Genomic DNA, 57,671 nt, shown 5'->3' with positions numbered 1-57,671 from the left:
AAACGAATCTTTGGCATGTTTCAATCCGAAAATATTTTCTTCCAAATGTCCATATTGCGGTTTGTCGGCCAACAGATTCTCTTCCATATTGCCATACTGGGGCTTATCTGCTGAAAGCAAATTCTCAATCGCTCCATACTTCAGGTTTGTCCCGCCTACAATCTCAACCGGAACATCCCCGTATTTCAAATTCGTTCCGCCAACAATTTCTATAGGTATATCTCCATAGCTGAATCCCGTGCCCCCCACGGATTCCACTGGGACATCACCATACTTCAGATTTGTACCGCCCAATGGCAATACAGGATCAAGGTAACCATATTGCGGTTTGTCTGCTACGAGTCGTTCTTCAAGATTGGAAATCTTTTCTATAACGCTCTCTGTTGTCTCATGAAGGTAAGAGTCATGAGTATTCTTGCAGGCAAATACAACATCATTATCTAAATTTATAGCATCTCTATACAGATGGATGGAAAGTAGGGACTCCTCAGTAAAGGCTATACGTGTACCCTTCGATCCTATAACCAGGAAATCTTCCAGGGTCGAATCCTTTGCATCCTTTATCGAATCATAAATCAGTTCAATGAAGTTGGTATCTTTAATACCTTTGCCACCATACATACCCTCATCATCCAACTGGCTGAAGCGTAATTTGACCACTTCACTCTCAACCTCATGGAGTGCTGCATCTTTCATGATTCTTGTAGAATGGTTTTCTTCAAGCATGAAGGACAGTCTGTTCATATTATCCGAAATGATATCAACGCTCAATTGGCCCTCTCGTGTGATTGAATCAGCCAATAGGATATCGTCAAGGTCAGCTGGTTTCATTTCTGTAAATGCCACAGATAGCTCATTTTGCACCAAACCATAATGATCTCCCCGGTTCCCTAGAGGAGCGACGCTTTCCAAAGTCGATTCCCAAGTTTGGCGCATCCCTGCATTAAACTCAATATCCATCGCACTTTCCCTTGCCCACGGGGAACCGAGTGCATTTCTAATCTCTGCTTCTCCATCTCGGGGTTTTACGCGGCTTATGGAATAATCCTTGCCAAGCAAAGACGGTCTCCATATTAATGTAGCCAGAGAGTAATCTATATCAATAGCTGCTTGGCGTGGTTCAATCATTCCAATAGAATAGCTCTCATTAAAGTACAACTGTCTAATCCTGGCTGTACCTATGGAGTACTCATCCGTAAATAGAGCTTCTCTTGTTGGAATTGTTCCCAAAGCCTCATGTTCTTTCGAATATCCCTCTCGAAGCTTTGGCGTTCCAATGAGATATTCTGTGTTTAAAAGCATCTGGCGCAAGTTCGTGCCACCCAGTGTGTATTCTTCATTGATGGTTCCATAGCGGTCGCGGGAAGCCCCACCCATATTGAAATCGGTATGAAGTACACTTTCACGATTCCCGTTGGAACCCATGACACCATGATCGAGAACCGCTCCATCACGTTCAAATTTCGCTCCCACCGTATACTCGGCAGAGGATTGTCCTCTACGTTCAACTTCACTTCCCTGATACGCCGGGTCGTCTGGAAATAATCCCCCGCCTGGAATCAAGTAGCCTAATGGATCTTCAGCCTCAATAATAGCCGGCCTTGCATTAAAATCTGCCCCATAAATTACTTCCGTAATTTCGCCATGCAGATTCTCCTTCACTTTTACTCCCTCGAAACCGTCTGCCTCTAAAGTGGACCTACGTCTGTTCATTTCAGCCGATATGGATTCATCTTCAAGTATTGTTTCACCCAAATCTTTGGATGCTTCTGCAAGTTCCGTCCCAATAATACCCATCTGAGATTCCTTCGCACCTTCGAAATTAAAGGAAATAATACCTGACCTTTCTCCTTCTTTGTCAGCTGTCAAAATCCCACAGTCGATTAACGCATCTACCCGTTCCCTAACCCCAATCAGGAAGTTTTCGTCAAAGTAACTAGAAGCACGATCATCATTCACAGCCTCCATCATCATTTCCAGAATGACAGCAGGGCTGTTCTGCAAGATCTCCCCAACGATGAATTCCTCGTCCAGATATCCAGGGTACGCTTTATTCCCCAACCAGCCTCCACCAACCAATTTGTCCAAGAGTTCGTCTCGAATCATCGTCGGCCGATCCATATCTCGAATAGACTGAAGAATGGCTTCCATATCCATCTTCTTACGAACTCGGTGCGATTCAAGTGGTTTATCTGTTAGATGCAATTGCTTCTGATTATCGTTCTTTCCAAACGTTTTTAAATTTTCGAATTGGGAAGAACGTATCACTTCTTTCTCAGCCAGATGCTCCTCAAACTCAGGTAGCCATAAATCATGGGCCAGCGCTCTCTCTGTCGTTGTTAATTCTGTCGTATAACCATTAAAGGATTTTTTTCTGTCTGCACTTTCCTCAATGTTGGGAATAAAAAGTTTCCTGTTTTCTAATGTTGCAGTATGGAATCTTTCCTCAATATAGGTTTCGAGCTTACTCTGCCTCTCACCTAGAGAAAGATTGCTAAGTAATTCAAGAGCCTCTACGGATACTCGTTTACCTATTGTACTTTCCCTTTCTACATATCCTGGGATTTTGCTGATCCGTCTGCTTTCTTGCAGATCTCTGAAAACGAAACCATACTCTGTACTTTCGCGGTAAGCCTGGTCGGCATCACGATCAACAGTACTTTGCACCACATAAATCCGTCGAGCCTCAGGACGCTCATATTCAATATACATTCTCTCCAGATAAACTCTTTGAGCCGTAGTCAGATCATTAATGATGTTCATATCTTCAGCATGATCTCGAACAGCCCATGGAAAATGCCTTTCCACATCGGTAATTGACTCTATTTCCTTTTTGGCTAAAATAATATCCGATTCTATAGTTGAAGGATGTTTGTCTATAATTCTGTGAGCTTGCATCGGATGCCAGAGAATATCACTTGGACGAAGTACTGGCTCATATCGATATCGATCACGGCTGCTTTGACCGAGATCGTCTTGGAGGTAAAGTCTCTTATCGACTTGGCGTACACCTCTTATATCCGTATGGAGAAATGTGGGGTACTGACGATCCTTCAGTTTGGCAAGCACATTCTCTTGAGTCATCATCTCATACTCCATGTCGCGAGTAGCTTGATTCAATTGTGACAGGAACATACGCTCTTCAATGTCCCTGAATGCTTGAGCAATTTTCCCCGTGGTCATACCACTAAACGTTGTCTCTCGTATAGCACCACCCAGCGTTCGCATGAGAGCCAGTTGGGAAGTGTTATACACTCTAGTACCTTGAGGGCTCGTCCGATCGATATGCATATACTTAATTTCCTGAAATCGGCGAATAAAAGCTGTGGACATTTCTGAAAAAATAGATAATTGCTGATTATTATAAATCCTCGCTCCGGTAATGATAGCTTCCTCAGTAAGTGTCTCCTTATCGCTCTCTCTTAACCCAAGCAGCTCCTGATACAGCAGCTCTACATCTTGTCTGCTCACCTTCTTAGACTGAATGCTTTCCCCGAGTACTGTAGTCCTAAGATTATCTTGGAGCGCTTGCAACAGAAAATGGTTCTCCGTTGATCGTCCGATAATCTTCTTCACTTCCTCGAAAACCTCTGCCACGTCCATATCCGGTTTATCATTTCTGATGGAGTGCACCAATTGCTTAATCACCAATTCAGATTGACTGTCTTCCTCTGCGCTATCCGCATAGTCCGCAATCATCCCAAAATCACTGACCCTGAAACTGATTTTGCCGGGCTCCAGCTTGTCCAAATTCTTCACAAAGTTACGGGTAAGACCCAAATTGCGCACAATCTTCAGCTCTTTGTCGTTATCCACCCGCCAGCCTTCTGTCATTTCTTCATCGAGGGCTGATGACTTCATATCATTTTGTCTATGACCTTCTTGGCGATGTTCCATCTCCAAAGCTTCAATTAACGCAGATCTCTCCATCTCAAATGAAAAATTCATGATATTGCCTTGCTTAGTGGTCGAACCCGATCCTTCTGAGGAACTATGCAGAATTCCTTCTTTACCTTGTTTGGCATCACCCAAAACAATAAATCGTTCTTCTCCTTCAAGATCCTTGCGAATCGCTTCCACAAGTTGATGATTGAACCCGTGAGAAATCGATCTGGCCATATAGAAATCAAGCATCAGGACACTTGGATAACGGCTGTAAGGCATATATATAAATCGATAATCCTCAGGCCTGCTTCCTGTAGTTCCAACAGTGAATAGGTAGCCGTACTGAGTTGTCGTGTAATCTATAACGGTAAAATCGTACTGGTTAACTACTTGACTCACATCACCGCCCCCTTCCAATGAAAAAGAGGGAACCCCTGAGTGGAGTCTCAGAAAGTTCCCTCTCACTGAATCTATACGATTCAGCTTTCATTCAGTTCACCTTATGCTGTGTAACGGACTTCCTTCAAGATCGCCACGCCCATACGCTGGTTAGCAGATAGGTTCATAAAGTTCTGTGCTGTATCTGTATCAAAGTAACGATACACTTCCTGATCCCAAGACTTGCCTTCCACATCAATAATCAACTCATCGAGGTGAAGGATATTATGCTTCGTAACCGCGATGCAGTTATCGAATTGACCGCGATAGCCCTCATAAGGGTGGACCACATAGATTGGAGACAAGTGATATTTGGAAGTCCATTTCGATGCCTGGAAGCCTTGTGGCTCCAATTCCAGACCTGTATCCCCCAATTCCGGATCAAGATAAGCTTTACCTTTCGGTGGAGCTTGTGTAATAAAGGAAGGATAATGCTGCTGAAATTCAATACCTGATTTGGTTTTCAACATCTGAAGTGTGTTGTTACCTGCAGAAGTATACTGACCATAGTAGTATGTTCCCGTTTTAGCAATCTGAGAAATGTCCGGTTCCTCAATCACGGCCCCGGCTGTCAGCATCACGTTTCCGTCTACATCATTCAGGTTGTACTTGAACGGTTTCAGGGCTCCAGCATATAAGAATGATTTTTTGTAATCAAGGAAGTTCACCGCAGGGTCTGCAACAAGCACCATCGCCAAGCGGTTGTTCATAACATTGACGTACATATACACAGGTTTCTCTTTATTCCGATCCGTTGGTGTATAGTTTTCCAATGCCCATTGGTAAAGTACCGGGTGACCTGTCAGTTTGAACGTAGGTCGGGTTGTAACCGGTAATGTAGTTGGCTCACTGCCCTCAAGTCCTTCAAGCAATTGTACAGTTAACGTACTATGCTCCTCATAGGCTGGAACAGGTGCAACGACGCGTGGTACCAGGGCGTGATTGATGAAGCTTACATAGAAATTTTTGGTGATTGGAGTCGCTTGAGTACCAATCGTCATAACTCCACGAAGAATGAGCTCCTGAACCCGATCATTGTTGTCCTTTTCCTCGTAAAAAACTTCCCACAGGTTTTGTTCCTGAGACTCACCTGCGGTTGATTCAAAAGGGAAGCTCTTGAAGCCTGTAACTTCTTCCTTCAGTTTTGTCAACAAATCCTGGGAAGTGGTGATTGTCTCTACATATTTAAAGTTTGCCATTGTGTAGTAATCCTCCTTATTTTATCTCTTTCAAAAATGCAATCGTAATGACATCTGGTGATGGTGAATGCTTAAACAGGTTCAACGGGCTCTTGATACTGAAAAATTTATAAACTTCTGTCCATGTGCCCAAAGAAGGATTGGACTTATCTTTCAAAATTTCTGTATCTACAATTAATTCATCGCGATTGACTAGATTATGGTCGTAAATCGCAACTACGCCATCCATATATCCCCGGTACCCCTCAGCCTGATGGACAAGGTAGATCGGACTGGCATGATACTTTCCTGTCCAAAGGGATTTCTGGAATCCGTCCATATCTACAACAAGTTTGGACAGCCCCGGAGGAAGTGTGCCGACGGAAGGATAATTCGGAAGGTGCGAAATAAAGGCCGGGTAATAACGTTGAAACAGGACATTACTGCGTGTCTTCAACATGGACATGGAATCCATCCCATTTGAGGTGTACTCACCATATTTTGCGTATAGATCGGGATTAAGGTCCGTTAGAATGTCCTTTTTCGTATAACCTGTCATATCCGTCCGTAAATCACCCATACCAACCGTAACCCCGAAGTTCCCACCATGGTCAAAGTCATTGAAAGGAACAATTTTGCCTATGTATCCAAAACTTCGATAGTAGCTATGGATATTGGGGGAAGGATCACCTTCAAGGACAACGATAACCCGATCATTGTTTACCGATAGCGTATAGGCTACCAGGTAGTCTGGTCTGCGTTTTTTATTAGGCAGCCAAGACGTTGTAGAATCTCGCCCATGGAAAAAGCGAGCTGCCGGACTGACAATTTCTGTTTTCCCGTCGTAGTCCAACTTCCACTTCGTGGACGGTGGGAGGAAAGTTTTGATGGCAGTTGAATCATTCCATGTTAGATACATATAATGAGCCTTCAACTGGTCGATAACTATAGGAGACTTTCCTATTAATAAGGTTTCAGGATCACAGATCCCATCATACGTTTCGTTTTGGTTGCCTTGGGCAACTTTCCCCTCGAAGCCTTCCCCATAGTAAATGTTAATATAATTCCAGTCATGAGCTGGCTGCTCAAGCATGACATAATAATCTCTAACCTGGATTCCTGTAGGAACTGTAGGAGTTGCTTTCACTACTACCTGAGCGGTCACATAGTTCAATACATCAGCTGTATAGAATAGTTCATCAAACTTGTAAATTTGCTTTACAGGTTCATAGAAACTATCAACAATTGCTCCCCATGCCCAGTACGGGCTCCTGTCATAATAATTATCTGGTCTCGAAAAGTTGTACTGAAACTTCCCTTTTGGTGCAAGCTTGATCGCATATGCCCAATCCGTGGGCATTTCCGTCACTATCTCAAACTGATTCCATTCCTTCGATGGTTTTGTCGTTCCATCAAGATTTCCAATTACCTGACGTACGAGGTATGCTCTATACCCGTCTGGAACTGAATCATCCACAACAACAGTTACTAAACAACCAGGAATATCAACGTACTTTGTTTCATTGGTTTGAACATCTTGGTAGGAGAATTGAACTACCTGAATTTTACGTCCAGTCTTATAATTGCCGTAAGTTTTTCCAATGTTGGCTGTGCCTGGTTGAGTCATGCCTTCCACTGCTTCGTCAAAATAGGTTTGCCTTACTTCCCATAAACATCCATCCGCATCTAGGGCAGAATCTCCCGTGTAGCTTTTGGCTTCGGTCCAATCCGGAATTTTGTAAACTTCATACTGATTTCCATCCGAATGGGCGTACATGCCAATAACGCCTTTGTTATAACTTTTACTGTAGGTCACCCACTCAGCTCCGCTAGATTCGTAGACTTTTTCCCAACGATTTGCATCTAGGCCGCCTTCTACTCTGGGAATGTCAGCACCTACGATCTCATCGGCCAACGTTTTGATCAGATTTTGTGCTTCCGACTCTCCGTCAATATAGGCGGCAAAGTTCGTCTGCGGTTTTTGAAGTGCCATCGTCACCCTCCTTATCTCAAAAATTTGATGTTGTACCAGACCGACTTGGCTTCAGCCACCGCGTTGAAGAAGTCAAACTTAATGGTCGTTCCCGCTGGAATCGGGTAGACAATTCCGAAACTGTTACCCATGGATACCGACTCGGGAAGCTCCTTCGTATAGATGGTTTGACATACTCGCTCCGGTCCGATCGTCAGCTCCCAGTAATCGCCGACACAGTAGTGACTCGCAGCAAACGCAATGCTCAGAAACTCCGTGTCATACGCCAAGGTGAACGTATCGGACTTGGTGGTCTTGGCCGCCGGAATGTCCAACATCTGTCCCCGTATGAATGGGATCGTCTTTTTACTGAAGTGTGGGTACGGCAGCTCGCGCACTTTGTCGATGACGCCACCCGCGATGTAAGAAACATTAAATGCCATGGAACCACCTCCTAAATGCTATATACGATTTACGCTCGTTCCAGTTAAGCGTCCTTCGTCATCATAATTTAGACCAATATTGTAGGTGAACATTGACTCTCCACTTGGATCAAATGTGCGGGCGGTCACCTGTGTTAACCTGAAATACTTGTAGTATTCATAATCCGGGTGGGCATAGCCCACTCCCGCAGGAAAGTCTTCTTCATCCTCTGAGCCGAACTTCATCCAGATCGAAACCTTCCATTCCGATTCATAGAAGAGGTCTGCTCCAGTCACTCTATCCGGGTCCTGCATGTGTTCCCGATATAATGTAACGGAAGGTTCCCCCTCAAGAGGAGAACTATTCGAATTTGAAGTACTGCTGTACTTGCGTAATTCCCGGTGGATCAGATCCAGCACAGGAAAAACAATATTTTCATTCACAATACCGGCCATTACACCATCACTCCCTTTCTTGCCCACATCATATCAATGACCTGAAGCATACCCCGATCCACAGAATAGCTTGTTTTGATACTTTTAATCGTGTATACGGCGCGGGTGGTAGTCGTTTTATCCGTCACGATAACGTTGTCAAGCAGATCAAGAGCAGGATTCGCAGGAATGGATACCTGCAGCGTACGGCACATACGTTTCATATCAAAAAAAGCTCGCTCTGCCACCTGTCTCTTGGCTTCAACCGTCTTGGCCCAAGGAACCGCAAGCACCATGGTTCGGATCTCTCCTTTGAGTTCCAGCAAGATCTCCTTGTCCACAAAACTGCTCTGTTTTTGATTCGAGTCGATAACAACGATGTGACTTCTTCCTCTGGACCAATCCGTGGATTTGGTAATAGAGATCAGATTGTCGTTCTCGGAAAACTCCGCAACGACCGGTTTGTCATAATTCAAGCGCTCCAATCGGTATGTACCATAACGGTCACAGTAGCTTCGATACGGAATCTCCGAAATAATTTCCTGAACAGATTCTGTAACTTTGGCGGACCATTGCTCAAACGTTTTGCCATACTCCTCAATAAATGGATTAAGCCATCCATTGGGCGTAAGCACCGTACTTGCATCCTTGACTTCAAACTCACCCTCCTGTCCCGGTACCGGAACAATGACTCTGCCCGTCTTCTGATTCACCTCAATCAGATAGGTCTCGTCGATTACATAGTCAGGATAAGAGCGATCCTCACTGGTTGCCCTCCAACCCACCATACCTGCGTGTTTAACCAGATCTAGGACAACCGTGGATTTGACCCAGGCCGGCTTTTCAAGTTCCACTGGCTGAGCTGGTGTCGGTGTAACAGCCGGAGTGGGGGTTGCTGTTATGGTCCAGCTTGCCGGGTCTGCGAGCATCTCCTGATAAAAGGTCCATACCTTGTTCACCCAATTATCCCGATCTTCACTCCAGGTCATTGGAGCAATGTCTCCTCCATTATGGAAATAAAGTACATCCGCCTTGGAAGTCACTTTTTTCCCTCTGGAAGCCAGTGCTTTGGACATCCGTTCTGCTCCGCGCTTCATCTGCTCCTGAATACCTTCGTATTGCTTGTTAGGAATTCCGTATCCAAGAATAAAGCTGCCGTTCTCCTCCCTGCCCATACCTTGTGTGCCAAGTACGGTTTCATGCTTGCATATCGCAAGCAAAAATTTGTGATCGGGCACGCCATACGCCGCAGCTTGAGCTTGGGCAGCCTGAATAATGGATGATGTCCGGTCCGTCCCTACTGCTGCAGGGGGCACCGGATCTGGCACATTATCAATCTCATCAACCTCTGGATAAGCTTTTTTCTCCGAAATGACTTTCTCGATAATGCGCTTGTACATATCTCGAGCCGTGATCTCCAGCGTGGAGCCCTCACCATTGATGTCCACCTTGTCGATCAGTCCGGTAAATACTCGCATCATATGCTGACCATAGCCCATGTAGATACGTATCGGTGTGTTTTCACTCAGAACCCCAACATGGAATCCATTGGCAAAATAAGACCATGGAGATGGGACGCCCCCAAGCTCGGGAAAATGGGCAGGATTATAATCCGGGGAGAAGAATCCTCTGGGATTAGAGATGGTCAGCCGTGCTTCCCTGGCTTCAGAGTCAAACTGATCATCGATTTCGGCACTAATGATATTGGGAAGAACCTGTGTATCCATATAGACAAAAGATCCAACCTGAATAACATCCGACTCTGGCCAATTGTTCATGACAAAACCTTCATAACTATTCGTTTGATAATAGCCTTTGGACGGATCAAGTCCTTCTTCACTCTTTTGATTCTTCAACGGAGCAGGCAACAACTCTTGTATACGAATATAATCAATGGCGAATTTTTTGTATTTCACCTTCGAAGCAGGAACCGTGCCGGGTGGAACAGTGGTGTTTTGTTTGCCCCCATAAGTCACCTTAATTTTGATGCTTTTGGCTTTTGCGGGGATTACAATATTGTTCAATTCCGTTAGTTTGGTCAGGTCATATGCCCCGTTGAACTTATTGACATAGGCATACGTTTTACCATCAATCACCACTGCGAAAGAATCCCCTTCCGCTTCACTAAAATTAGTCCCCATTCCAATACTAAGAAGCCCTTGAGTAGGCATGCTCAGTTTAGTCACGTTAATCTCAAATTCGACTACGGCGGCTTTGCCATCAAACGTATACAGCAACTTGCCTCCCGAATCAAACAAAGTCCAACCCGATTCAATCTTGGCATACTCCGAAAATTTCAATCCGGTTGTATAAACGCTTTTCTCATACCAGTTGCGTTTGTCGAACTTCTCATTCAGTTTAATCTCTCCTGGATATCCTTCGACTTGAACCGGCTCTACATCAGTAAACGTTGTTTTCGCATTTCCGTGCAGTTTGCGCTGTCCCTTCAAATACAAGTTGGGGTTAACCGCCTTGCCACCTTCTCCAGTTTTCGTTGTTGGATTAACCCCTTCCCAAATTTCAAAGTGCAGATGTCGCCCTTTGCCAGCTGCACGTTCAGCAGCAGACACCTTATGGCCATTGGTATATACCCCCCCTGTATTGCCTAGTGTTCCAATGACAGCCCCTTGAGCTACTTCATCATCCACCGAACAGAGAATTTCTTTTAAATGAAAGTACTTGGTGATTACACCATTGGCATGTCGAATGTTTACGGCATTACCGGCACCTTCTGTTTTATTCCGGGATGTTCGAACTACCTTTCCTGCCCAAGCAGCCAGAATCGGAGTTCCAATCTCATCCCACAAATCAATGCCTTGATGAATCCTTGTACCTTTATCACGAGGAGATCCAAATTTATCTGTTACTTTAATCGTGTCTATCGTTTTACCCTTGACCGGAAAACAAATGTCTTGGGCGTTAGCTTCGGTCGAACCATTATATATTCCGTTACTCGACTCATCCACCCAAACGGATTGTGTACTGATGACAGGTACTAGCTCAGAAACCATATGCCTGAACTCTTCTGTCCGTCCCGGGATAAATGCTAGCCTGTCCACTTCAACCCGGATATTGGGAACTGCTCCTTCCCCCAGCTTCAGACGCTGGGACAGCACATTCATAACCTCATCCGAAATTGGAATCATATATTATCTCCCCCTTACTTGAATCGCTCGATGGTCCACTTCATGAATCGGTCCAGGAAAGCTACGGCTTCAGCCCGTGTCATAGCAGAGTTTCCCAAAAACCATGTTTCATCCGGTTCCGTACCACCTACAGGTCTGCCCATATTAGTTACCACTGCTGCACCATCCAGCTTTTTCTTGATATTGATGCCTGCAATCAGCGGATCATTATTGGCAAATGTTTCGTCTTCCATCTCGGAGACGGCTATTTTCCAGAATGCATCCTTATTCTGTACGACTCGCTCACCCTTGGTTTGATAATAAATGGCCGAATCTTTTCCGACGTCTGCGAACCTTTCGCTCACATCCTTGAGATAATAGAAAGTCACTTCATCGCCTTCTGACAAAGGTTGCTTGAAGACAACCGTGTGGTTGTCAATTTCCGTATATTTGGAACTATCAACAATTGTTCCTTTCACTTTAACCTCAAGCTTCTTTTGGCCTGCCGGATAATTGCCATTAAGTCTAAAAACCCGTTGTCCTTGAAAAGCGGGAATGGTTTGATTAATCCCCGTCGTTGGTGCTTCCTTGTCCGTAAATCTGGCATAGAACACCTTGCGTAACTTGTTAATCAGATGAAAGGCTTCACCCCGCTGTATAATGGCATTAGGGAAGAAACAATTGTTGTATGCCGGTTTGAGGGTTGTCGCTTTGATATCTTCACTCTTGAATTTGAATGCACCCCCGCTATTCTTCGTCCAATAGTTGAACTTGCAGGTGACACCGTTCAGATTAAAGGGAAGAAACACAGATCCCCCCGGACTGACACAATAGACATCTGTTCGATAACCAATTGCCTTTGTTGCAATTTTGGTTACTGCCGCTGCATCCCCCATGGTATCTGCCCATACCTCGGAAGGAATACTAAGTCTGCGAAGCGGCTGCCCTGCTGCATACAAATATTCCTGATGATTACGACTGAATGGATCGTAGAAATATGTCGTCGCTGCACTAAGTGCAGCTCTGGGCAGATCTCCAGTCCATGACACGGGTGGCCTCTTCCAATCACTGTCCAGCAACGGTTCTCCATAACTACAGAAGGACACCACCTGAGCTGCTTTCACACCGGTATACAACTCTACATCCGTTAAACCCTTGCTATTGGTTTCAGCCGTTTGGTAGATCGTTTGAACACCATCAATAAACACATACAGTGGATTGTTATCTGTCGGCTTGATCAGAACAGGCAGACTAAATGAGGTTTGCCCCGCTTGTCCCTTGATTTCCTCATATACAAAAGGCTTACCTTCCTCAAACTTGTTATAGTTGATCCCAGCAACAAAGACTTCACCATCTTCCAGAACCATATTCGTGGCTTCCATAACATCGTTATAGAACCAGTCCCCTTCGTTTACATCAACCCATTTTCGTATGATAAACACCCCCTATCTTTAGAATAGACAGAAAAGAGAGTAGGTCACCCTACTCTCGAATTGTTCGTTCCAACAGACGCTTGGTGCGCATCAGGAAAGTAACAAATTCTGCTCTGGTTATAAAATCTTCCGGCCTGAAGTATAGAATGGGTGTGCCGTCCAATTCTGTTACAACAGTCAGCCCCAAATCAGCCATGCGTTCAATGGAATGTCTTGCCCAGTGATTCTTACCTTCCGTCGTCTGTAAATCCTGAAACTGAACCGCACTCTTGCGGTCATATCCATCTTTTTTGATCAGGGTCATGGTCAGTTCGACCTTGTACCCTTTCTGATCTTTATCCATCGTATCCTGATGATAGAAGATAGGGTCGACTTTGATGGACTCTACAACACCAACATAAATATTGCCCTTTTCATCATAAAATTTGTGCGTCCAGCCTACGTACATGGCGTAGTCATGATAGGACTGCTTGTCTTTAAACAGGATGTTAATGATGGACTTGTACGAAGACACACCCATCTGATGGAAATGCGAGGGAGCATTAATCATTTTAATTTCCCTCACTTGCGGATTGGGCGACGGCGAAGAGTACGGATCAATAATCCGCCCCATCACAGGTTCGAACTTCATTCCTGTATCGACATACAGCTTTCTTTTATACCGGTCATTAACTAAGCCAAACGGGTCTTGCTGTGACATATCAGATGCCCTCCTTACCTAATAAAAGATACGGGATAATTGCTCCCCATTCTTGCACCGACATTACTAGCCATCCTGTTTACAAGACCCGGGTTGTTCTGCCGTAGTGTCTTATCCAGTGACGACGTCAGTTTCTCCACATCTTTTGTACTGCCAGTCATATTGTCGATATTCACATGCACCGTGACATCGCCCGCCCCAACCATCACACTTTTATGTGTATTGTTTGTCGTCATATAATCAAAGTAATCCATGACTTTAAGTCCTGCTGGAATGTTGAATGTAGATATAGGTTTATCCATTTTTTTGCTGATTTCGGCCAGATTCTTGGACTGTTCTACACCCAATGATTGGATTTGTTTAAAAATCTCCATATATTCATCCGAGCCCGGTTTAAACACGCCACTTTTTAGCAAATTCTGCCATTCTTGCTTGATCGAACTCATTTGTGAGTTCAGCTCAGATGCACGAGATTTGTTCAATGCAATCAATTCTGGTGCATCTTCCTTACCCCCATTGGCCGCCAAGAGATCGTACATTCGTTTGTCATAATCCAACTGTGTCAGCTCAAGCTGATCATTCATCTTGCGTCTGAGTTCATCAATTTTACTGTTTTTAACACCGTTCAGTTCAAGCTCTGATTGTGCCTTTTGCTGTTTCTTCTCATTAATCTCCAGACCGAGTTCGTCTTTTTCCTTGCCCTCAGCCATCTTGTCATACGTCTTCTGCAAACTAGCAATGGCCTTATCAAAGAACTTGATATTTTCTTGCAAATATTTCTCCATCAGAGCGCGCATCTGTCCAGAATCCTCGCGGACACCGCTAATCAACAAACGGGATCGAGCGACTTGATAATTCGTTTCGTTGTCACTTGTTGACTTGTTGAGTTGACGATTAATCTTGGCGATCATTTCATCAATACCATTGCTTTGCGGCTGAGGTGTATACCCGTTCGCAATGGTACCCATTCCGCCAGCAGCAGGAATGTACTGAATCTGAGGCTGCACGTATTGTGGTTGAGTGTTCTGCTCAGGCGCCTTGCCGGACTCCTTCTCCATTTGAAGCTGTGACTCTTTTTTCTCTTGCTCGTAGTTATACTCTTTTGCCAGCTTTTTCTCGACCGCATCTCCGCCATTTTCGGACCATACCGCTTTGAAACCCTTCCAATAATCTCCTATTTTATTATTGGTGGCATTGTTACCGAACAGGGAACTGATGCCACCTTTTACCACAGCATCCATTCCCAGATTGACGCCTTTCCACACTTTACCCACAAATGAGGATTGCTCCATATCTTTGAAATCCTTAGCCAGCTCCTCTTTGTTTGAAGCACGAATACTTTGTTTTTCTGCTTCCGACTTGCCCATGTTGCTTAGTGGATCAACTACACCGGATACTATATCCATGGCAGTCATAGCCATGCCCAGATAAGGGACGGCTTTTAGCGGTTTCAGTATCGACTTACCGAACTTGCCGAGTTTTGCTAATTTCCCTGGAATATCTCCTTTTTTCTTACGCTCGCTAGTAACATCACGCTGGGTAATGATATCTCCAAGGGTTCCATCAGGTTTATCCGGAGCTCTGAGTACCTTGCCGTCCTTGTCACGAATAGGCGCATTACCGTTAAAAAATGCTTTTTTATTACCGGTTTCTTTCATATCTTCGAATCTCTGTTTTATCCCTCGTCGCTTGGGTTTGTCCTTTTTCTTACCTGAACCAAAATCCATAACTTCTTCGATCTTTGATTGCGCCATATCCTTGATTGCGTCATTGATAAAATCTTGATGTCTCTCGAGAAACGGCTTGTTTGCCGAATCGTCCTTTTCCTTATCATCTTTTGCAGCTGATCCGGAACCTGCGCTTCCTGTACCCGGAACCACGAGGACTCCTCCAGAAGAGTTCATCATCGTAGCCAATTGAGCCTGTTCAAGCTCCTTCAATTTGGAGATATATGCCGCAGCATCCATTGATCCCTGTCTGAATGAGGCATTCAGGGCATTCACTTCACCTCTTAATTTGGATAGCACATCATTTAACAGAATCGATTGTTTGCGCAGTTTCTGGATCTCGGATTCGTAACGCTGAACATCGGTTGAGCCATAAAGGAACTCGGCATTCAGGAAATACAACTTATTTCGAAGCTCCACTGCATCCAGATCCATATCATCCATCGCCAACATCAGCATTCTCGCTTGATGTTCAAGCTGAATAATCGCTTTTCCGTTTTCATCCAACTCACGGCTTAGAAATTCAAGATTCCGTTTTGTCTTCGCGATCTGTTCATCGAGTGAATCCAATTCCTCACGCAACAGACGAAGTTCCCTGCTTTCGGCCTTGGCTTCCTTCTCCGCTTGGTCACGTTCCCCTGCGTGAAAGGTGGAAGCTGCTGAATTCCCATTCTGGATTGCCTGCTCATAGAGTGATTGTTGTTCATCTCGTTTAGTATGTAGCTTGAACACTTCTTCTTGCTTGGCAGTTGCCCTTGTCTGTATCTCCGCTTTACGGGTACCTTGAGCACGAAGACGGTTTTGCTGTCTTGCCCTTTCCTGCGTTACACCCGCACGGTGCACATCAGCAGCTCCGATTGGGTAGGATGTGTTGCCTCCTGAGCTTTCGCTCTTCACTGTACCTGTATCACCCATACCATAACGTGTCTGTTCTCCTTTGTTCATCACATCGGCGAACTTGTCCCAGGCCACTTGAACACCTGCTTCTTCCATAATCCGATTAATCAGTTCCATATGATCTGAAATACCGCTGGCTTGGTCTCCAATTAATCGCAAGAACGAAATAAGATAGGTCTGGAGCCCAGAAAAATCCTCTTTTAACCCCTTCATGGCTTCATATGTAGAGATTTGGAATGCAGTACGGAACTGGCTTTGACGAAATTGCAAGTTATCTCTTGTCTCTGTCCGCGGAACCATGGAAGCTTTATTCTCGTCAACTGTCTTTAGTTGCTCCGTAAGAGCGCCAACTGATGCTTGATCCTGAGCTAAACCACCATTCGTTGAATGGCCTTTCTCCTGAAGAGACAATGAAGACGTAGCCATGAAAAGGGCAAGAGCATCTTCTTTTGTTACTTCACCATCACGTTCACCCGATGCAGGCACCGTTTGTTGCATGGCCTTGATCAGATCCTGGATGTTTATCTGTGAGATAGTTGCAGCCTTAAGCATCATGTCCGTCACTTTGGATAGATCATAACCACTCACTTCCCAAGCAGAGGAAATACCTTCCAAGCCCGTAGCAGTCTTCTCTACATCCGCATTGTCAAACGAATTCAACTTGGCGACTTCTTTAGCAAAGGCTGTGGCTTCCTCAGGATTATCATAGGAACGGGAACCAATGCGATATGCGAGACCCACATCCTCCTGATCCATGCCATGCTGCAGTGCAATCCGTTGCAGGTCCTTGACGATCCCGTCTGTTTGACCTGTCTGACCTGATGATCTGATCTCGAAATTTTGATTGGCCTTGGTCATCTGGTCATCCATTTGACGTGACGACTCAAGTGATTCCTTCAGCATAGTGGGTGAGTACCCTCTGGCTTCGCCTGAGGAGATATATTTCATCATGTTGCCCATGGAGTTCAATAGCTCCTGTGAACCAGCTTCCGGCAGATCTTTCATTTCATTGAAAGCCCCACGATAAAATGTCTCCAAATCCTTGGTTAACGTTGCAATCATTTGGGACTGCATATCGTCCCTCATCTCTTCAACACGCTGAATAAGGGATTGAATGCCTGATCGATTTCCATCTTTCAGGTCTGCGGTTTGGATATCAGACTGTTCCACATCCGTTAATATCTCTTGGGTTAAAGAGTGTTTTTGTTCTTCTGTATTAGCCAAATTCATCACCACCTTTATACATAAATCCCGTTCTACCTTAGTGTAGGCAAAACGGGACGTCTCTCACTTATCCTCCAAGTGCTTGTGCAAGCAAACCGATGTCATCCTCGGATATTTCTGTGTAGTCCGCGTCATCAAAGGTCCGTTTACGTCTAATACTTCCATCTTCCCCAACTTCTTCTTCCCCTCTGCCGCCACCGAACATGCGAAGAGGTGCCGTCATTAATTCAACCTCAAACTGAATATATTTCTCGGCTGACTTGCACAGCTCCGCGACCTGAGGGAGTGTGTACTCCCAGATCTCCCACTTGTTCAGCCCACAGTGCTTGTGAAGGGTAAAGAAGATTTCTCCCCAGTGAATTGGCTCTTGCGTTTCCTCATCACGGATTTCGGTTCCCTCCAGAGGCTCACCCTCGGCGCGTTCTACTTTTTTAGACCATTTAGACCAATGAGCATATCAATGACTTTTCGAGCCGTATTTAAATCAAGGTACTCATCCAGATATTCTCGATTGATAACATACTCACCCTGTTCATCTTTGGTCACAATGTGCGGATAGTTTTTAAACGCCATAGCCAACACATCAAATAAGTCCTGTTGTCGTTTTGCATCGAGTTCATCATTCTCTGTTGGAATAAAGTTAAGAATAATGGCGTCGATGTTCACCGTTTTCAGCAGTTTCATCAGACGACGTGCATCCTTCAGGTTACATGGCGGGATGCGGTACTTCCGCCGATCACGCAGTGTTATAATCTCATCATCTTCGAAGAATGCCCGTTCAGCAGCTTCGGCTTCCTCGGGGGTTACCCGTTTATTCGCCGGATCATTTTTGATTCGTTCGGCAGCTTCCTCGTTCAATTGTTCCGCCAGCTCACGCTCAGCCTTTTCCTGTTGTGTTTCCATCATCATTAGAACCTCCCCTGAACATTCTCTCCCCTGTAAAATAAAGAACCTGACAAGGCAAGGGTCTGTGTAGGGGAGGACACAGACGCCGTAAAATACCTTGCCAGGAGCAATGGAACATCGTATAAGATCTTAGATTTTGCTTGTTGCGCTAAAGCGTTTGATGCTTCCCAATTTGCCATCTGCACGTTCAGGATCAAGAATTTGCAAGGAAATCGCAGACGCCGATGCTGCAGCGCGCTGAGCATTGATGCTGAATGTACCTTTGGCACGGCACATGTACAGTTCGGTTTCAACTCCTGCAAAAGAGCCATCTTTTTGCTGGAATGTACCGTGATGAATCACAGAGATTGGGAAAGGCACTTCGTCAACCAGCAAATCAACCATGTCTACCACTTCTTCGCGTTTGTAGTTGAGCACAATTTCTTTACTGATATGCGCAGCGTTCAGTACAACAACATCATTTGCTTCATCGTAGAAGAATTCATCTGGTGCCACAGCGGCAGCATTCGAAATGAGTTGTTTCAGCAACTTGTTGGAATCTTTGAGGCGAACCGTAATATCTCCGTTATTTCCATAGATTTTACTTGCGAATTTTGGTTTGACTTCAGCAAATCCGGAATTGGCTGCGCCAGTAGCTGCAGTATCCTGCTCATTCAAAACCCATACGTAGGAATCCACTTGTTCCTGTACGGTTGAACCCATCATCAGCTGAATCGCATCCAGATCGAACTTAGCATCTGTAGCAGATACTTCAATGGACTTCGACTTCACCAGTACGTCGATGGCGAACAGGCCATCACCCCCAAAGATGTCCTCCAGCTCTACATTGAGGTCAATTTTCAGATCTTGCAGGGTACCCAGTGTAATTACTTCAATTGCACCCAGCGGGTCTGTAGGGTAACGCTTCGCCATGAATGTACCTACACCTTTGATAATCATTTTTTTAGCCATTGAACAGTCCACTCCTTAGATTTGTAATATCATTATTTAGCTACCGAGACTTACATGAGCCTGCGGCTGGTCGAAGGATTGAAAAGATCAGAATTTCATTCCTCCAAGCAGTTTGGCTGGTGGCTGTCTCTGCTTTTCATAGTGTAGAACGCTAATCTCGTTCCCTAACACATATCACTGAATACGTTGAACGAAAGTTTAAACGGGATTTCTCTGCAAGCTGAACAGCTTCTATTAAGATCAAATAAACAGAAAAGACCCCTACATAAGAGGGGCCGGTCTATTGGGCAATTCATCTATAATTTGAGCAATCTGTTCTGCTCGCTCCTTGATTTCGAATTCATCAGCAGTAATCAGATGAACATGAGAGCAGTATTTGCCATGCTCATAAATTCGCTCTGGTGTAATAAACACAACGTCAGCAACAGCTTCCATCCTGTGCTTGTCTTTTTCAAATAGGTCGGGATCCGTAAGTGAATCGAATACAACCAGATTAGGATATGATGTCTCGACCGAACTTGCCAATCGGCTGTCATTCACCCAATAGATGATTCTTTCACCCTGAAACAATGGACGAACGTTCTGACCAACACGAGCCACGACAAAATTCGGAAGCTCAGGGTGAGGATACTCCAATGCATCCACCTGATAAAACTCATCACTGGAATTTATATAAATCACATGATAACCAATCGCCGCAAGTTCTTTTAACAGTCGTTTTGGCCGACGCCCAAATCGTTCACTGTGAAAATCTACAGCAGGCAGATATACAATGGTTGTATTGGTTTTGGGCACATATTTTTCAAAATTGAACTCACTCATTTGGACCTCTATTTTTTCATCTTCAATTGGCAGCTTAGCCGCCTGGCTACCGAAAATTCGTTTGAACATCTGTTTCATCCACGTTGCCTCCCATCACCTGATTCATCATTTTGACAGCTTCCATGGCCCTGCTGTCCCAGCCATTTGCTCTTGCCACCTTTGCACGGGCAGCGATTTTGGCCTCGCTATTCTCACTAATTGCTTTCTGAAGGATCTGCCCACAATTATGACGATCCATAAAGTAGGTTACATCACTGTATTTATTGACGATTTCCTCCATACGAGTCGTTATAACAGGCTTGCCCGCAGACAAATATTCGTAATATTTAATCGGGTCACATCCACGGATCATTTCTGTCAGCTTGAATGGCACAATACAAACATCAAATTGGGCAATATAGGCGGGAAGAACTCTGTAATCCTTATGTGGAAGACAAGTTATATTCGGATGCACAATGTTCTTTTGATACAGTGCATTGTTTCCTATCAGAACTACATGATATCCCTTGTCTGCAATGTCGGTAATAAGTGAATAGTCCACCCAGGAAGCCATAGCCCCATGGAATCCCACAACCTTTTGTCTCTCCTTAACATCGGGAAAGTCTGCCGGTATTGGGAGTGATACACGCGCTTTCTTAAAGTGCTCATAATCCGCCCCATTCGGGCACATAAAGATCGGTTTGCCGTCATTTTTATGAGCTTCGTACATCACCTTAGCCGTTGTAGCAATAAGATCTGCTCGTTCAAAACATTTCGGAATGTAATCCTTCCAAACAGCAAATTCATCGGCAGAATTGTCCAAGTAGTCAAATACGGTAAAATCAAAGTTACGACCATCCCCATAGTTATACTGACCTGGACTGGAGAACCAGAGTACCTTTTTTCCTTTGACCAGATGGTCATAGTTAATCCCCTTTTGCACAAGGAAGAGGTCATCATTCAACTTCTCGATCGGACGGCTCTGTTTCTTATATGTTTCTTCGTTAATAAAAATAGCACGCACCCCTGGAATCTTGGAGAATGCGGTCATTAATTGCTGTGGACGTTGAAACAACAGATTCCAATCGAGTGCAGGTGGATATATGATCGTCATTTCAATGCTTTCAATACATGCGTTTTTTTGCCTACTTCTATGTACCAGCCAATTCAGCAACCAACTCCACTCCTTCCTCATAGGCATGAACCGGACGAAGCCGTGTATCCACATATAGTCCATAACCAAGCTGCTGAGCCTGCTCACAGAAAGGAGCATCCTCACCAATCGGATGTGAACCATATCGAACTCCCGCTTCAATAACTTCGCGTTTAATCAGATACACGGCACCTGTCAAATCCACGGGTATGACTCCCTCCCTGAATTCTGGAATGTGTTTTCCACCAATCATTGCATTATGAGCCTTAATTCTTGGGTGATTTCGAATCAGCATGGCACAGATGTCCTTATCATTTTCGAGTAGGCGCTTCAGGCTCTGTTCAGGAATAATGATATCTGTATCAATGGAAAATAGATAATCACAATCCGATTTCAGAAACTCATCCACAAGTATATTTCTTAGTTGCGCCAGATGGTGATAGGAGTATTGACCGCGCAAATGACCGTATGTCTTGCCCAAGTTATGAGTCATGTACGAGATTTGATGATCATTTAAAATTTGTTCTGTTTGATCTTCACTATCATTCAAAATGTAAAAAAATTGCTTGTTTACTGTCTGTTGTTTGAGCGACTGCAAGTGCCGCTCCATAATCCATGCGCGGTTTCTCACAGGAGCACCTATGAATACGTCAGCCACCGTTCATCCCTCCCCTTTCACATAGTGTAGACCGATCTTCGCCAATCTTCAGCGAGTCCAACAAAAAAGACTTTTCACTCAAAAGAGGAGAGAGAATGAACCGTTTCTTCTATTCTATAAAAGAAGGAGCTGATGAATATGTACAACAAGGACTTGATTCATTTCATACCGAAAGAGGGTGAAGAGCGTGCTTGGGAGTGTAGAATTAATTCATAACTGGTTCCAAAAGGCTTCGGATGGAGAACCTCATGCTTCCGTTCGATTCGGGGATGCTTCCAATACAATTCTGGCCCATGGAACCGTCCTAACCATGGAATTCATCAAATCCCATTATGGGTGGGTGAATGATCCCACATACTGTGGCATTACGCTACCTAATGCAGGTGCGAGAGAGATCATTGTACACTGCCTGAGAAAAGCCGATTATGTTGGTCACTTGACTCAGACGGATCACTGGTATTTCAGACCCTTGTTTGATATGTGTCTCGCGTATTACAAGATTAAGCCCAAGGAGACATTTTACGCGTTTGAAAATAATTACATCGCCCGGTTTAAGCTGTTCTATGAAACGTTCAAGACCATGCCTATACTGATCTGTGGAGCCAAGGCTGAACAATACAAAGAAGTTCTGGAACGCCGTTACGGTTGGACAGGCATCGTTGCAACGGTGGACTGTCCCTCTTGGTCTCATGTGAGCGCAGCCTCTAAAGAAATGGAAAACATCCATAGAAAAACACCTTGGAAACTTGCTCTCGTATGTGCAGGGGCACCTGGTAAGGTATTAGCCATTAAAGCAAAAGAACTTGGCTCTGTAGGTGTTGATTTTGGCTCAGGAGCAGATGTTGCCATTCAGGCAGACAGCGAAAACCTACATGCTTGGGATTACGAGGGATTTCCAGATTATTGGGAAGGAAGACCAAAAAAATGACCCGTCCAGGGTCTTTTTTCTTGAGCAAAGACGGTATTCAGGTGAAATTTGATTGCTGTAGTAGTTATTGATAAATTGAACTAACTGACTTATTATTGTTAAGATAACTCCTAATCTAACCTGGTTTAGACTTGCATAAAAGAGGAGCACTACTTAGATTATTCAATCGTTGGAGGGAATGTAATGGCGTACTCGCAGTCAAAGACCGAAGCATTGGCAACTCACTTAAGAAATAGATTCATGGAAGGTAATGTAGAGGGGCACGAGATTGTTGTTGCTCTGATTAGTATGGTTAAAGCACAGAAAATTAACATAGACGACGTCGCTCCCGTTCTGTTTAACGTGTTTTTTGATAATCCAGAAGGCATTTTGTCAGCACTTGAAAAAGCCAGTACATTGGTTGATGATGAATTAATTGATTCAATCATCAATGAAGTGAACGAGAACGCTTAATCTTACATACAAGGGGAGATTCACAGAAAATCATCTAACTGTTTTTTCGTGCCTTTGTTCTCCCCCTCATTTCAGATTTATTTAGTTAATATTGACTCTCTTATGTGCTTATCGTTATTTTCCACCTCACCCTGCTTATTCTAAGAATAGACCTTGACAGAATGACAGGAGAAAAGGAAATGACGAAGGGAGCAACACGTATGGATCAAGTAAATAAAGCAATTCTATTTTTAGCAGTCATTGAAACCATGCTTGAAACACTACACCATATTGAAGTGGATCAGACAGAGCTTGTGGATTCGCTAGTTATGCTAGGTTTCGATCCCATTAACATTTTATACGAAACCAATACCATTAGATCATTCCAGAAAGTATGCAGAGCCTTCGCAGAACTCGATCTTGCAGATGAGGCCCTTTCCTCTTTTTTACAAGAGTAGCTACCCCCTTTTAGTAATTACTAATTAGATTGATCGGATACATGTTTCTTTGGAAAAGAAAGCGCAAAAAAAGTAGAGCCTCAAGTCCTTGGACTTGGGGTTCTACTTTTTTTTGTTTTACATCTGACGGCTTAACATCCTTCATCTGAAATCGTATAGAACATGTAGGAGACATCACAGATATCTCCTTTTTCAACATGACCCATTTAACGAAAGGATGGTTGTATGAATCAAGAAATTTCAGAACCTGTTATAGACGACTTACATCACCCTGTAATTGGACCTGTGGATTCATCGTTTTTCCACTCACAATATGAGCATGAACATCCTACCAAAATTGTGATCATACAAAATTATTATTTTTTGAAAGACGCAGCTCATTTTAATGATTGGTTAAAAGAACGTTGCGGATAATCCTCTCTTTACCTTATCGTCCTCTCAAGCTTTTTTGCGTCTGCGTTCATCAATCAGAACCTTCAACATGAGCAGTTCCCCGTAGGTCAGCTTCTTCTTTCGTACTTTCTCCACCCATGCCCATTCGTCAATGATTTTGTCGTTATAGGCATCTCCTATGAATTTATCAAGTTCATTCCATGTCCATTGAGCATAATCCAGCACTTTATTCATATCATCATCCTCCTCCATGGCCACTTCTTCCTTAAGTGGATTCAATTTAAAATTGACTGCTTGCTTAAATCTTTCATATTCCTCAGGGGTTTTGATCCAAGGTAGTGGGCATTCCTTCCACCCAACGACTTCTTTATGTGTAAAAAACACATTGGGAAAGCTACGTTCTCTAATCAAATATACTGCCAGGTCTACAACGTTATTAAATGTATCCTCATGGATGCTGCCATCCTTCTCGATGCACATTTCAATTCCCACCGTACTATTGTTGGGATACGTTCCAAGATGGGCTAGAGCTTCCTTCGTGTAGGTCTCACTGCCGCAATGGTATGCAAGTTCATCATCAGGAAGGCTGTTATAAATGGAGATTCGATCTACAGAGTAATGTGCACTTGCATAACGACCTTTTCCAACTTGCTGAGCTAGGCTTGCAAAATATGTACTGATGTTTTTGGCCGATGCTCCTGGGGAAGCGGTATAATGCATAACAATTCCTCGTTTTGCCTTCAGTTTCATTCCCGCTCGACTGTATTTATTAATAGGTATGTAGTCCTTTGTAATTGGAAGCATTATATCTTCTCCTTGCCTTCAGCTTGATTATCTTCCTCACCCCGAAGCTTGAAAAGAGCAGAAGTGATAAATTTAGGTACAGGAAGTCCCAATTTTCCCATATTCTCGAGAATGCTTATTCCTTCAGTACCGATGATGAACATCAGCATGGCATCTCTCATAAAGTCGTTCGAATTGCCAGCAACAATATCCAGTTGATGAGCAATAATGACGAATACAAATGTCAATGTCTTACGGGCAAGTCCCCACCATCCGATCCTACTGGAAAGTTCTTTTTTGTACCATGCAGATAACACACCTGTGATGTAATCGAGCCCCACAAAAATCGTTACTGCAATAAACAGGTGATCCATCCCTCCAACCAAGTACACCATGGCAGACAATAGCCATCCAAATAAAACGGTAAAGATCGTATCTCTCTGCATTTTGCCTTCCCCCTTCACATCTTTTTCATGTTTAGATTAGGCGGAACAAAGAGATAAGTCTCATTAGATATTGTTCCCTTTGGATATACTCCTCAGCATTTCACATAAGAAAACAGCAAAAATCCCTCTCGCACATGCGCTGCGGAAGGGATCTTAACCGAATCATTTTAGCTGTACGTAGAAGGATCAGGTGTTGCAGGTATGCCAGATTCTGGAGTTTGTGCTGTATTCCGACTCTGGAACATGTTCTGAATTCTATCCATGACATACGGGGTGGAATCGATCAATTTCTCGAACAGATGAGTTGAGTTGTCAAGCGGCACGATGTGAACGCCCTGTTTGCCAACCACCAGGAACGCGATCGGACGAATGGATACACCGCCACCGCTTCCGCCTCCAAATGGTGAGGCAACCGATGCGGAGCTGGCATGTTCAGTAGTACTGCTTCCGCTACTTCCGCCGCTTCCACCTTTGCTGTTTCCATCACTCACATGAAAATCACTTCCACCCGCAGCGAACCCGAATCCAACTTTACTTATCGGCAAAATCACGGTACCATCAGGTGTTTCAACCGCATCGCCCACGATTGTATTAACATCCACCATGGCCTTGATATTTTCCATTGCGGTTTCCATTAAGCCTTGAATTGGATGATCTGACATTTAAATTCCCTCCAGTTTCAATTTAAGCTAGGTTTGATCTAACCATATCATCCCCAAACTTGAAGGGACTTATGTAAGCCAGCCATTTAACTAAACCTCAATACTTCAAATCGCTGACTCGGCAAAATAAAACCCGGCAGTTGCAAGCAAACTGTGGAAAGTTTTCGCATACTCGGTTACTTCTTAACTACCGAATAGATCCAGCCAAGGCGCATAATTCCACCCGCCGTCATCTTCATGAAATCAGTATAACACGGGGACAAACATACACTTATGTGTGCGATTTACTGTGTTGCTTCTTAAGCTTCAGCTTGCGTCTGCGGCGTTGTTCTTGTAAAAGTTTGAACCACATCCGCCATCCTCCCTCTACTTGAAGCACTCGGGTTAACAACGTAAGTCCTGCGATTATGACTGCTGTAATCCGGATCTTTAGTTTCCAATCCAGCTCAGTTTGAAACTCCATCTCATCTTCCCACACAGGCACAACTTGTAACTTTGGCGTTTGTTCAAAATGGATTTGATAAGAGAGGTATCCAATGATAATCGACTTGATACTCCACACCCAACCTATAAGAACAGCGGTATATGCTGCATCGCCCACGCCAATGCGAGTAGCCCAGGACAAATGAGTCATATGTACACGAGTGAGCGTTTGCTTGATCCAGAGCTTTAATGCTTCCGTTGCCCTGAGCATGATTTTTACATCCTTCGCCCATTTTTTTACTTTCCGTTTGTTAACACGCTCGCTGCTCTGGGCTTCTCCCCTCGAATGATTCATTCGCTGCTCCGTCTTCACCAGGAAACCTTCCTTCATATTACGAAAGACAATACTAGGAATTTCATAGTTAATACGCACAATGCCATATAGCAAACGAACCGTAATCTTGGCATAATCATCATGATTGTGTTTCCTGAATGTAAAATGCACATGAACATACGAGATGAGGACTGCGACAAGAAGCAGTGCGATCAACAAGCCGATTCCTCCAAGCCAAATCCACACAGGCCTTACCTCCAAGCCCTCAATTCTTTTCTCGTCTAGTATGACACTCTATATAGGAAAAAATTCACGTCTGACCTGAAAATTCCATTTAATCTTTGGACCACCACCTTGCAATCCATTCCGCATGCCACGTCAAAAAAACCGGCCCCCCAATAGGGTACCGGTTTTGGATCGATCCAGACTGCAAAGTTATGAATCCAAAGGAATATCTTCATTATTTATATCATTTGCATTTGTATCGTCTTCGAGATTTGTACTATCCAGGTCCAGATCCACATGCTGCACATCCAATTTTTCAAAGAGCAGCTGAGTTTCTTCCTCCAGGTTTTCGGAATCTTCAAACAACCCTGGCTCAGGAAGATCTTTGAGCGAAGCCAAACCAAAGTAATCCAGGAAAGACTTGGTAGTGCCATATAGAATCGGGCGTCCAATCGCCTCAGCTCGTCCCACTTCCAGAATGAGATCCTTATTCACAAGTGTATGGATGGCGCGTTCGGACTTTACGCCACGGATCTCCTCAATCTCCACCCGCGTGATGGGCTGGCGATACGCCACAATGGCAAGCGTCTCCAGGGCCGCCTGGGATAAGGAGGTACGTGCAGGTGAATAAGCCAATTTCTCAAAATACGCCGCATGTTCCGGTAACGTACCCAGTTGGACTACCCCTGCAAGTTTAAGAATTTGTACACCACGTCCCTGATTGGCAAATTCAGCGATCATTTCCTCAATCGCATCCGACACCAGTTCGATACGTTGATCCACGATTTCGGCGATTTGTTTGATACTCAGACCTTCTTCTCCGGACAAAAACAGCAGGCCTTCAATAATCGATTTCAGTTTCGGAAAATCCATGATTCTTTGTTTCCCCTCTCCACTCCATAACGATATCCTCAAACATCCGCTCCTGATAACAGACAATCTGCTTCATCTTCATCAGCTCCAGCACCGCCAAAAAAGTCACGACAATCTCATGCCGATAAATTTGGTTATCCAGCAGCTTGGAGAATAGCAGCCTGCCTCCCGGGCCCATACTTTCCAACGCGCCGATGACATCACGAATGCGATCCTTAACCGAGATTTCATCCCGCTGGATCCGAGTTACGGTTGTCCGCTTCTCCGCCTTGCGCAGCGCCTTCTGGAAGGCAGCAATCAGGTCCGAGGTATGCAAACCCTCAACCGGATTCGATTGTGCTTCTACAGGCATATACGGCCGCAAATCCTCGGGCTCTTTGGAGAAAATAAGGCTGCGTTCCCACTCCCGTTCGTGCAAGTGACGCGCAATTCCCTTGTATTTGCGATATTCAATCAGACGTGCAATCAGTTCTGCACGTGGATCATAATCTTCATCTTCCATATATGCATAATCCTCAAAGTCCTCGATTACCGGTGGTTTGGGCAGTAATAGTTTGCTCTTGATCGACAGAAGTGTTGCCGCCATTACCAGAAATTCACTCGTAATATCCAGCTCCAGCTCCTGCATCGAATGCAGATACGCCATATATTGATCGGTAATATCGCTGATGGGAATATCCTGGATATGAATCTCTGCCTTATCGATCAGATGAAGCAGCAGATCCAAAGGCCCTTCAAAAGTCTCCAGTTTGTATGTAACTACCGTCACTAGACGAATCCTCCCGCCAGAAAAATAAAAACCCCCGCTAAGCCGCCGAATCCGGTCTCCCGTTTTCGTCTGCGCAGAGCAGGGCACTATATTAAATAAGCACTATTTTAGCTGTTTCGTCAAGTTCGCCATTTCAATTGCGGCAGTAGCTGCATCCCAGCCTTTGTTTCCTGCCTTTGTTCCGGCACGCTCAATGGCCTGTTCAATATTCTCTGTCGTAACCAGGCCAAAGATTGTTGGCACGCCTGTTTTCAGGTTGATTGCGGCTACACCCTTAGCCATCTCATTGCACACATAATCATAATGTGTAGTTGAACCACGGATAACCGTCCCCAACGTAATGACAGCATCGTATTTGCCACTTTCGGCCATTTTCTGTGCAATCAACGGAATTTCGAAGGCACCTGGAACCCAGGCTACATCTACTTCATCATCTTGAACACCATGACGTTTGAACGCATCCAGTGCTCCGCTAAGCAATTTACTTGTAATGAACTCGTTAAAACGTCCTACGACCACTCCATATTTTAATCCTTCCGATACCAAATGTCCTTCAAAAAAGTGTGGCATTCAAGTCATCTCCCTAATTGTATTATATGATCTACACAGCTAATCTTCGGCAAAATATTTCAACTCTTTTTTACCGTCAGAAAAGCTACTCAGTTTTTTTCTTCATTCTGCTCGATATCGTCGAACTTCAACATATGACCAAGCTTCGCCTGCTTCGTGTGCAAGTAGACTGTATTCTCTTCGTTCTCTTCCATCTGAATCGAAACTCGTTCCACCACTTCAAGCCCGTAACCTTCAAGTCCTTTAATTTTGCGTGGATTGTTGGTTAACAACCGGATTTGACGAACGCCAAGATCCTTGAGAATTTGGGCACCAATTCCATAATCACGAAGATCGGCGGCAAATCCAAGCTTCAGATTGGCATCCACGGTGTCCAGACCTTCCTCTTGCAGTTTGTAGGCTTTGAGCTTGTTGATCAGTCCAATACCGCGGCCTTCCTGTCTCATATAAAGCAGGACGCCATTGCCTTCGTCATGAATCTGTTTCAATGCTGCATCGAATTGTGGACCGCAGTCACAGCGATGAGAATGGAACACATCTCCTGTGAGACATTCCGAGTGCACGCGGACCAGAACAGGCTTGGAACCGTCAATTTCGCCTTTAACCAAAGCGATATGCTCTTTATTGTCCACCGCATTTGTATAAGCTACCGCCTGGAATTCACCGAAGTCCGTAGGCATGCGTACAGCCACTTCGCGTTGAACCAGCTTCTCCTTTTCATTCCGATAACGAATCATGTCCTGAATGCTGATCAACTTCAGATCATGCTTGCGAGCGATCTCCTGAAGATCTGGAAGTCTGGCCATCGTGCCATCTTCCTTGATCACTTCACAGATTACACCTGCCGGATAGGAATCACACATAATGGCGAGATCTACAGCCGCTTCCGTATGTCCCGCGCGCCGTAGCACACCACCATCTTTGGCGATAAGTGGGAACATGTGGCCCGGCTTACGGAAATCTCCACTTTTCGCTTCGGGATCAATCAGACCTTTCACGGTAATGGAGCGTTCATGAGCCGAGATGCCCGTTGTGGTATCTTTATGATCTACAGAGACGGTAAAAGCCGTCCCATGAAAGTCTGTATTTTGCTGAACCATGGGTTTCAGGTTGAGTTCGTCGGCACGTTGCTGCGTAATGGGAACACAAACCAGACCTCTGCCTTCGGTAATCATGAAATTAATCACCTCAGGTGTAGCCTTTTCGGCCAAAGCGATAAAGTCGCCTTCATTCTCCCGATCCTCATCATCCACCACAATGACGGGTTTTCCCCGCATGAGATCGTAGATAGCTTCCTCTATAGAATTCAGAATGGATTGCTCTGACATAGGTCCCCCTCCAGTTTCCATTTCAATATATTTGTATTTGGTATTTAACTGATTAGTTAAGCAAATCCGTGATTCGCGAGAAAATCCTCACTGATACTTCGCGGCTTACCTAGATCATTCTCCTGATGTCCCTTACCATAGTGGAGCAGATGATCCACATATTTACCCAAAATATCACACTCAATATTGATGGTATCACCCGTCTTTTTGACATTTAATACGGTCTCACCAATGGTATGTGGAATAATGGATACAGTGAATGCAGCCTGTGAAGTATGCACAACCGTTAGACTGATTCCGTCCAGAGTTACAGACCCTTTGGGTATCAGATATTTAAACAACTGCGTATCATCAGGTTTGATCTCGAAAACAATTGCATTCTGATCACGTGTAATGTTACCGATGACTCCAGTACCATCAACATGGCCCTGAACGATATGCCCGCCAAAACGGCCACCTGAGAGCATGGCTCTCTCTAGATTGACTTTGCTGCCGGATTGCAATTGACTGAGATTGGTATGTCGATAAGTCTCGGGCATCACATCGGCAGTAAAACCGCCGCCCTCCAGGGTTGTCGCAGTTAAGCATACCCCGTTTACAGCTACACTATCGCCAATCTTCAAGTCGTTCATGATGGCGGAAGCTCCGATGTTCAGGACCATCGCCTCGCCTTTCCGACCTATGCGCCGGATCTGACCGACTTCTTCCACCAAACCGGTAAACATGCTACCGCCTCCTTTATTTATTTCGTTATCGTAAACTCATTTATTCAGGCCAAACCGGAATTCCGCCAATGCTGATATTATCTCCAACTTGCTCAATTTCCAGCTGATGTAATTGAATCGCCTGGCTCATGCGCTCCACACCTTCGAAGCGGAAACTGCCTGGTGTATCGTATCCTCCGACAATTTTCGGAGCAATAAACATAAGCAGTCGATCTACCAATCGTGCTTCCAGCATGGACCCATTTAATGTGCCCCCGCCTTCAAGCAGAATCGAACCGATCTCACGCTCACCAAGCTTGCTGAGTGCACTCAGCAGATCTACACGTGGCCCAGGACCACAGCGTATAATCTCCACACCGTAGGCTTCCAGCCGCTCAGCCGCTTCAGAACTCGCCTCATCCGTTGTAAGCACCCATGTGGGTACAAGTCCATCCTTAACCATTTTGGAGCCTACAGGCAGACGAAGCTTGGAATCCACCACGATTCGCACCGGGCTGATGCCTTCCACTTGCAATCTTGTCGTGAGCTCCGGATTGTCTGCAATCACGGTTTCTACACCAACCATAATGCCCTGATGTCGATGACGAAGGGCATGCACGATCTCCCGAGCCGACTCGTTGGAGATCCATTTGCTGTCCCCGCTACGAGTTGCAATTTTGCCATCCAGTGTAGAGGCCGTCTTTAAAGTCACAAAGGGGAGACCTGTTGTGATGTATTTAATGAATTTCTCATTCATCCGTCTGCCGCGCTCACGTAGTACACCAACTTCGACCTCAATCCCTTGTTGACGAAGCATGCTTATACCTCTGCCGGATACTTGCGGATTTGGATCTTCGCAGCATACGACGACACGTTTCACTTTTTCATGAATGAGGCGTTCACTGCATGGTGGAGTCTTGCCATAATGGCTACAAGGTTCGAGTGTAACGTACACTGTACTGCCTTCTGCATCACTGCCCGCCATGTTCAGCGCATGAACCTCCGCATGACCCGTCCCCCGTTTGAGATGACTTCCAAGGCCCACGATACGTCCTTCTTTTACAACGACACAACCTACTACCGGATTGACTCCGGTCTGTCCTTGTGCCCGTTCTGCCATATCCAGTGCCAGCGCCATATAAAATTCATCATTAATCATTTCCAAGTCCGTTCACCCCACGGTTAAAATCTCAGTTATAGACCTCCCTTCCAACAGAGAGGCATGTTCCATATCCAATAAAAAATCCCCGTCGAACAAACCGTTCGATGGGGATGATGAGAGACATGTGTCACCAGCAGTACTATTGATACAGTGCCAACAACACATCGCCCAAAACTTCATTTCAGGCAAGTGAAAGCAAACACATACCTTAATGAACTTCAATTACAGGTAAAGAGCTTCTATGATGTGGCATATGTATGAAGATAGCCGGAATTAACCGGATTTCTCCCTGCACAGTAAATGAATTCGTCAAAAACTGTACAGCAACACTACTGCGGAATGCCGCCCCTAAGGACAGCACCCTCTCCTTCTCCCATCCAGACTATACTGTCGGTTCTGGAATTACACCAGATCAGCCATCTGCCACAGGCAGACGGGTCACGGACTTTGCATTAATGCTGGATAGATATCCTCACATACTGCATCACCGCCGGTAGGGAATTACACCCTGCCCTGAAGGATTCGTTGCGTTATTAATTGGATGTTAGCACTTTAACGCCAAAAAATCAATTGTTTTTTGTTCCTTTTTGTCACATACTAACTTTTAATAAGCTTTAGTGTAACAAAAAAACCGTCTCGCATATTGCGAAACGGTTTGCATACAGGAATACCAATTAAGCTTCTACAACTTCAACGGTTTCCATTTTGTCTTTACCTTCAAGAGCATCCACGAATTCCATACCTTTGGTCACTTTGCCAAATACGGTATGTTGTCCATCCAAATGTGGTTGCGGTTGGTAGCAGATGTAGAACTGGCTTCCGCCTGTGTTACGGCCTGCATGAGCCATAGCCAACGTTCCGCGCTCATGTTTGTTCGGGTTGATTTCACAGTTGATTGTGTAACCTGGGCCACCTGCACCGCTACCGTTAGGGCATCCGCCTTGAGCTACAAAGCCCGGAATAACGCGGTGAAATGTAAGACCGTTGTAGAAACCGGAGTTAGCCAGTTTCTCAAAGTTCGCTACTGTGTTTGGAGCTTCTTGATCAAACAGATCGATCAGAACTTCTCCACCGTTTGCCATTTTGATTTTCGCTTGTTTCGCCATATGTAAATGACTCCTTTCGTATTGACCATCGTTAATGGTGCCAGAACGCATGACCCTGGGCCAAGCTTTATAGCACTTTTCTTAGTGTACACCGAAATTGGATTGATCGCAAAATAATCAGCAAGTTTTTTTCGAAATCCAGCCCTAGAGATGCAAAAGAAGACAAAAAAGGAGTGTTCTTTTTTTGTCTTCTTCATATAAAACTCCGCTATTTAAACTTAAATTAACGGGTAACTGGCTGTTTTGCGATGCGCTCAGGTACCAGATCATTCTGAATGATGTCCTGATACGTCTCACGGCGTACGACAACATCCCCTTGGCCATCTTTGACAAACACTACTGCCGGACGACGAATCCGGTTATAGTTGCTTGCCATGGAGTAGTTGTACGCGCCTGTGCAAGCTACCGCGAGCAAATCGCCGCTTTGCACTTTAGGCAGGTCCAGATCCCAAATCAACATATCGCCGCTCTCACAACATTTACCAGCAACAGATACTGTTTCTTGGGCAGCTTCATTTGCACGATTAGCCAATACAGCTTCATATTTGGACTCATACAGCGCTGGACGTGGATTGTCTGTCATTCCACCATCAACAGCCACGTATTTACGAACCCCTGGAATATCTTTGCTTGTTCCAACGGTGTAGAGTGTTGTTCCAGCTTCACCCACGATACTACGGCCTGGTTCAACCCAGATCTCAGGCACAGCATAACCGATTTGGGCAAAATGATTTTTCACTGCATCCGTGATGGCTTTCACGTACTGTGAAACTTCAAGTGGCGTATCTCCATTGATATAACGGATACCGAAGCCACCGCCCAGGTTAACCACTTTGAAAGCAACGTTAAGACGCTCATACACAGCTGCTGCAAATTCAGCAACGCGTTGAACTGCCATTTGGAAACCTTCAACTTCGAAAATTTGTGATCCGATGTGTGAATGTACACCGAGCAATACCAGATTAGACTGCTTGGATGCCAATTCAATGGCTTCAAATGCCGTTCCGTTTCCGATATCGAATCCAAATTTGGAATCCGTTTGTCCTGTCGAGATATATTCATGCGTATGCGCTTCAACACCAGGTGTCACACGCAGCAAGATGTTCACCTTGCGATTTTTATCTGCGGCTACAGCTTGCAGCAAGTGCAGTTCATTGAAGTTATCCACAACGAAGCAGCCAATCTCTGCATCAAGCGCCATTTCGATCTCTTCCAATGTTTTGTTGTTGCCGTGGAAGTGAATCCGCTCTGCCGGGAAACCAGCTTGCAATGCTGTGAACAATTCACCATCGGATACAACATCCAGAGAAAGTCCTTCTTCCGCAGCAAGGGCACACATGGCCATTACGCAGAATGCTTTACTTGCATAAGCAACCTGGAAACCCAGGCCTGAAGCACGGAACGCGTCCATGTACTCTCTGCAGCGCTCACGAACCAATTGCTCGTCCACAACATACAGGGGAGTTCCAAATTGTTCTTTCAGGACAGTTGCGTCGACTCCGCCAATTTCCAGATGTCCCTGTGCATTTATTTTACTTGTACCATGTAAATACATAATCTGCATTCCTCACTTTTTTATATACTGGAACAGCTGTTATTCCAATGATTTTACACCAGTATATCAAATTAGAAAATGAGAAGAATGGATTTTTCGGAAGATCATTTGTGTTTTTTACTTTTTTGCAGTTCCCCGTCCGGATCATTGTCCATTTTGGTATTGTCGCGCGTTTTGTTTATTGAAGGACGTTTTTTATTCTCCAACAGAGGTAAACGGAACAAAAAGTTACCCAAAGCCTTTGCATTAAACGGTATGAACGGCCAGAGATACGAAGAGTTGTACGAGCGATGCAAGGTGAGGGCTATGATAATGAACGTCGTCCCGACAACGAATCCAGGAACCTTGAACATCGCCACAGCCACCAACAAAAACAACCTAACCAACCGGTTTGCCAAACCAAGCTCATAACTGGGGGTTGCAAACATGCCGATCGCGGCGATAGCCATGTACAGTACAACTTCATTTACAAAATAGCCTGTTTTCACGGCGATATCCCCGACCAAAATGGCCGCAATCAAACCCATGGCCGAAGCGAGTGGCGTAGGGGTATGAACAGCTGCCATCCTTAATAAATCCACCCCGAATTCAATAAGCAGGAACTGCAAAATCAGCGGCAGTTGTGCATTCTCGTGCGGACCGATGAACTCCATTCCTGCTGGCTTAATGGCCGGGTCAATAACCATCAACAACCATAATGGCAACAGAAAAAGCGAAATCAAAATACCTCCAAATCGTACCCAGCGCAGATAGGTTCCCATAAACGCCGTCTGTCTGTTCTCTTCCGCATGCTCACACAGGTCAAAAAAGGTCGTGGGTAGAATCATCACACTGGGTGATGTATCTACAAAAATAACAACCCGTCCGTCCATGAGATGAGAAGCTGTCACATCCGGTCGTTCCGAATAACGGACCAACGGATACGGGTGCCATCCCTTGTTAATAATCGCTTCTTCAAGCTGCTTGTCGGCAGCAGGGATACCGTCGATATTCACCCGTTTGATTTTTTCACGAACGGAATCCACCTGAACCTTGTCCACGATATCGTCAATATATACAACACAGACATCCGTTTGAGATCTCCGACCAACCTGCATAATTTCAAATTTTAATCCAGGGTCCCGTATTCTTCGACGCACTAACGCCACGTTGGTCAGAAGTGTCTCCGTGAACCCGTCTCTTGAACCACGCACCACTCTTTCCAGTGAAGGTTCCTCTGGTGAGCGTACCGGATAGCTACGGGTATCCATAATAATAACGGAACGATCCCCTTCGACAAACATGGCACTCATGCCTGTAAGGACCTTGTTGATGACCGCGCTCATTTTCTCCACTCGCTCAACTTGGATATGAGGAATGTAACATTCGAAATACGACTTTAGCGCATGCCCTGACACTTGCTCCGGTGTAAGATAGGTTAACCTTTTTAACACTTCAAGCAGAATCTCATCCTTCGCAAATCCAGTCAGCAGCAACAATCCAACGTGTTTACCACCCAAGACCATTTCCCTCATATTCACATCAAAGGATTCCCCAAGTCCCAACACTTGCTGAAGCGTATATTTGTTATCACTCATACGAGGGGAAATATCGTCGTTTTCCTGCCAATATTCAACCGATTCCTCAATACTGTCAGACATTTCATTTTGCTTCTTCTTTTCGAAGGCCTTCTTTGCTTCTTCCTCCTGAATCTCATAAGGAGATTTATGCATCATCTCTTCGGATTTTGCTTCGCTGGAGTCATGCCCGTCGTTGTCCGATCGTACGTCCATTTCCCATCCTCCTTAGGCCTAACGTTCTAACGCTGGTATACAAAAAAGTCAAACAGAGAGCCTGTCATCTTCCCCAAAATCATGGCAAGCAGCAATCCAAATAAATAAGATTTCATGCCCAGTCGTTTAGCCAGTACAGGAAGTACATTAAGCACTTCAGTGAGTGCCGCAGCAAGCAGACCAATGAACACACCGCAAAATAGTCCGATGATCGGGCTGAGCAACAGCACTCCATGCACTTTCCAATGCCAAAAATCCGCGACGGTACCGAGCAGCGAACCTCCGATCAAGGCCCCTTCATACCAATGGGTTTTGTCATAGGTGCGTGTAAGCTGAGCCAATCTGGGGATCATATCGAGCACAAGAATAAGCGCAATCACACCACTTCCTACGGCGATTCCCCCCGCAATACCCAGCACAATGCTGATCGCTCCGTTAAGAACGGTCATCCGCATTCATCTCCCTGCGTTCCTCTTCATGCATACGTTCGGTTTCTTCAATCACCACATACTTATCTACATTTTGCTGATATAGAAACATTTCTACTTCCAAAGGGGTAGGTTCTTCATTCCACTTTTTCTTGAATAAATGATTGAAAAACACGGCCATGCCAAACCCGATCCCTATGGAATACGCTACCTGAAACAGATACGGGTGCTCATCCCGGCGGCCTGTAATCATCTCTACAATTCGAATCTGCACTTCCTGCATGTTTACGTCCGCATGAAAATTCATAATGGTCAAAGCTGATCCAAAGAAAAGCAGCAGCCACACCAAGATGAACAAAGATTTGGAGGGCTTGCCACTTCCCACAACCACCTCAACAAGCGTATGACCCGATCCGATTAATTCAACGGTGACATCTGGCAAGGCCCGACGGATCTGGGGAATGATCTGCAATATATCGATGAGGATCAGATTGCCGTCCTCCGGTCCGGGGCGCAGCAATTCAAGTTCAAGCAGCCTTCCTTCCTGTTCTTCGGGAGAGGTGAGCAAGTGAGCTACATCCCCAAGCTTGACACTTCGGCCCCTCTGGATACGAATACGGCTGCGCAAACGAACATAGACCGTTGGAGTGGGTGTCAGGGACATCCGAAACACTCCTTTACTGCGTAATTTAGGTTAGTATTTGAAGAATGTGCAAATTTATTACATTCTGGTTGGAAAAAGGTTGGGTGGACCGTGCGGGCGCTTCGGGATGGATCGGCCATTGGTCGCTGTTATCCCCGGATTTCTTGAATCTCCTTTATAAGGAGGAAATCCGGTGCTAAAGGCGAACGCTTCGCTCCTTTGTCCGATTCCATCCCTCCGCTGCACAGGCCCCCTTTTTTCAAAGGCCTGCAATAAATATGCTGGGGGGGGGTAGTAGGAGATTTTATAAGCTGAAAATTTGGGCTATATTTTTATCTTTGGGAAAGCCTTACGCATCGTTGTCAGGACTTCTTGTGAAGATGTTATTTCTGAAGAAGGGTTGATTTTGGAACAATGATTGCATTCTGGTTCTATATCGAAAGTTTAAAAAGCCTGACAGCGAAAGAAACGAGTCTAATGGGAAGCGCAGAGCCTCTTGCTGCCGTTGGAACCACTGTTATCTGGTTGCATGAACCTTTTGGTTTATTTCAATGGCTGGGAACCGCATGTATCATTGGATTGATAGTACTGTTGCAGTCGAATCGACCCAAACCTATCCAGGTCAACGACAAATAACCTTCTTCGCATACAAATACGCGATAGAAGGTTGTTAGTTGTCGTATATTGGTGATTTAACACCAATATTGTTGTCTGCAATCCAAAATCACTGTGCGATCTGGTCGCGGATGGATTGAAGTATTTTTTTCTCCAGCCGTGACACCTGCACCTGAGATATACCCAGCCTGCTGGCGACCTCGGACTGGGTCTGATCCCGATAATACCGGAGGTATACAATCAGCCGTTCCCGTTCACTGAGACCGCCAATCGCTTCGTTAAGCGCCAGTTTGTCAAACCACCGTTCCTGAGACTCGTCGGCAATCTGGTCCATGAGTGTAATCGGATCGCCGTCATTCTCAAACACCGTCTCATGAATGGATGTCGGCGGTTTGTTGGCTTCCTGGGCAAATACCACTTCCTCCGGAGTTACCCCCAGTTCTGCAGCTACTTCCTTAATCGTTGGCAGACGATCGAGGTGTTTGGACAGTTCATCCCTTTTTTTACGGACTTTATTCGCCATTTCCTTGAGTGAACGACTGACCTTAAGCGTACCGTCATCCCGCAGGAAGCGCTGAATTTCTCCGATGATCATTGGTACCGCATAGGTGGAGAATTTCACATCATAACTGAGATCGAATTTATCCACCGATTTGAGCAGCCCGATACAACCAATCTGGAACAGATCTTCCGGCTCATATCCCCTGTTCATAAAACGTTGTACGACGGACCAGACGAGTCTGATGTTGCAGTTCACCAGCGTATCCCGTGCTACATGGTCACCCGACTGACTGAGCGCAATCAGCCGTTTGACCTCGGCATCGTCCAAATAGGTCTGTGAAGACTGTTTCACTTCAGCATCCATAAGAACACCAACCCCTAATTATACAATGCTTTCTTGGATTCAATCCTCTTCTTCATCTTGATGGAGGTGCCTCTGCCGGGCTCACTGCTGACTTCGAATTCATCCATGAAGTTTTCCATAATGGTGAAACCCATGCCCGAGCGCTCAAGTTCGGGTTTGGACGTATACAGCGGCTGTTTGGCCAGTTCAAGATCTTCGATGCCTTCACCACGGTCTTCCACAATGATGGTAATCATGTCATCCCGAATCTCGGCTTGAATGGACACGACACCTTCCGCATTGTTGTTGTAACCGTGGATGATGCTGTTCGTTACGGCTTCCGAAATGACTGTCTTCAGATCGCTAAGCTCGTCCATCGTAGGATCAAGCTGGGAGATGAAGGCAGCAACCGTCACCCGTGCGAACGATTCGTTCTCCGACTTGGCCGCAAATTGCAGATTCATGAAATTTGTCCCCGTTCCTTCATTCATGAGACGACCTCCAGACCCGAGAGAGCAGTTCCCTCATTTTCGTAAATCGGCATAATCTTGAACAAACCCGACATTTCCAGCAAACGATACACTGGCGGATTGACATCACAGACAACCATCTTGCCGCCTTTATTCTTAATGAGCTTGTATCTTCCCAAAATGACACCCAGACCCGAACTGTCCATAAATTGCAGATCTTTCAGGCTGAGTACCAGATGCTCGCATTGTCTGCGCTGGATGGCCTCATCCATCTGCATCCGTACCATGTCAGCTGTATGGTGATCCAGCTCCCCGGATAATCGCACAATCAGAATCCCGCGGTGATGTTCCATTTCCACATGCAAGTTCACGTTTGCTCACTCTCCTCCCTGTCTTGAACAAGGATTTCTACGTTCCCGAAGGCTTTTCCTGCCCCCCGACAAAACTAGAAGAAAACCCCTAATTAACTACAAAATATGTTCAAAGAACGTACGCATGTTGCATATATCGCCGTTTAATCGAACAGGTTGGAGGTCGTGCGTTTGAACAGCTTCCACCAGCCAGCCTTGTTCACATCCTGTGGAGCTTGAATGTCGAATTCTTTAATGACTTCATTGCCCTGGTAGACGACAAGCTTACCTACACTCTGACCTGCCTTGACTGGAGCCTTCACTTCTTTTGCCATCAGCAATTCATGACGGATCTCATCCGATTTCGCACCTTTGCGCATCAGCACACTATAATTTTGTGTTGCGTTCAGCGGCAATTCGATAACCTCACCTTTTTCAATTTTCAGACTGCCCAGCAGGTCCCCTGACTTGTACAGAGCTTTCATGGTGTATTGCCCAAAAGCATAGTCAAACATCGAGGACACTTCACTGTTCCGTGTTTTGGTATTTGGTTCTCCAAGTACAACCGCGATGGTACGCAGCCCGTCCTTCATCGCTGTAGCCGAAAGACAGAACTTGGCTTCGGACGTATATCCTGTCTTCAACCCATCCGCACCGGAGTAGAAACGAACTAACTTGTTTGTATTTACCAGCCAGAATGGCTTCTCGCTATCTTTACGAAGGTAGTCCTGGTATGCACCTGTATATTTCGTAATCCCGGGATGCTTCAGCAGTTCACGGCTCATGACCGCAATGTCATGGGCGGAAGAATAATGATTTTCAACCGGCAAACCGTTACAGTTAGCAAAAAGAGTATCCTTCATTCCGAGTTCCTTCGCCCGCTCATTCATCAATTGTACAAAGGCTTCCTCCGAACCGGCAATTTTCTCAGCCATTGCTACAGAGGCATCATTACCGGAAGCCATAGCAATCCCTTTTAACATATCGTCAACCGTCATCTCTTCCCCAGGTTCCAGAAAAATCTGTGATCCTCCCATGGATGCGGCATATTCACTCGTTCTCACTTTATCCGTTAGCTTCAGCTTGCCAGAGTCGACCGCTTCAATGGTGAGCAGCATGGTCATAATCTTCGTAATGCTCGCCGGAGGCAGCTGATCATGACTGTTTTTTTCAAAAATGACGGTGCCCGTATCCGCATCCATCAAAATGGCGGAGCGTGCCGACGGGGCCAAGTCTGTTCCTCCCGCTGCTTTGGGAGTTTCTTCAGCCAGCGCGGTTGATGCCATCAGGGGCAGCAGAATACAAAGGGTCATGAACGATGCCATTATTCGTTTCTTCACTAGGGTTACCTCCTCAAATGACTTGCTTACTGCATGTTCCATGCATGTACTGCTAATCATTGTCGGCCCGATTAAAGTAAATTATTCCATGTAAAGAATGATTTCCCGAACTTTTTATGTAATCGGTGTGAAATACAAAAAACGAGCCTGTATTCACTGATCAGTGAGCGGCCCGTTAAGGAAAATAAAAAAAAGGCAACCTGTCCCAATGAATCACATTAGGATAGATCGCCTTTTATTCATGATCCGTTACATTTGTGGAATAACAGCCAACACAAGGGCAAGGAACGATTCACGCACACGCTCTGTCGTCTCCATAACCTCATCATGCGACAACGGCTGGTCCAGTATGCCGGCAGCCATGTTGCTGATACAAGAGATACCGAGCACTTCCAGGCCCGCGTGGCGTGCCACGATGACTTCAGAAACCGTAGACATGCCAACAGCATCCGCACCCAGCGTACGCAGCATCACGATCTCAGCTGGTGTCTCGTAGTTCGGACCGAGCATACCTGCGTATACGCCTTCACGTACATCAAAACCTTGTGAAGCGGCCGTGTCCTTCGCGAGCGCGCGCAAACGGCGACTGTAGGCTTCGGACAGATCCGGGAAGCGCACACCAAGCGCGGAGTCATTCGGTCCGATTAACGGATTCTTGCCTGTGAGATTCAGATGATCCGAGATCAGCATCAGGTTACCCGCTTCATATGAGGTATTCACACCACCTGCTGCGTTCGTTACGAGCAGGGAAGTCACACCCAATTCTTTCATAACACGTACCGGGAAGGCAGTCAGTTCCGGACCATATCCTTCGTACATGTGAAAACGACCTTTCATCATAACGACCGGACGGCCTTTGATCGTTCCCACCAGTAATTCGCCTTCATGTCCCTCTACTGTGGACACTGGAAAATGCGGAATATCCTGATAAGCGATGCTAACGCCATCTTCAATCAGTTCTGCCAGAATGCCAAGTCCTGAACCTAAAATCAAACCGACTTCCGGTTTAATGGAACTTTTGCTTTGGATGTAAGATGCCGCTTCCAAAATCATCTGTTGGTTTAATGCTGTCATAAGATGTTCCCCCTTGAGTTGAAACGATCCGTCTGTATCCGCAAATGACATCAATTGAAACTGCATGCTTAAATGATGTATTTGCTTATGTATAACGGCGTTTAAATGTGTTCAATTTATTTTATCCGAAATCGGATTATTGTTCCGCTTTTTTTTGCAGATTTGTATCCAAGTAAAGACTATTTTGCCCGCGGATGATGAGATTCATAAATCTCTTTCATCGTTTTGCGACCGTGATGTCCATACTGTTGCCCAGGCTGCTCCACATGACCGAGCATGTCCTGCACTGCACGCGTATCTGCTCCACTGGCAATCAGGTGAGCGGCAAAGGAATGACGAAGCGTATGTGGCGTAATTTCGCCTGAGATTCCTGCATCCACCGCTGCTTTTTTGAGCAGCTTCCAGAAGCCCTGCCGTGTTAATCTTCTGCCGGATACGTTGACAAAGAGAGCCTGCTCGTCCGTCTCATTTTTGATTAACAGGTTGCGGTACTCGTTCACATAAACACTCGCCCACTGTGCTGCAGGCGCACCTATTGGCAAAATTCGTTCTTTACCAGCACCTCCACAGCGGATAAAGCGCATGCCTGGCTGTACATCCCGTACATCCAGTGCAATCAGTTCAGATACACGAATGCCTGTCGCATATAATAGCTCCAGCATGGCCCGATCACGCACCCCTTGCGGTGAACGGGTATCGGGGGACGCGAGCAGTAATTCAATTTCTTGGATGGTTAACACCTGTGGTGGTGTCTTGTCTGCTTTTGGAGCCTCCACATCAAACGTGGGGTCCTGTAATATCTCACCACGCCGCATCAAAAAGTGAAAATAGGAGCGCAGGGATACGACGCTGCGAGCAATGGTTGCATTCGCACGTCCTGCCTGTTTCAGCTGACCTATAAACAGAATAACATGCGTCCGGCGCACCTGCTCCGCTTCCCGGATACCGTATTCTTTATCCGCAAATTCGATGAACTTGTCCACGTCCCGAAGATACGATTCCAGCGTGCTGCTCGACATCCCTTTATCCTCTTCCAAGTATAAGGCATAGGCGTGTATCGTCTGCTTCATGTACAACGCTCCTCATCTGACAGGACTGCCACACGGGCAACCTGCTTCCGTATTTGCATCCCTGGCTGTCCAGCTACTCTCCGTACCAATAGAATAAGCGGAGACGCTCTGCCATCGTAGGACGTCCTTCCCCGTTGCTTGGCCAAACCATTTCCTGAAATACTTTAACCGCATTTCCTGTTGGCATCTGATATTGGTCCACAGGTGAGATCCATCCGTTGAACAAATCCAGGACATGATAGAACAGATAAACTAATGCAGCAAAAAATACGATAAATCGAATAAAACGGAGCCCTCTCCGCAGCGATATAATCATGGGTTGTACCCCTTTCTGGTTCGAATCCGACTCGTCTAGAATCAGGGTATGTTAACGAACACAGGAATATGACATTCAGGGTAAACCTCACATCACACGCTGGACCAAAAAAGCTCTCCCGTAAAAACCGCCGGTGAGAGCTTGAAGATATGCTATGTTATTCTTCATCTTTGGGCTTCTGGTCATTTTTAGCTTTGCAACGGTAACAAATCCCATGAAAATCCAGTCGGTGATCTACTACCGAAAAGTTAAATTCCCGCTCCAGTCGCTCTTCAAGCGGTCCAAGCCAGTCTTCACGTATTTCATCCATACTTCCGCATTGAACGCAGATTAAGTGATGATGGTGATGCTTGGATGTATCTCCGCGTAGATCATAACGCGCTACACCGTCGCCGAAGTTGATTTTCTCTACAACATGCAGCTCACTCAGCAGTTCGAGGGTACGGTACACGGTTGCCAGACCGATTTCGGGAGCCTTTTCTTTCACGAGCATGAATACGTCTTCTGCGCTCAGATGATCTTCTTCATTCTCAAGAAGTACTCTTACGGTGGCTTCCCGCTGGGGCGTTAATTTATATCCTTGGGACTGTAGTTGCTGCTTAATTTTATCGATCCGTGCTTCCATTTTCTCCCTCCCCCTAGGAAATCACTGCACACTGCAACTTAACCCACTTCTTTCATTATAGGGGGAGTACATAATTAAAGTCAACATTTTACACTATCACGCGCAAAGCTAGGCCGGTAGTAGCATCGGTGTGACCCAGCGCATCATCGCAGGTGTAACCCATGTTTCAAATGACGCAACCCCTAACAGCAGCGCTGCCATAACGAGAGTTAACACCATATATGAAGCAAAAGGCTTCTGACGGCCTGGCGTCCGCTGCATCAGAACACGGTTCCGAATAATGTATAAGGAAAAGGTCATGGCTGACACACTGCAAATTAGCAGTACCGGAATCACGAATAAATTATGAGGCGCAACGGAAACCAGGGCAAACAACAGCCCTTTCCATGAATACTGACCGACAAGGTAACCCACTGTAAAACCAATGAGTACTCCTTTCAGAAAATCCAGAACCAATATGCCCGGCAGGCCGATGACCGATAAGCCCAGAATGAAGATCAGACCTACCCATTTTAGATGAAGCATGGCAATGTCCCAATAGGTTCCGGTTTCAACGACCTGTCCGCTGTGCTGTACCGTCATGAAAAAATTGCCCAGATATCCTTCAAGATCCTGGCGTTGTTCAAGGGACAGGGCATTGACCATCAGGGCGCCAAAAATGACACCCACCAGAAACAAGACAGCCACGAATACATATAAAGAGGTTTGGCCTTTGAATGTGAAGTAGGCAGAACGCATACAGGTACGGGTCCCCTTTCCGGTTATCATGCTGCAAGGATGTCGAGTGAAATCCTTATAGTCATTCTTATGAACCGGAATGCACACGTATGACTTCTTGTCCAGATTCAGATTCCTTCTCCATGACAAAATGCCGATCCCACACCCAATTACGCTAACTCACGTTGTAGTTTACTGCAAACTTCTCTTCTCTACTCTGTTCTTTCCTTGTTAGAGACCTTTCCGTAAGTGCCCCCACCTCCGGATGACAATTCCAGTTGACCATTCCGTGCCGCAACAATAAGGCCTGCCAGAACGGGTCCAACGACCTCTGTAAGTTCATCCTCACTTGTACGATGTAATACGTTCATTTCCGTACCAAAGCGGTCCAGCAGCTGGCGCAGTTTGGCTTTTCCCAAACCTGGAATGAATTCCAACGGTACCTGATAATGATACGCAGGTCGGTTTACTGTGACATGCGGTCTATCCCGATCAGCGATTGCCAATATGCGATCAAGTACACCCTGCACCAGCTTCACACTGCCACAGTGTGGACAGCGTTCTGCCGACATCGAATGTTCATCCATAATGCTCCCACAGGCTGCACAATAGGTACGATGGTATTTGCCAAGTCTCGGATCCAAACCGTAGTTGGCTGTAATGCTTCTGCCTTCCTGTCCTTTGAGTGCCATGTTGAATTCGTCAAAGGAAGGCTTCGCAAGTTGCAACTCGTTGTACTCTCGTCCAATCTTGCCCAGAGAATGAGCATCCGAGTTGGTTAGAAAAGGAACTTGATCCAGTTCCCGAATGTAACTGGCCATGGAAGAATCGGAGCTGAGTCCAAGCTCGACGGCATCAATCAGGCTTGGGTCCAGCACATCAGCCATACGAGGGGCTGTGCTGCCATATATGCCTTTATGCGGGGTAAAAGCATGTGCTGGCACGACAAGACCACCACGCGCCTTAATCTCGGCCTGCATCTCAAGCGCGGGCACATACACCCGCTGAGAGCTCAGGTTCACATTTTTCATATAACGTTTCATCCAGTCCGTGAAAGACTTCATCGTTTTCAGATCACGGAAGTAGGCCAGCATATGGAACTCCCGCATCCCTGGTTCACGCAGTTCCAGTTCCGTACCCAGCAGGATGGTTGTGTCCTGATACGCAATGCCCCCTCCCTCAAGCTCGGACATCGTGCCGTTCTCCAGCAGCTGTTCGATGTCCATCTGCACAACCGGAGAGTGGCTATCAATGACGCCGAGTAGGTGAATTCCTTTGCGATCCGAGGCTTCTCTAGCAATGTTCTCAAATGTCAGATCGCGGCTGCCACTGATTTTAACAGCTTCACCGCGCGAAGTTCGCCCAATGTGAATATGGAGGTCTGCATAACAAGGCTCCCATTCTGCAGACACTTCCTGTTGCTCACTCATCGTTAAAACCGTCCTGTCGTTCTGTAAAGATCCCATGCATACACAGCCATCATCGTTTTGGCATCACTGATCCGATTCTGATCCATTAACTGATAAGCCTCTTCAATCGTAATCTCGGACACTTCAAGGAATTCATCTTCGTCCAAAGCCATGTCTCCTGCTTCCAGCTCCTCGGCGATGTACAAATGGATGATCTCATCCGCGAAACCTGGCGACGTATAAAATGAACGCAGATGCCGCAGTGATTTGGCTACATAACCAGTCTCTTCGCGCAATTCACGTGCTGCTGCCACTTCAGGCTTTTCTCCAGGGTCCAGCTTGCCTGCCGGAATTTCCACTTCGGTACGCCCCATGGCCTGACGATATTGATCGACCACCAGCATACGATCGCCATTCAGGGCGAGGACAGCAACGGCTCCAGGGTGACGGATAATCTCACGAGTAGCGGTTTGACCGTTAGGCAGCTTGACCGTGTCGACTTGAAGGGAAATGACTTTACCTTCGAAGATAGGCTTTGTAGATATCGTCTCTTCATCAAGTTTTGGATTGGCAGGATGCTTATGATTGTTTGGGTTCATCTGTTCTTCAACTCCACTTCTTCGAATGTTGGTTTTCTTTATACGTATAAACCTTTGTTTTTTGGCATATGGTGAGCTTATAGCGATTTCAAGCAAATATAGCAAATCAGGGGGACAACTAATGAACAGTTATTTAACACCGCAATCCGTACACGTGGTCGGACAAGCCAGACAAGTCCAGCTCATACTCAAACAATGGGTTCGTGAGTGGGGCCCCGAAACCAAATTAAGCGATATGCTCGCTGGACGCAAATGATTCTGTTCAGGGTCTGTCGTACTCATGAAATATAACATGGTTTTGCCAAAAAGTCCGAACTCGGTCTAGACCGGATTCGGACTTTTCAGTTGAGAAAGGGTAGTTTCAACCCAGTCTCCTTGGATTACTTTTTACTTGCAGCCGTCTCCTGAATAATAGCCACAACCACTTGGGCCAGCTTTACAATATCCTCGGCGCGGATGCGCTCTTTCGTCGTATGAATGTCTTCATAGCCTACAGCCAGGTTGACCGTAGGTATGTTGAACCCATTGAAGATGTTGGCATCACTGCCACCGCCGGATGCAAATGTGCTAGTCTCCAGCCCCAGGCTTCGAATAGCACGCTGTGCAAGCTGAACAACCTCGTGTTCATCATGGAAGCCAAATGCAGGATACAGAATCTCACTGCGGAATTCAGCCGTTGCACCATATTTGCGGCATGTCGTTTCCAGTGCTTCACGCATCTGAGCTACTTGCAGTTCTACCTTTTCCTGCACAATGCTGCGAGCTTCAGCTTCTATCTGCACAAAATCACAGACGACGTTCAGTGCTGATCCCCCCTGGAATTTGCCAATGTTCGCCGTAGTCTCATCATCAATTCGTCCCAGTTTCATCGCTGCAATCGCTTTGGCAGCCACCTGAATGGCACTAATACCGTCTTCCGGATTCACACCCGCATGTGCGGATTTCCCATAGATCTTCATCTGAATTTCCGCTCTGGCTGGAGCAGCCACACAGATTGTACCCACAGCCCCGTTGGAATCCAGAGCATAACCGAACTCGGCTTCAATATCCTTCGGATTCATTGCACGTGCACCAATCAGACCCGACTCTTCACCAACGGTAATCACGAATTGAATTTTCCCATGAGGGATGTTGTTCTCTTGAATAGCTCGAATCGCTTCAAACAAAGCAGCAATCCCTGCCTTGTCATCTGCACCCAGAATTGTCGTGCCATCACTGCGAATCCAGCCGTCTTCACCGAGCTCAGGTTTAATTCCCTGTCCAGGTGTTACAGTATCCATATGACATGTGAAAAAGATTGGAGTTGCTTCTTCCGCACCCTCGGCTTCCCAGGTAATCACGAGATTACCTGCGCCATGTCCGGTTTTCTCCATCGTGTCGTCCTCATATACGCTGAGGCCCAGCTGGGTAAACTGTTCTTTTAACACTTTTGATATATTCTGTTCATGTGTTGTTTCACTGTCAATTTGCACCAGTTCCATAAACTGATCAATAACACGCTGCTGTTTTATCATAGGACTTTCCTACCTTTCGTCGATACGGTACAATACAATTACTAGGGTCTGTTTATTCATTTGTTGAAAGGAGTTCTCTCATCATGCAAAAAAAGAAATGGTTTCGCATCATTATCTATCTCATGCTGCTCGCCATGATTGGGTCCACCCTTTTCATTGCGCTCGAACCTTTATTGTTTGGATAGAATCCTGAAGCCTTTTGCTGTCTGATTTACAGACGGGGAAGGGCTTCTTTTTCTGTAATCCAGGTAATCTCATACGGGAAAATTCGGCTAAAGTATGGAACGATCTCCTGCGCAACCTGTTCCACAGTGTAGGTCTTGCCTGTAATATCCTCGAGCGAGGTCACGCCATACTGCTCAATCCCGCAAGGAACAATCCCCTGGAAACCTGCGTGCTGAATGCCGGAAGTGATATTAAAAGCAAATCCGTGACTCGTCACGAATCCTCGCCGGTGTTTACAGCGATTGAACTTGACGCCGATGGCGGCAATTTTCAAATCTCCGATCCATACACCTGTGTAAGCCTCTTTTCGTCCCGCTTCAATGCCCTGATCAGCCAGATAATCAATAATCATTTGCTCCAGACAACGTAAATAGCCATGTAAATCCAAGGCTTCATCTCGCCCAAGAACAAGTAACGGGTAACCTACCAATTGGCCAGGGCCATGATAAGTAATATCACCGCCGCGGTCAATTTGAAACAAGGAGATACCCTGCTCTCGCAGTTCATCTTCACTGAGAAGCAGGTGCTCCGGGTGATTCTGTGAACCGATCGTATACGTCGGTGGATGTTGGAGCAACAGCATCTGTTCCGCTCCTTCTCCCTCATCCAGTTGCTGCACAATCGCTTTCTGGCGGTTCCAAGCCTCTTCATAATCAAGCATCGGTATGTATACAACATCCAGCGGCTTGCTCATGATTTCCCCACACCCTTCTGTTTCAATGTTCATTGTATGATGATGAGTATTCATTGAAGAAAACGGGAAAAGTGCACGGCCATTGGCACATACACTTTCCCATTATCCATCTATTCAGCGATTGGCATCATTAGTAATTCATTGAAATGATGCACTTGCTCTAACTTAATACACTTTCGTTTCCATGGTGTATCCTTCAAGATTCTCTTTTACACGCTGCAGGAAACGTCCGCTGATGACTCCATCCAAAATACGATGATCCAGGGAAAGACAAAGGTTCGCCATGGAACGGACAGCAATCATGTCATTGATGACCACGGGTTTCTTGACGATGGACTCAAATGTAAGAATCGCCGCCTGCGGGTAGTTAATAATAGGTTGCGACAGAATCGAACCAAATGATCCGGTATTATTGACCGTGAACGTACCGCCCTGCATATGGTCCAGCTTCAAAGTACCTTCACGTGTTTTACGTGCCAGTTCATCAATTTCGCGAGCCAGCCCAGCGATATTGCGCTGATCCGCGTGTTTGATTACCGGTGTCAGTACAGAGTCTTCTGTACCCACTGCCATGGACAGGTTGATATCCCGTTTGACAATAATTTTGTCGACAGCCCAAACGGAGTTCATGATTGGATAGTCTTTAATGGCGTTGACGACACCCTTCATCATGAAGGACAGATACGTCAGGTTAATGCCTTCCTTACGCTTGAACTCATCCTTGAGTTTGTTGCGCAGCATCACCAGATTGGTCACGTCCACTTCAATCATCGTCCACGCGTGCGGGATTTCCGATACGCTTTGACGCATATTACGAGCAATCGCATTACGAACAGGCGTAACGTCGATGAAGTATTCGGATCTTCCCTGTCCGCCACCCTCTACTTCGATTTGCGGGATTTTTGGACTTTCGGTCAGATGTATGCCGGAATGTCTCACAGGAACACCTGCGTCGGCTGCAGGAACGGTTTCTCCCGCAGATGCACCCAAGTCTGCATTCCCGCGATTCAATCCGCTGAAAGGAGAACCTGAAGGCGCACCCGAAGAGGCATGCTGCCCTGCGACAGCAGAAGACTGTACAGATGCTGTACCTGCGTTTCCACCCTGTGAGATGACTGCCAGTACATCCTTGCGTGTAATCCGGCCACCTGCTCCAGTGCCCTGAATGCTCTGCAAGTTCAGACCATGTTCGGCTGCCAGTGATTGGACCGCAGGGGAATATCGGTTACGCATCGGCTGGTTGGGATCATGACCTGCCGTGCTCGCTGCACTAGCAGCAGGTACGTAATTCGCACTTTGTTGCACATGAACATGATCACCATTCTGTAGCTGCGAAACTTGTGCGACTTGCTCTGCTACTTCCTCACCGGAAGCAGCTACCTGCATACGGCAGATAGCTTCTCCAACAGCAATGGTCGTACCTTCTTCGACCAACAGGTCACCCATAATTCCATCAACGGTTGATGGAATCTCTGCGTTAACTTTATCCGTAATGACTTCACAGATTGGCTCGTATTGTTCAACCCGGTCACCCGGGTTTTTCAACCATTTGGCAATAGTAGCCGAGACCAGCGATTCCGCCAGCTGCGGCATAATGACCTCGATCCATTTCATACTCATTGGTTATATCACTCCAAACTTTGCTTTTAAACTATCTCACTACACGAATTAATACTCAGCGAGGGTACGCATCGCTTCCTTGGCTTTGTCCTTGCTCAGCATATAAAATTTCTCCAATGTTGGGCTAATCGGCATTGCTGGTACATCCGGTCCGCAGAGACGCTGAATCGGCGCATCCAGTTCGAACAGGCATTCTTCACTAATGATAGCTGCCACTTCAGCTCCTACACCACCGGTTTTATTGTCTTCATGCACGATCAGCACTTTGCCTGTCAGACGAGCGGATGCAATGATGGCTTCGCGATCAAGTGGCTGTAATGTGCGCAGATCCAGAACATGAGCAGTAATGCCTTCTTCACGCTCCAGCTCCTCGGCAGCCTGCATGACGAAATGAAGTGGCTGGCTGTAACCGATAACTGTAATATCTGCTCCTTCACGAAGCACGTTGGCTTTACCAATTGGAACGATGTAATCATCCTCAGGCACATCTTCCTTGATCAGCTTGTAGCATTTTTTGTTCTCAAAAAAGAGAACCGGATCCGGGTCTCGAATGGCTGCTTTGAGCAGTCCCTTCGCATCGTATGCCGAGTATGGAGCTATAATTTTCAGACCTGGTGTACCAAAGAAGATCGATTCCGGACATTGGGAGTGATACAACCCACCGAAAATACCGCCGCCAATCGGCGCACGAATAACGATCGGACAACTCCAGTCATTGTTGGAACGGTAGCGAATTTTGGCCGCTTCACTAATAATCTGATTCGTTGCAGGCAGCATGAAATCCGAATATTGCATCTCGGCAATAGGTTTCATGCCATACATCGCAGCGCCAATGGCTACACCTGCAATGGCTGATTCGGACAAAGGTGTGTCCATGACACGCATTTCGCCGAACTGATCCTGCAACCCTTTGGTTGTAGTGAACACGCCGCCTTTGAGACCCACATCTTCACCGAGGATAAAGACATTTTCATCTCGCTCCATTTCTTCTTTCATCGCGAGACGGATTGCATCAATATATTCCATAACCGCCATGATTACCGTCCCCCTTCTTCGCTGTCCGCATAAACGTGCGTCAGAGTATCCTCAGGTTTCGGATATGGCGCGTTGTCTGCATATTCAGTCGCTTCTTTCATTTCCAGCGCAAGCTGGGAAGCCAGATCCGCATCCCGGGCTTCGTCCCAGATGCCGCAGTCGATCAAATAGTTCTTCATGCGGGGGACGCCATCTTTCTTCCAGTTCTCTTCAACTTCTTCTTTGGTCCGGTAAGCCAGATCATTGTCAGAAGTAGAGTGAGGCGACAAACGATACATCATCGCTTCAATAAGTGTCGGACCTTCACCTGCTATGGCACGGCGACGTGCTTCCTTCACCGCTGCGTAAACTTCAAGCGCATCGTTACCGTCTACACGAAGTCCAGGGAATCCATACCCGAGCGCCCGATCCGATATTTTGCCACTTAGCTGCTTGTGAATCGGTACCGAAAGCGCGTACTGGTTGTTCTCACACATAATAATGACAGGCAACTTGTGCACACCTGCAAAATTGGCGCCCTCGTGGAAATCACCTTGGTTGTTCGATCCTTCACCAAACGTAACAAAAGAAACGAATTCTTCTTTCTTCATTTTGGCAGCGAGTGCAAATCCGACAGCGTGCGGAACCTGTGTTGTAACTGGGCTGGAGCCCGTAACAATCCGCAGCTTTTTGTGACCGAAGTGACCCGGCATTTGCCGTCCGCCACTATTCGGATCTTCTGCCTTCGCAAATGCAGACAGCATCAGCTCACGTGGGGTCATGCCGACCGCCAATACAAAGCCATAATCGCGGTAATACGGTAAATAATAATCGTGATCCCGGTCCAGACCGAAGGCAGCGCCTACTTGCGCAGCTTCCTGTCCTATGCCGGATACGTGAAAGTTAATTTTGCCGGCCCGCTGCAAGAGCAAGCAAAGCTCGTCAAACTTGCGTGCGAGCAGCATGTATTTGTACATATCCAATACTTCACCATCGCTAAGTCCCAGCTGTTCATGCCGATGGACCGCGTCTGCAGTACCTTGTGAACTCATATGAGGTACCTCCTTTTAATCAGAGCCTGTGCCCGTCTTACTACCCGATCTTACAACCTGGTACTAAGACTTGGCTTAACCTTATTATAATCCCATTTGCCCAAAAAAGGAAAGGACCTTTCTCATAAGCCTGTCCAGCTTACATTCCAATCGATTTTCCGTCGACTGCCAACATAGCTTCACCCATGATTTCCGATAATGAAGGGTGAGGATGGATCGTCTGTCCCACTTCCCAAGGTGTGGCATCCAGCATCTGAGCCAAAGAGGCCTCAGCGATCAGTTCCGTCACATGGGTACCGATCATATGTACACCCAATATATCATTCGTCTTGGCATCGGCGATTACCTTCACGAATCCATCACGGCTTCCATGAACCAATGATTTTCCAATCGCCTGGAACGGGAACTTGCCTGTTTTGACTTCATAACCACGCTCTTTGGCCTCACGCTCCGTGAATCCGATACTCGCTGCTTCCGGACGAGTATAGACACAACGCGGGATTCGATGTGATTCGACGGCATGTACCGTTTCACCCGCCAGATGATTCACAGCCAGAATGCCTTCATGACTGGCTGCATGCGCCAGCTGTAACCCACCGATGACATCGCCGATGGCATAAATATGTCCCTCACCCGTTTGCAAAGTTTGATTCACAGCGATAAATCCGCGTTCGAGTTTGATATCCGTATTTTCGAGTCCGATATTCTCGACATTAGCCTGACGACCAACCGACACCAGCATCTTGTCCGCTTTCAGGGTCTCTTGCTTCTCGTCCCCCAGCTTGACATCAATCTGAATGCCGTCTTTCTGTATGCTATATGTCTCTGTCAGAACGCTAGCGCCTGTCAGGAAGCGAACACCGCGTTTGCCAAGCAATCTCTGCATTTCTTTCGCTACATCTTCATCCTCTGCTGGCAATACATGAGCGGCGGCTTCAACAACTGTAATGTCGACGCCAAAATCATTCAGCATGGAGGCCCATTCAAGCCCAATCACGCCACCACCAACAATGATCAGGGATGCCGGTAATTCGTCCATTCGCAACGCCTCATCACTGCTCATGATGTACCGACCGTCTGGCTCAAGACCTGGCAACACCCGTGGCCGAGACCCGGTAGCAATAATGAGGTTGGTTGGCACAACCGTATCCATCTCGCCATCTTCGAATTCAACAGCCACTGCTCCGCTCTGAGGAGAGAAAATGGAAGGTCCGATCACGCGCCCATTGGCGTGCATAACCTGAATTTTATTTTTTTTCATTAAATACTGCACACCTTGATGAAGCTGCTCAACAATCGCATCCTTGCGCGCCTGCACCTTCGGAAATACAAGTGTGGCTCCAGCTGTTTCGATCCCATACATTTCGCTCTCTTGAATCTCCGCGTATACTTCCGCACTACGCAGCAATGCCTTACTCGGAATACATCCACGATGCAGACAGGTGCCCCCCAGCTTATCCTTCTCGATAATAACAACCTGTTTTCCTAACTGTGCAGCACGGATGGCAGCAACGTACCCTCCGGTTCCTCCACCAAGAATGGCGACATCACATGTAATTGGCATCTCTTATGTTCTCCTCTATCCATATAATTTCAATATATTTGCAAGATGATGATTGGAATGATTCTCTTTTTCATAGACGTTATCTATATTCCATTGTACTCCCCTTGAGCATTCAACTCAAAATTTGACCCTGAAACGCATGGACAGCTTCTGGAAACCAAGCTATGATGGAATCAGGTATGACCTGTAAGCGCAACCTTTATTTAACTCAACCTCAGGCAGAAGGAGTTTAATGGTGATGAATACTAGACTAATCTTTGCACGATTTGTGGCGATTCTTGTTCTGGTCATTCCCGGGTTAATGGCAATGAAGGGATTTCTGATGATGAAAGATGCCCTTTTCCTGTACTATGCCGAGCATGGGAACGAGCAGATCTCACCAGGTTTTCAATGGCTCTCCTTTGGCGGAGGACTTGTCCTGTTCGCCGCAGGCATGAGTTTTCTGGGAGGCTGGATTCTGTTCCGTGACCGCAAGCGAAATTATGTAGGACCCCGTTTCCGTTCAAAAAGCGCACCCTCAGCCGACAAAGCAGAGACGCCCGGTACGACTTCCTGAGTCCGGGCTTTTTGTCATTTTTTCTGGCTCCGCTTTTTTTCATCATCCAGACATTGTAACTGCCTTTATATACCTCGCACGATCAGGTATAATGCTTATTTATTCAAACACATATTTTGCATAAATTCAGAGTTACTATCTTGAACATGCACAATGCCCACTCTTATATAGACAGGATGGATCAACATGGTATCGTTTATCATTACGCTAAAAAGATTGCTCAAGGGCATTTTCCATGCCTTCAAGGACCAGAAGTTCCTGGCTTTGTTTGTATTAACTGCGGCGACACTTCTCTCGGGCACGTTATTTTATACCCGCGTTGAAGGGCTGCACTGGATTGATGCCCTGTATTTCTGTGCAGTAACTCTAACCACGGTGGGACACCCGGATTTTGTACCATCGACCGGATTCGGCAAGGCATTTACGGTCATCTATATGTTTGCAGGCATCGGCCTCACCTTCGCCATGATTGCCAGAATTACAGCAGGTATTCTATTTCCCCGCAAATTGCAGACAGAAGAGAACCCGGATTAGTCTCCGGGTTATTCGTATAATGCATCCCGCAGCTTGGTAGACATGCGTGACTCTTTGGAAGAGGACTTCAGAATCGTTCTGCGTAAGGTCAGATTACTGGCTTGCAGCCGCTCCGCTTCAGCGAACAAATCTGCAAACAACTCTTGCGCAGCTTCGTCAAGGACTGACTGCCCTTTCAAATGTTCATATCGCTCCTGTAATTCGGATAATGCTTCACTCATCGATAACACCTCTTTTCAATCGCTACTGGTTCATGCACTGCACTGCCGTAACCAACAGCTTAACAATCCATATAGTAACACAAAGCTGCTCAGATTAGTTCTGGCTCTTACTAAAGATTTTGTGGTACTCTGTAAAGGTCGCTTTTTTTGTTGAATCCCGTATGTGAGAGGAGTAGCAGAACTGTGCAAACAGGACGAATTACCGTAATTACAGGACCTATGTTTAGTGAAAAATCCGGTGAACTCATTCGCCGTTGTCAGAAATTAATTCAATTTGGCCGTAAAAAGGTCGTTGCCTACAAACCCGCCGAAGATGATCGGTTTGCCCAAGACGAGATCGTTAGCCGTATCGGCTATCGTCTGCCTGCCCATTCCATTCCCCGGCAATTGACCCCGGAATCCGTAGAGATGATCCTGACTCAGACCAAAGATGCTGATGTTGTTGCATTTGATGAAGTACAATTTTTCAGCAGCGCCATCATGGAACTGGTCTCCGAGCTTGCCTACTGTGGCAAACATGTCATCGTGGATGGACTGAATATGGATTACCGTGGCAAGGAATTTGGATATGTGGGCGGTTTGCTCGCCATGGCGGATGACATTGAGAAGCTTTCGGCATTCTGTGCCGTATGCGGAAGCCCGGATGCAGCTTTCACCCAACGTATCGTTAATGGAGAGCCTGTCACGCTTGGCCCGGTCGTCATGATCGGCGATTCAGAAGCTTACGAGCCGCGCTGTCGTTGCTGCTTCATTCCTCCTCACAAAGTTGAATGCTGAGTTGATTCAGCTTTTCAAATAATCAATCTATAGGTTCTGATCGGCGGTATCTGCTGCTACAGTTTTCCTGAGATTTCAAAAAAGCCCCTGAGGGCTTTTTTATTATAGCTCCTTTTTTACCAGTATACCCTTAATATACCTCTCCTTATCTAGTCGTTAACTCTGTCTTTGTATACAAAAAAGCACCGCCTCACAGCGATGCTTCCCATTCGTCATCTCCCGCTAGTCCCGAGAAACAAAATATTTGTTGGTCATGTAGTAAGCGTCGCCACGCGACGTTTCTACCATTCCTTTTTTGGCATCCAAAAATACGATCTCTTTGCACTTGGTGCAGTACCATTTGGTGCGCTTATATGGAGATTCCGTAACATATGCCGTGCCACATTTGCAATCAATCTTCATTAATAACTCGGTTGATTTATATGCGCTGGACAAGCGTTCCATGTTATCCTGCTGTTGTGTAGGCATAATCGTCTGCTGATAATCCGATAAATGATTCTGAACTTTAAAATCTGCTACCAATCCTGCATTCAATCCAAAAAACTCCTTGCCGATTTCGGTCACGAAGCGCT

At 46.0% G+C, this 57,671-nt stretch carries 58 protein-coding genes, 1 pseudogene and 1 riboswitch (2 of these 60 only partly in view); of the genes and pseudogenes, 10 read left to right on the top strand and 49 right to left on the bottom strand.

All coding sequences use genetic code 11. From position 1 onward, the window contains the following. From AMS66_RS31305 to AMS66_RS32890, 15 genes are all read right to left on the bottom strand, one after another. Positions 1 to 4,284: the 5' portion of a hypothetical protein gene (locus tag AMS66_RS31305; RefSeq protein ID WP_144424656.1), read on the bottom strand. The gene continues 1,611 nt to the left of window position 1, outside the view; only the first 4,284 of its 5,895 coding nucleotides appear in the window; its start codon is at positions 4,282 to 4,284; its stop codon lies beyond the left edge, outside the window. Between the two features lie 101 nt (positions 4,285 to 4,385). After that, a complete protein-coding gene (locus AMS66_RS31300) occupies positions 4,386 to 5,522 on the bottom strand; it encodes a hypothetical protein (RefSeq protein WP_053784475.1) in 1,137 nt (378 codons plus the stop codon). A gap of 16 nt (positions 5,523 to 5,538) precedes the next feature. Continuing rightward, complete coding sequence (locus AMS66_RS31295) at positions 5,539 to 7,494, bottom strand: hypothetical protein (RefSeq protein ID WP_053784474.1); 1,956 nt, start codon at positions 7,492 to 7,494, stop codon at positions 5,539 to 5,541. Between the two features lie 11 nt (positions 7,495 to 7,505). Beyond that, on the bottom strand, positions 7,506 to 7,916 hold the full coding sequence (locus tag AMS66_RS31290; protein WP_053784473.1) for a hypothetical protein: 411 nt from the start codon (positions 7,914 to 7,916) through the stop codon (positions 7,506 to 7,508). Between the two features lie 18 nt (positions 7,917 to 7,934). After that, a complete protein-coding gene (locus tag AMS66_RS31285; protein WP_053784472.1) occupies positions 7,935 to 8,351 on the bottom strand; it encodes a hypothetical protein in 417 nt (138 codons plus the stop codon). Further along, on the bottom strand, positions 8,351 to 11,476 hold the full coding sequence (locus AMS66_RS31280; RefSeq protein ID WP_053784471.1) for a M23 family metallopeptidase: 3,126 nt from the start codon (positions 11,474 to 11,476) through the stop codon (positions 8,351 to 8,353). Before AMS66_RS31280 ends, AMS66_RS31285 begins: the two co-directional genes overlap by 1 nt. Before the next feature lie 14 nt (positions 11,477 to 11,490). Further along, on the bottom strand, positions 11,491 to 12,897 hold the full coding sequence (locus AMS66_RS31275; RefSeq protein WP_144424655.1) for a hypothetical protein: 1,407 nt from the start codon (positions 12,895 to 12,897) through the stop codon (positions 11,491 to 11,493). A 40-nt stretch (positions 12,898 to 12,937) separates the two neighbouring features. Then, complete coding sequence (locus AMS66_RS31270) at positions 12,938 to 13,588, bottom strand: S-layer homology domain-containing protein (RefSeq protein ID WP_053784469.1); 651 nt, start codon at positions 13,586 to 13,588, stop codon at positions 12,938 to 12,940. A 14-nt stretch (positions 13,589 to 13,602) separates the two neighbouring features. Further along, positions 13,603 to 17,436: a phage tail tape measure protein gene (locus AMS66_RS31265; RefSeq protein ID WP_053784468.1), complete on the bottom strand. Its 3,834-nt coding sequence runs from the start codon at positions 17,434 to 17,436 to the stop codon at positions 13,603 to 13,605. A 67-nt stretch (positions 17,437 to 17,503) separates the two neighbouring features. Beyond that, the gene (locus AMS66_RS34275; RefSeq protein WP_236703702.1) at positions 17,504 to 17,659 is read right to left on the bottom strand and encodes a hypothetical protein; all 156 of its coding nucleotides are present in this window, start codon (positions 17,657 to 17,659) and stop codon (positions 17,504 to 17,506) included. 200 nt (positions 17,660 to 17,859) lie between these two features. Further along, on the bottom strand, positions 17,860 to 18,345 hold the full coding sequence (locus AMS66_RS31260) for a hypothetical protein (RefSeq protein WP_236703701.1): 486 nt from the start codon (positions 18,343 to 18,345) through the stop codon (positions 17,860 to 17,862). A 126-nt stretch (positions 18,346 to 18,471) separates the two neighbouring features. After that, entirely contained in the window at positions 18,472 to 19,293 is an 822-nt protein-coding gene (locus tag AMS66_RS31255; RefSeq protein WP_053784467.1) for a hypothetical protein, read from the bottom strand. A gap of 261 nt (positions 19,294 to 19,554) precedes the next feature. Continuing rightward, on the bottom strand, positions 19,555 to 20,193 hold the full coding sequence (locus tag AMS66_RS31250) for a hypothetical protein (RefSeq protein ID WP_053784466.1): 639 nt from the start codon (positions 20,191 to 20,193) through the stop codon (positions 19,555 to 19,557). Further along, positions 20,162 to 21,208 (bottom strand): glycosyltransferase, encoded by a 1,047-nt coding sequence (locus AMS66_RS31245; protein WP_201782251.1) that lies wholly within the window; start codon positions 21,206 to 21,208, stop codon positions 20,162 to 20,164. The genes AMS66_RS31250 and AMS66_RS31245 overlap by 32 nt, the downstream gene beginning before the upstream one ends. 37 nt (positions 21,209 to 21,245) lie before the next feature. Continuing rightward, on the bottom strand, positions 21,246 to 21,905 hold the full coding sequence (locus AMS66_RS32890) for a glycosyltransferase family 2 protein (RefSeq protein ID WP_053784464.1): 660 nt from the start codon (positions 21,903 to 21,905) through the stop codon (positions 21,246 to 21,248). Positions 21,906 to 22,092: 187 nt separating this feature from the next. Here AMS66_RS32890 and AMS66_RS31235 point away from each other — a divergent pair, with 187 nt between their 5' ends. The 4 genes from AMS66_RS31235 (at position 22,093) to AMS66_RS32595 (ending at position 24,137) form a co-directional block, all read left to right on the top strand. Then, complete coding sequence (locus AMS66_RS31235; RefSeq protein ID WP_053784463.1) at positions 22,093 to 22,833, top strand: GT-D fold domain-containing protein; 741 nt, start codon at positions 22,093 to 22,095, stop codon at positions 22,831 to 22,833. Positions 22,834 to 23,073: 240 nt separating this feature from the next. Continuing rightward, positions 23,074 to 23,286: a hypothetical protein gene (locus tag AMS66_RS31230; RefSeq protein WP_170867928.1), complete on the top strand. Its 213-nt coding sequence runs from the start codon at positions 23,074 to 23,076 to the stop codon at positions 23,284 to 23,286. Between the two features lie 179 nt (positions 23,287 to 23,465). Next, the gene (locus AMS66_RS31225) at positions 23,466 to 23,723 is read left to right on the top strand and encodes a hypothetical protein (RefSeq protein ID WP_053784461.1); all 258 of its coding nucleotides are present in this window, start codon (positions 23,466 to 23,468) and stop codon (positions 23,721 to 23,723) included. Positions 23,724 to 23,948: 225 nt separating this feature from the next. Then, a complete protein-coding gene (locus AMS66_RS32595; protein WP_144424654.1) occupies positions 23,949 to 24,137 on the top strand; it encodes a hypothetical protein in 189 nt (62 codons plus the stop codon). A 24-nt stretch (positions 24,138 to 24,161) separates the two neighbouring features. Here AMS66_RS32595 and AMS66_RS31220 read toward each other — a convergent pair whose 3' ends face one another. The 15 genes from AMS66_RS31220 to AMS66_RS31150 all read right to left on the bottom strand — a co-directional run bounded on the left by AMS66_RS31220 (position 24,162) and on the right by AMS66_RS31150 (position 37,920). Next, the gene (locus AMS66_RS31220) at positions 24,162 to 24,920 is read right to left on the bottom strand and encodes a peptidoglycan recognition protein family protein (protein WP_053784460.1); all 759 of its coding nucleotides are present in this window, start codon (positions 24,918 to 24,920) and stop codon (positions 24,162 to 24,164) included. Continuing rightward, on the bottom strand, positions 24,920 to 25,345 hold the full coding sequence (locus AMS66_RS31215; RefSeq protein WP_053784459.1) for a phage holin family protein: 426 nt from the start codon (positions 25,343 to 25,345) through the stop codon (positions 24,920 to 24,922). Before AMS66_RS31215 ends, AMS66_RS31220 begins: the two co-directional genes overlap by 1 nt. 167 nt (positions 25,346 to 25,512) lie before the next feature. After that, positions 25,513 to 26,007 carry a GerW family sporulation protein gene (ytfJ, locus tag AMS66_RS31210; RefSeq protein ID WP_053784458.1) on the bottom strand — a complete coding sequence of 165 codons (495 nt, stop codon included), beginning with the start codon at positions 26,005 to 26,007 and terminating at the stop codon, positions 25,513 to 25,515. A gap of 271 nt (positions 26,008 to 26,278) precedes the next feature. Continuing rightward, positions 26,279 to 27,010, bottom strand: a complete 732-nt coding sequence (locus AMS66_RS31205; protein ID WP_053784457.1) for a DUF2953 domain-containing protein — start codon at positions 27,008 to 27,010, stop codon at positions 26,279 to 26,281. A gap of 189 nt (positions 27,011 to 27,199) precedes the next feature. Continuing rightward, positions 27,200 to 27,862 (bottom strand): SMC-Scp complex subunit ScpB, encoded by a 663-nt coding sequence (scpB, locus tag AMS66_RS31200; RefSeq protein WP_053784456.1) that lies wholly within the window; start codon positions 27,860 to 27,862, stop codon positions 27,200 to 27,202. Then, positions 27,831 to 28,631, bottom strand: a complete 801-nt coding sequence (locus AMS66_RS31195) for a segregation and condensation protein A (protein ID WP_053784455.1) — start codon at positions 28,629 to 28,631, stop codon at positions 27,831 to 27,833. The genes scpB and AMS66_RS31195 overlap by 32 nt, the downstream gene beginning before the upstream one ends. Positions 28,632 to 28,733: 102 nt before the next feature. Beyond that, positions 28,734 to 29,201 (bottom strand): 6,7-dimethyl-8-ribityllumazine synthase, encoded by a 468-nt coding sequence (ribH, locus tag AMS66_RS31190; protein ID WP_024630943.1) that lies wholly within the window; start codon positions 29,199 to 29,201, stop codon positions 28,734 to 28,736. A gap of 89 nt (positions 29,202 to 29,290) precedes the next feature. Beyond that, entirely contained in the window at positions 29,291 to 30,529 is a 1,239-nt protein-coding gene (locus AMS66_RS31185) for a bifunctional 3,4-dihydroxy-2-butanone-4-phosphate synthase/GTP cyclohydrolase II (RefSeq protein ID WP_053784454.1), read from the bottom strand. 56 nt (positions 30,530 to 30,585) lie between these two features. After that, entirely contained in the window at positions 30,586 to 31,254 is a 669-nt protein-coding gene (gene ribE / locus AMS66_RS31180) for a riboflavin synthase (protein ID WP_053784453.1), read from the bottom strand. Between the two features lie 40 nt (positions 31,255 to 31,294). After that, on the bottom strand, positions 31,295 to 32,398 hold the full coding sequence (gene ribD / locus AMS66_RS31175) for a bifunctional diaminohydroxyphosphoribosylaminopyrimidine deaminase/5-amino-6-(5-phosphoribosylamino)uracil reductase RibD (protein WP_053784452.1): 1,104 nt from the start codon (positions 32,396 to 32,398) through the stop codon (positions 31,295 to 31,297). A gap of 358 nt (positions 32,399 to 32,756) precedes the next feature. Next, positions 32,757 to 32,920: riboswitch (FMN riboswitch) on the bottom strand. 149 nt (positions 32,921 to 33,069) lie between these two features. Further along, positions 33,070 to 33,501, bottom strand: coding sequence for a peptidylprolyl isomerase (locus tag AMS66_RS31170; RefSeq protein WP_053784451.1), 432 nt, complete (start codon positions 33,499 to 33,501; stop codon positions 33,070 to 33,072). Between the two features lie 223 nt (positions 33,502 to 33,724). Continuing rightward, on the bottom strand, positions 33,725 to 35,056 hold the full coding sequence (gene lysA, locus AMS66_RS31165; RefSeq protein WP_053784450.1) for a diaminopimelate decarboxylase: 1,332 nt from the start codon (positions 35,054 to 35,056) through the stop codon (positions 33,725 to 33,727). Positions 35,057 to 35,160: 104 nt separating this feature from the next. Then, on the bottom strand, positions 35,161 to 36,828 hold the full coding sequence (locus AMS66_RS31160; RefSeq protein ID WP_053784449.1) for a spore germination protein: 1,668 nt from the start codon (positions 36,826 to 36,828) through the stop codon (positions 35,161 to 35,163). Between the two features lie 26 nt (positions 36,829 to 36,854). Further along, positions 36,855 to 37,277 carry a stage V sporulation protein AB gene (locus AMS66_RS31155; RefSeq protein ID WP_053784448.1) on the bottom strand — a complete coding sequence of 141 codons (423 nt, stop codon included), beginning with the start codon at positions 37,275 to 37,277 and terminating at the stop codon, positions 36,855 to 36,857. Beyond that, positions 37,264 to 37,920, bottom strand: a complete 657-nt coding sequence (locus tag AMS66_RS31150; RefSeq protein ID WP_053784447.1) for a stage V sporulation protein AA — start codon at positions 37,918 to 37,920, stop codon at positions 37,264 to 37,266. Before AMS66_RS31150 ends, AMS66_RS31155 begins: the two co-directional genes overlap by 14 nt. A 384-nt stretch (positions 37,921 to 38,304) precedes the next feature. Here AMS66_RS31150 and AMS66_RS31145 point away from each other — a divergent pair. After that, positions 38,305 to 38,535: pseudogene (locus AMS66_RS31145) on the top strand (EamA family transporter); the annotation flags it as partial. Between the two features lie 88 nt (positions 38,536 to 38,623). Here AMS66_RS31145 and sigF read toward each other — a convergent pair. From sigF to AMS66_RS31090, 11 genes are all read right to left on the bottom strand, one after another. Then, entirely contained in the window at positions 38,624 to 39,379 is a 756-nt protein-coding gene (sigF, locus tag AMS66_RS31140) for an RNA polymerase sporulation sigma factor SigF (RefSeq protein ID WP_024630954.1), read from the bottom strand. A gap of 14 nt (positions 39,380 to 39,393) precedes the next feature. After that, positions 39,394 to 39,849, bottom strand: a complete 456-nt coding sequence (spoIIAB, locus tag AMS66_RS31135) for an anti-sigma F factor (protein ID WP_053784445.1) — start codon at positions 39,847 to 39,849, stop codon at positions 39,394 to 39,396. Continuing rightward, entirely contained in the window at positions 39,846 to 40,199 is a 354-nt protein-coding gene (spoIIAA, locus tag AMS66_RS31130; protein ID WP_036663380.1) for an anti-sigma F factor antagonist, read from the bottom strand. The genes spoIIAB and spoIIAA overlap by 4 nt, the downstream gene beginning before the upstream one ends. Before the next feature lie 143 nt (positions 40,200 to 40,342). Beyond that, positions 40,343 to 41,464 (bottom strand): D-alanyl-D-alanine carboxypeptidase family protein, encoded by a 1,122-nt coding sequence (locus AMS66_RS31125; protein WP_236703710.1) that lies wholly within the window; start codon positions 41,462 to 41,464, stop codon positions 40,343 to 40,345. 303 nt (positions 41,465 to 41,767) lie between these two features. Next, positions 41,768 to 42,592: a purine-nucleoside phosphorylase gene (locus AMS66_RS31120; RefSeq protein ID WP_053784443.1), complete on the bottom strand. Its 825-nt coding sequence runs from the start codon at positions 42,590 to 42,592 to the stop codon at positions 41,768 to 41,770. A gap of 179 nt (positions 42,593 to 42,771) precedes the next feature. Then, the gene (locus AMS66_RS31115) at positions 42,772 to 43,662 is read right to left on the bottom strand and encodes a tyrosine recombinase (protein ID WP_053784442.1); all 891 of its coding nucleotides are present in this window, start codon (positions 43,660 to 43,662) and stop codon (positions 42,772 to 42,774) included. Between the two features lie 73 nt (positions 43,663 to 43,735). After that, positions 43,736 to 43,978, bottom strand: coding sequence for a DUF4227 family protein (locus AMS66_RS31110; protein WP_053784441.1), 243 nt, complete (start codon positions 43,976 to 43,978; stop codon positions 43,736 to 43,738). A gap of 157 nt (positions 43,979 to 44,135) precedes the next feature. Then, positions 44,136 to 44,603 (bottom strand): ferric iron uptake transcriptional regulator, encoded by a 468-nt coding sequence (fur, locus tag AMS66_RS31105; protein WP_024630961.1) that lies wholly within the window; start codon positions 44,601 to 44,603, stop codon positions 44,136 to 44,138. Between the two features lie 108 nt (positions 44,604 to 44,711). Continuing rightward, a complete protein-coding gene (gene spoIIM, locus AMS66_RS31100) occupies positions 44,712 to 45,341 on the bottom strand; it encodes a stage II sporulation protein M (protein ID WP_053784440.1) in 630 nt (209 codons plus the stop codon). Positions 45,342 to 45,532: 191 nt separating this feature from the next. Further along, positions 45,533 to 46,750 (bottom strand): endonuclease Q family protein, encoded by a 1,218-nt coding sequence (locus AMS66_RS31095; RefSeq protein WP_053784439.1) that lies wholly within the window; start codon positions 46,748 to 46,750, stop codon positions 45,533 to 45,535. Positions 46,751 to 46,752: 2 nt separating this feature from the next. Beyond that, the gene (locus AMS66_RS31090) at positions 46,753 to 47,328 is read right to left on the bottom strand and encodes an NUDIX hydrolase (protein WP_053784438.1); all 576 of its coding nucleotides are present in this window, start codon (positions 47,326 to 47,328) and stop codon (positions 46,753 to 46,755) included. A gap of 121 nt (positions 47,329 to 47,449) precedes the next feature. On the opposite strand from AMS66_RS31090, the gene AMS66_RS32590 reads away from it, so the two are divergent. Then, a complete protein-coding gene (locus AMS66_RS32590; protein WP_144424653.1) occupies positions 47,450 to 47,584 on the top strand; it encodes a Z-ring formation inhibitor MciZ in 135 nt (44 codons plus the stop codon). Between the two features lie 124 nt (positions 47,585 to 47,708). On the opposite strand, the gene AMS66_RS31085 is transcribed toward AMS66_RS32590, so the two are convergent. After that, positions 47,709 to 48,842, bottom strand: a complete 1,134-nt coding sequence (locus AMS66_RS31085) for a tripeptidase T (protein WP_053784437.1) — start codon at positions 48,840 to 48,842, stop codon at positions 47,709 to 47,711. Positions 48,843 to 48,925: 83 nt separating this feature from the next. Here AMS66_RS31085 and prli42 point away from each other — a divergent pair, with 83 nt between their 5' ends. After that, positions 48,926 to 49,027 carry a stressosome-associated protein Prli42 gene (gene prli42, locus AMS66_RS32585; protein ID WP_090810668.1) on the top strand — a complete coding sequence of 34 codons (102 nt, stop codon included), beginning with the start codon at positions 48,926 to 48,928 and terminating at the stop codon, positions 49,025 to 49,027. Positions 49,028 to 49,053: 26 nt separating this feature from the next. Here the strand turns inward: prli42 and lipB are convergent, their stop codons facing one another. The 5 genes from lipB to lpdA all read right to left on the bottom strand — a co-directional run bounded on the left by lipB (position 49,054) and on the right by lpdA (position 55,011). Then, positions 49,054 to 49,761: a lipoyl(octanoyl) transferase LipB gene (gene lipB / locus AMS66_RS31080; protein ID WP_053784436.1), complete on the bottom strand. Its 708-nt coding sequence runs from the start codon at positions 49,759 to 49,761 to the stop codon at positions 49,054 to 49,056. Between the two features lie 165 nt (positions 49,762 to 49,926). Next, positions 49,927 to 51,381 (bottom strand): dihydrolipoamide acetyltransferase family protein, encoded by a 1,455-nt coding sequence (locus tag AMS66_RS31075; RefSeq protein WP_053784435.1) that lies wholly within the window; start codon positions 51,379 to 51,381, stop codon positions 49,927 to 49,929. Positions 51,382 to 51,429: 48 nt separating this feature from the next. After that, the gene (locus AMS66_RS31070; RefSeq protein WP_053784434.1) at positions 51,430 to 52,416 is read right to left on the bottom strand and encodes an alpha-ketoacid dehydrogenase subunit beta; all 987 of its coding nucleotides are present in this window, start codon (positions 52,414 to 52,416) and stop codon (positions 51,430 to 51,432) included. 2 nt (positions 52,417 to 52,418) lie between these two features. Continuing rightward, complete coding sequence (locus tag AMS66_RS31065) at positions 52,419 to 53,447, bottom strand: thiamine pyrophosphate-dependent dehydrogenase E1 component subunit alpha (protein WP_053784433.1); 1,029 nt, start codon at positions 53,445 to 53,447, stop codon at positions 52,419 to 52,421. Positions 53,448 to 53,586: 139 nt separating this feature from the next. Then, positions 53,587 to 55,011, bottom strand: coding sequence for a dihydrolipoyl dehydrogenase (gene lpdA / locus AMS66_RS31060; protein WP_053784432.1), 1,425 nt, complete (start codon positions 55,009 to 55,011; stop codon positions 53,587 to 53,589). A gap of 232 nt (positions 55,012 to 55,243) precedes the next feature. Between lpdA and AMS66_RS31055 the strand changes: the two genes are divergently transcribed. Continuing rightward, positions 55,244 to 55,567 (top strand): DUF2627 domain-containing protein, encoded by a 324-nt coding sequence (locus tag AMS66_RS31055; RefSeq protein ID WP_053784431.1) that lies wholly within the window; start codon positions 55,244 to 55,246, stop codon positions 55,565 to 55,567. Positions 55,568 to 55,753: 186 nt separating this feature from the next. Then, complete coding sequence (locus AMS66_RS31050) at positions 55,754 to 56,101, top strand: potassium channel family protein (RefSeq protein ID WP_053784430.1); 348 nt, start codon at positions 55,754 to 55,756, stop codon at positions 56,099 to 56,101. Positions 56,102 to 56,109: 8 nt separating this feature from the next. On the opposite strand, the gene AMS66_RS31045 is transcribed toward AMS66_RS31050, so the two are convergent. Then, a complete protein-coding gene (locus tag AMS66_RS31045) occupies positions 56,110 to 56,322 on the bottom strand; it encodes a hypothetical protein (protein WP_053784429.1) in 213 nt (70 codons plus the stop codon). A gap of 183 nt (positions 56,323 to 56,505) precedes the next feature. On the opposite strand from AMS66_RS31045, the gene AMS66_RS31040 reads away from it, so the two are divergent. Beyond that, entirely contained in the window at positions 56,506 to 57,099 is a 594-nt protein-coding gene (locus AMS66_RS31040) for a thymidine kinase (RefSeq protein ID WP_024630974.1), read from the top strand. A 222-nt stretch (positions 57,100 to 57,321) separates the two neighbouring features. On the opposite strand, the gene AMS66_RS31035 is transcribed toward AMS66_RS31040, so the two are convergent. Further along, positions 57,322 to 57,671: the 3' portion of a hypothetical protein gene (locus tag AMS66_RS31035; protein ID WP_024630975.1), read on the bottom strand. 127 nt of this gene lie beyond the right edge of the window; 350 of the gene's 477 nt are visible here — the last part of the coding sequence; its start codon lies off the right edge, out of view — the gene reads right to left on this strand; its stop codon occupies positions 57,322 to 57,324.

The organism is Paenibacillus xylanivorans (assembly GCF_001280595.1).
Classification (GTDB): Bacteria; Bacillota; Bacilli; order Paenibacillales; family Paenibacillaceae; genus Paenibacillus; species Paenibacillus xylanivorans.
Note: the sequence above shows the minus strand (reverse complement) of the source record. Positions and strands in the feature narration are given on the sequence as shown.

Bases quoted from the DNA above. Each gene is read 5' to 3' on its own strand.
- AMS66_RS31110 (WP_053784441.1), bottom strand. From the start codon at position 43,978: ATGATTATATCGCTGCGGAGAGGGCTCCGTTTTATTCGATTTATCGTA.
- AMS66_RS31255 (WP_053784467.1), bottom strand. From the start codon at position 19,293: ATGGCTAAAAAAATGATTATCAAAGGTGTAGGTACATTCATGGCGAAG.
- AMS66_RS31170 (WP_053784451.1), bottom strand. From the start codon at position 33,501: ATGGCGAAACAAGCGAAAATCAAAATGGCAAACGGTGGAGAAGTTCTG.
- lpdA (WP_053784432.1), bottom strand. From the start codon at position 55,011: ATGCCAATTACATGTGATGTCGCCATTCTTGGTGGAGGAACCGGAGGG.
- AMS66_RS31095 (WP_053784439.1), bottom strand. From the start codon at position 46,750: ATGAGTGAGCAACAGGAAGTGTCTGCAGAATGGGAGCCTTGTTATGCA.
- AMS66_RS31220 (WP_053784460.1), bottom strand. From the start codon at position 24,920: ATGCTTCCAATTACAAAGGACTACATACCTATTAATAAATACAGTCGA.
- AMS66_RS31115 (WP_053784442.1), bottom strand. From the start codon at position 43,662: ATGAAGCAGACGATACACGCCTATGCCTTATACTTGGAAGAGGATAAA.
- AMS66_RS31290 (WP_053784473.1), bottom strand. From the start codon at position 7,916: ATGGCATTTAATGTTTCTTACATCGCGGGTGGCGTCATCGACAAAGTG.
- AMS66_RS31230 (WP_170867928.1), top strand. From the start codon at position 23,074: ATGGAAGGTAATGTAGAGGGGCACGAGATTGTTGTTGCTCTGATTAGT.
- AMS66_RS32590 (WP_144424653.1), top strand. From the start codon at position 47,450: ATGAACAGTTATTTAACACCGCAATCCGTACACGTGGTCGGACAAGCC.
- ribE (WP_053784453.1), bottom strand. From the start codon at position 31,254: ATGTTTACCGGTTTGGTGGAAGAAGTCGGTCAGATCCGGCGCATAGGT.
- AMS66_RS31285 (WP_053784472.1), bottom strand. From the start codon at position 8,351: ATGGCCGGTATTGTGAATGAAAATATTGTTTTTCCTGTGCTGGATCTG.
- AMS66_RS31055 (WP_053784431.1), top strand. From the start codon at position 55,244: ATGGTGATGAATACTAGACTAATCTTTGCACGATTTGTGGCGATTCTT.
- AMS66_RS31125 (WP_236703710.1), bottom strand. From the start codon at position 41,464: ATGGCATCAACCGCGCTGGCTGAAGAAACTCCCAAAGCAGCGGGAGGA.
- scpB (WP_053784456.1), bottom strand. From the start codon at position 27,862: ATGGATTTTCCGAAACTGAAATCGATTATTGAAGGCCTGCTGTTTTTG.
- ribH (WP_024630943.1), bottom strand. From the start codon at position 29,201: ATGCCACACTTTTTTGAAGGACATTTGGTATCGGAAGGATTAAAATAT.
- sigF (WP_024630954.1), bottom strand. From the start codon at position 39,379: ATGGATGCTGAAGTGAAACAGTCTTCACAGACCTATTTGGACGATGCC.
- AMS66_RS31160 (WP_053784449.1), bottom strand. From the start codon at position 36,828: ATGGACGTACGATCGGACAACGACGGGCATGACTCCAGCGAAGCAAAA.
- AMS66_RS31300 (WP_053784475.1), bottom strand. From the start codon at position 5,522: ATGGCAAACTTTAAATATGTAGAGACAATCACCACTTCCCAGGATTTG.
- spoIIAB (WP_053784445.1), bottom strand. From the start codon at position 39,849: ATGAATGAAGGAACGGGGACAAATTTCATGAATCTGCAATTTGCGGCC.
- AMS66_RS31120 (WP_053784443.1), bottom strand. From the start codon at position 42,592: ATGACAGCATTAAACCAACAGATGATTTTGGAAGCGGCATCTTACATC.
- lysA (WP_053784450.1), bottom strand. From the start codon at position 35,056: ATGTATTTACATGGTACAAGTAAAATAAATGCACAGGGACATCTGGAA.
- AMS66_RS31280 (WP_053784471.1), bottom strand. From the start codon at position 11,476: ATGATTCCAATTTCGGATGAGGTTATGAATGTGCTGTCCCAGCGTCTG.
- AMS66_RS31225 (WP_053784461.1), top strand. From the start codon at position 23,466: ATGACGAAGGGAGCAACACGTATGGATCAAGTAAATAAAGCAATTCTA.
- AMS66_RS31075 (WP_053784435.1), bottom strand. From the start codon at position 51,381: ATGAGTATGAAATGGATCGAGGTCATTATGCCGCAGCTGGCGGAATCG.
- AMS66_RS32595 (WP_144424654.1), top strand. From the start codon at position 23,949: ATGAATCAAGAAATTTCAGAACCTGTTATAGACGACTTACATCACCCT.
- AMS66_RS31185 (WP_053784454.1), bottom strand. From the start codon at position 30,529: ATGTCAGAGCAATCCATTCTGAATTCTATAGAGGAAGCTATCTACGAT.
- AMS66_RS31085 (WP_053784437.1), bottom strand. From the start codon at position 48,842: ATGATAAAACAGCAGCGTGTTATTGATCAGTTTATGGAACTGGTGCAA.
- ytfJ (WP_053784458.1), bottom strand. From the start codon at position 26,007: ATGTCAGATCATCCAATTCAAGGCTTAATGGAAACCGCAATGGAAAAT.
- AMS66_RS34275 (WP_236703702.1), bottom strand. From the start codon at position 17,659: ATGACGGCACCTCTTCGCATGTTCGGTGGCGGCAGAGGGGAAGAAGAA.
- lipB (WP_053784436.1), bottom strand. From the start codon at position 49,761: ATGAGCAAGCCGCTGGATGTTGTATACATACCGATGCTTGATTATGAA.
- AMS66_RS31050 (WP_053784430.1), top strand. From the start codon at position 55,754: ATGGTATCGTTTATCATTACGCTAAAAAGATTGCTCAAGGGCATTTTC.
- AMS66_RS31150 (WP_053784447.1), bottom strand. From the start codon at position 37,920: ATGTCCCTGACACCCACTCCAACGGTCTATGTTCGTTTGCGCAGCCGT.
- AMS66_RS31065 (WP_053784433.1), bottom strand. From the start codon at position 53,447: ATGAGTTCACAAGGTACTGCAGACGCGGTCCATCGGCATGAACAGCTG.
- spoIIM (WP_053784440.1), bottom strand. From the start codon at position 45,341: ATGCGTTCTGCCTACTTCACATTCAAAGGCCAAACCTCTTTATATGTA.
- prli42 (WP_090810668.1), top strand. From the start codon at position 48,926: ATGCAAAAAAAGAAATGGTTTCGCATCATTATCTATCTCATGCTGCTC.
- AMS66_RS31245 (WP_201782251.1), bottom strand. From the start codon at position 21,208: ATGACGATCATATATCCACCTGCACTCGATTGGAATCTGTTGTTTCAA.
- fur (WP_024630961.1), bottom strand. From the start codon at position 44,603: ATGGAAGCACGGATCGATAAAATTAAGCAGCAACTACAGTCCCAAGGA.
- AMS66_RS31295 (WP_053784474.1), bottom strand. From the start codon at position 7,494: ATGGCACTTCAAAAACCGCAGACGAACTTTGCCGCCTATATTGACGGA.
- AMS66_RS31270 (WP_053784469.1), bottom strand. From the start codon at position 13,588: ATGTCACAGCAAGACCCGTTTGGCTTAGTTAATGACCGGTATAAAAGA.
- AMS66_RS31070 (WP_053784434.1), bottom strand. From the start codon at position 52,416: ATGGCGGTTATGGAATATATTGATGCAATCCGTCTCGCGATGAAAGAA.
- AMS66_RS31155 (WP_053784448.1), bottom strand. From the start codon at position 37,277: ATGACCGTTCTTAACGGAGCGATCAGCATTGTGCTGGGTATTGCGGGG.
- AMS66_RS31250 (WP_053784466.1), bottom strand. From the start codon at position 20,193: ATGAAACAGATGTTCAAACGAATTTTCGGTAGCCAGGCGGCTAAGCTG.
- AMS66_RS31215 (WP_053784459.1), bottom strand. From the start codon at position 25,345: ATGCAGAGAGATACGATCTTTACCGTTTTATTTGGATGGCTATTGTCT.
- AMS66_RS31260 (WP_236703701.1), bottom strand. From the start codon at position 18,345: ATGATGATGGAAACACAACAGGAAAAGGCTGAGCGTGAGCTGGCGGAA.
- AMS66_RS31045 (WP_053784429.1), bottom strand. From the start codon at position 56,322: ATGAGTGAAGCATTATCCGAATTACAGGAGCGATATGAACATTTGAAA.
- AMS66_RS31090 (WP_053784438.1), bottom strand. From the start codon at position 47,328: ATGAACCCAAACAATCATAAGCATCCTGCCAATCCAAAACTTGATGAA.